The sequence below is a fragment of the Bifidobacterium sp. 2450 genome (assembly GCF_041900695.1).
Taxonomy (GTDB): Bacteria; Actinomycetota; Actinomycetes; order Actinomycetales; family Bifidobacteriaceae; genus Bifidobacterium; species Bifidobacterium longum.
The window spans coordinates 1-43,452 of the sequence record NZ_JBHEEA010000017.1 but is presented as its reverse complement, the minus strand read 5'-3'; the positions used below and the strand labels follow the sequence as shown (position 1 = coordinate 43,452).

The window sequence follows — 43,452 nt, the reverse complement described above, 5'->3', positions numbered from 1 at the left end:
GAGATTTTGCGCACTTTGGTTTGGGCTTGAGATAGGGGCATGGCCCGTGTCCTGTGTACGATTTTCAGTCGCCAGACATTAGAAAACCGCGATTGGAAACGAGGGCACGAAGCCATGTCACAGCAGATTCTACAGGTCGACCAGGCCATGTTGGAAACCACCCTGGACCGGATGGTCCGCAAAAGCGTCGAGGAGACCCTGAACGCGATGCTCGACGCCGAGGCCGACGAGATCACCGGCGCCGCGCGCTACGAGCGCAGCGGGGACCGCAAGGCGTACCGGGCCGGCCACTACGAGCGCGACCTGACCGTCAAGGCCGGCAAAATGAGCCTGAAAGTGCCGAAACTCAAGGGCGCGGTGTTCGAGTCGGCCGTGATCGAACGATACCGTCGGCGTGAGGAGAGCGTCGAGGAGGCCTTGATCGACATGTACCTGGCCGGCGTCTCCACCCGCCAGGTCGATGATGTCAGCCGGCTCCTGTGGGGCGACCGCATGCCCTCGCAGACCCTGAGCGACAAGCTCAAGCGCGTCTATGCGGATATCGACGCATGGCGGGGCAGGCCCCTCGAACAGGATTACCCGTACCTGTTCATGGACGGCGTGTGGCACAAAAGGTGCTGGGGCGGGTCCGTGGAGAACGTGAGCATCCTGGTGGCCATCGGCGTCGGCATGGACGGGCGGCGCGAGGTGCTTTCGGTGGCCGAGGGCATGAAGGAGGACGCGGAAAGCTGGCGCGAATTCATCAAAGGCATGCTCGCACGAGGCCTCAAGGGCGTGAGACTGGTGACGGGAGATCGGTGCGCGGGGCTGGTCGCCGCCGCGGGCGAGCTGCTGCCCGATGCCCGCTACCAGCGGTGCATGGTGCATTTCGAGCGCAACATACTCGCCAGGGTCAACCCCGGGAACCGCGACTGGGCGGCCGACGCACTGAAGGCCGTGTTCTCCATGGAATCACGCGACAAGGCGTTGGAGAAGGCCGAATCCGTCGCCCGGGACATGGAATCCAGGAAACTCAAGGAGGCCGCCAAATGCCTGCGCGAGGGCATCGGCGAGACCACGACCTACCTGCTCGACGACTACCCGCGCGAGCATAGGCGTCGGATCCGCACCAACAACATGATCGAACGGCTCAACCGCGAGATCAGGCGCAGGACCCGCGTGGTCGGCTCGTTCCCCGACGGACGCAGCGCGTTGATGCTCGTCTGCGCGAGGGTCCGCTACGTGACATCCGACGAGTGGTCGACGCGCCGCTACCTCGACATGTCAAGGCTCGGTGAGACCGTACCAGCAGCGAACTGATCACCGCCACAGGGACGGGCGAAGACCAAAGTGCGCAAGAGTTCGGGCACTACCCGCGCTGTAGCCCCTGTCGCAATAGAAAACCCCTCATGCTGGAGGAGACAATCACACATCGTGATTCTCCGTCGCCTGAGGGGTCTTTCTATGCCTTTGACCGGTACGTACTCTCCAAGGGCGGCATGCTGTAACACTGACCTAGCGTTGCTCCTATGTCACAGGCAGCAGCCAGAACAGCAAGCCACCATCAGTCCGCCGCAATCAGTCCGCAAGATAGGCCTGCGCATCCAGCGCTGCGCGGCAGCCCATGCCCGCTGCGCTGATCGCCTGACGATAAGAACGATCCACGCAATCGCCTGCAGCAAAGATGCCTGGCGCACTGGTCACCGTGCTGGCACCCTGCACCACGACATACCCATCATCGTCACGGTCCACAACACCGGCCGCAAAATCAGTGGCTGGCGTATGGCCGATAGCCACGAATACGGCGTTGGTGTCCAGCGTGCTTTCTTCTCCGGTCACCACGTTACGTACGGCGATGCTGCTGACACTGGCCGGTGCTACAGCCGGTCGTTTGAGCGTCAAGCCAGGAATGGCAATAGGTGCACCGGTGTTCTGTGTGGGGGAGGAGGTGCCGGTAATGGAGGTCACCACTGTGTTGGTCATCAGAGTGATGGTCGGATTGGCTTTGGCTCGGTCCACCATGATCTGCGAGGCGCGGAAGCTATCGCGTCGGTGAATCAAGGTGACCGAAGAACCGAACCGGGTCAGGAATAATGCCTCTTCAAAAGCCGAATCGCCACCGCCTACGACCACAATAGGCTTGTTCCTGAAGAAGAAGCCATCGCAGGTGGCGCAGTACGAGACGCCATGTCCGGACAGCTCCTGTTCGCCGGGCACCCCAAGCTTACGGAATGACGACCCTGTGGCGATGATGAGTGCTGATGCCTCCAACTGGGAGTCATCGGAGAGCGTTACACGATAGGTCGGCTTGACCGAATCACTCTCACACGCCTCGATGGAAGAGACATCGTCTGCGATATAGGTTGTACCGAAGCGCTTGGCCTGGTCCTTCATGCGATCCATAAGATCCGGGCCAAGAATACCTTCCGGGAATCCGGGGAAGTTCTCCACCTCAGTGGTGTTGACCAACTGTCCACCTGGCGACAACGCACCAGTGACCATAACAGGATTGAGACCTGCGCGGCCAAGATAGATGGCGGCCGTGTAGCCAGCGGGACCAGAACCGATAATGATGACGTTATGTTTCACGTGAAACATTGTCACACCCTCATACGATATTCCGTGTCATTCAGCCAGACGCGAAGAATGGGCGGCACCGTCGAATGTATGCAAACGGTACCGCCCATTCTTGGGTCAGTCATCGGTATAGATGCCGATTAGAAGACCTCCACCTTCTCGATGTACAGCTGGTTCTGCGGCAGACTATCCGATGGCACCCACAGCAGCAGATCCTGCGTATTGACGGCTTTGGTGAACTTCACCTCAGTAGTGTCACCTTCAGCAAAGGTGAATTCGGCCACCTGCTTGCCTTGAGTGGGGTCTCCAGTGGTATTTGCGCGAATATAGCCCTTACCACCGGATGTGCGGATGGTGATAACCATGCGGTACGCATCCTGCGGCTGGTCAAGGTGCATGTAGTATGCGTACCCGGATTGGCCGCCAGGATTCGACAGGAAGTTGGCGCTGGAAATCGTAAACGCCGTGTTGTTCTCATGGTGCGGTTGCGGAACAGCGCCGGAATCCTTATCGCCGGACTTCTTGGCCTTGTCTGATGCCGAGTCCTTGGATTCGCTCTGAGTGGCATCACTCGACTTTGAAGAATCGTCAGTGGTGCCACCGTTCGTCGCGTTCTCGCTGCTACCAAATGGCACAGCGTCAGCATTGATATCAGGCCAGTCACCTTCACTGGAGTTGCTGGAAGCATCGGCAGGATTTTCTCCGGAGGATCGGAACGCATGCACTGCCCAAACAGCCGCTACCACTACCAATATCAGAGCCACAATGATGGCAACGACCTTGGTCGACAGTTTGCCGAACAGATGTTCATCGGGCAGCTTGCTGTCATCCTCGTCATCCGGCACATCCTTCGGTGTGAAGCTCGGGGGAATGGCGCTTACTTCGGCAATGCGGGCCTGCTCCTCTTCCAAGGCACGCAGCGATTCCTCACCGGGAGCCACAGCACGGCCGCTGGCGTCGAACACGGGAATACGACTGGTTGTCTCTCCCACGGTGGCATCGGAAATACCGCCGGTAACAATAGGCCCTGTCAACCGAGTATTATCACCCGGATCGCCGATGGGGGCCGGATTCATCTCGCTGTACCAGTCACCGGTGCCTTCACCGGAAAGATTTTCGTGCTCCCAGACGTCAGAAAGGTTGAAGTCAAACAGACGGCGGGCATCAGACTGAGACTGGTTGCCGTCAGCAGTACTGGACCCATCAGGCAGAGGAACCGGTGACATCGCGTGCGGAGCGGGGACGGCGGCCGGCTGAACCGGCAGGGAAGGGGTAATAGACAATTCCGGAAGACTGCTGCTGTTAATCAACGTGCTGGGAATAGGCACGATATCAGTCTCGTTGGCAGGCTTCAGTATCGTCTTGGTAATCGAGCAATCGCTTTCCACGCTCGGCAAAGCAATATCAGCATCGCTCAGTTCAGAGAGCGGCTTCCAATTACCCAACAAGGCGTCGAGTTCTACAAGGGCAGCCATTGGCAACGTATGCTCGTCGGGCTCGCTCAAAGCCAATCCACGCTTGCAAATCATGCGGAATTCGCCAGGGGTGTCTTGCGGCAAGGCACGCAGATTGAATGTGGGTGTCGCTTGGCTTGGCGTGCGTGTCAGCAGGGTATAGAGTAATGCCGCAAGCTGGCGAATCGCATACCGTTCAGGACCGTCCGTACGCAGATCGGTAGCGGACGTATCGGCCAGCATCGTGGCACATGGTGCATCGGCAATTTGCACACCGGAGGTAGTCACTCGAACGGTGTCGGTTGTGATGACGATGCCGCTGGGAGTATCTGCAATGACCTCGCGCAGCACGTTGGCGCATTCTCCGATAATCGACCGGATGGCGTTGTAGCTGAGCGGCTTGGCGGTATCTACCATGTAGTCAGTCAGGCATTGGCCGCTATCCACCGGCATGACAATGAGGAGTACGTCGGATTCCATACGGTATTTCAGTATGGGAATCACACGATCAGGGCGAGTGGCGGCGATGCGACCAGCGAGCTCATCGATTGCGGCGAAAGCGCTGCGATTGGTAATGATGAACAGCTGGCAATCCTTTGCCAGCACACGGTCGTTGGCTTTCCATGCCTGAATGCCAGGCTCCTCACGCAACGATGATACCAAGGTGTATCGGTTGAGAATCGTGTCTCCGAGTTGCGGTTTCATAGTGCGTTCGGCTCCGTGTGATTGGTGTTCGAGACTGGTCTTAGATATTCTACGTGCGGGGCTATCCTTGACGGGCTCCGTCTCAGGATTGATTTGCGTATCGTCGACTTTTTCCGGCTGGGCTGTCACAGCAACGTCCTCACTGGCCGGAGTCTTGTGTAGACGGGCCAGTATCGAGTGATAGGCGCTGATGAGTTCCGGGGTGTGCACCACCCACAACACAGCCACATATACTACGGCCAGCACAATGGTGAGCACCACGCAGATGGCCAGCGCAGACCACCAGCTCATGTGCCCGCCTACTGGTCGAATATCCGCGCCGAACAGTGCGACTACCGGTCGTTTGATCAGCCAGACCACAACTCCGGAAGCCAGCGCCGCCACAATGGCCTTGGCATATGTTCTCGTGATCTCCCGACCGCCAAGATTGCCTTCGAACTTGCGGCGCAACATCATCAATGTCAGCGGCAACGCCAGTAATCCACCGAGTGTCACCGAGCAGGCGATGCCGAGTACCCAATGCTCAGGAGGCAATACCGCCATGCCGATGATCATGGATATTGAGGTGAATCCATACTGCATCACCGCGGACAGGAAGGGGTGAAGGCCGTCCTCAAAGGCGTAGAACGTGCGCTGGATCAACAGGAACGCCGACCCCAATGGAATGCCCATAGACAAGGCGATAAGCGCATAGGAGATCAGCATAGTCTCGTCCATCGAGACGGACGGAAGCAATGCGCGGATGATTGGTTCGGGGAACACGACCATGGCGGCGGCGAAGAACATGATGAGCAGGCCTACATTATTCAGTGCGTTGACCAGGTCGTGCCGTGCCTCATCCAGATTCGCAGCTGCGATGGAACGGGAGATTTTGGGGAACATCGCCGTGGATACCGATACGGCGATGAGCGAATAGGGCAGGATGAACAGTGTGTACGCATTCTGATAGGTCGCGTTGCCTGCCACGCTGAACAGGCTGGCACCCGTCAGTTCGTGGGCGCGCTGCGGTGCGGATGTGGCGATACGGGTAAGGATAATGCCGCAGATCTCACTGGTGATCACCACGCCCAAAGAGCCTAACGCCACGGGACCCATAGACCTGAGTCCAAAGCCGCCAAGCCCGAAGCTGGGTTTGTACTTGAACCCGATACGGGCCAGCGGCAGGAACAGTATCAGCGCTTGGAAGGCCACGCCCAAAGTCCAGGTGCCTGCGGTAAGCGCGATTTTGTCGGCGGTCCAGAATTCGAGGGGCTGTTCATTGGCCTTGCTGAACAGCAGAATAAAACCAGTAAAACCGGCGCAACTAATAATGTTGGCACCGGTTGAGCTCCACGCATACGTGAGGAAATGGTCTTTGGCGGCCAGGATCTGACCCAATACCGTATACAGGCCGTAGAAGAACACCTGAGGCATGCACCACAGGGTGAACGAGGTGGTCAAGGCTATCATCTGGTGATTGTCGCTACCCACGTACAGGCGGGCAAGCAGAGGGCTGGCCGCCGCCATCACCACGGTCATGGCCAATAGGATGCCGATGACCAACGTAATCAGGCGGTTCAGTCGTTCTTGGGCGTCTTTTTCTTTCAACGTGCGCACGATCTGGGGCACCAGCACGGCGTTGAAGATGCCGCCGGACACCAGCGTGAACACGGATTGGGGAATCATGGAACCGGCCTGATAGGCGTTGGCCGCCAATCCGGTGGTGCCGATGGCCGCAGCGAGAAGAATCGTGCGGAGCTGACCGGTCACACGGGAAGCAGCAGTTCCCGTGGCCATGATCAGGGAATTACGACCTACGGTTGAACTCATTCGTCGGGGTCCTTCTTCCGATGGAACTGCCGCCACAGGCCGATAACGCCCAGTAGCACGGCGAAGCCGATGATAATGAAGCCGCTGGCATCACTGATGCGCATAACACTGGTGATCGCGGTGTCCTGCGTGTTGCCGAAGCTGTTGCCTTCCCGGTCGGTCAACGACACATGGGCCGTCGATGAGCCGGAAGTGGAAACGCGGATGGTGAAGGTCACCTGAGCGTCGCTATGCGCGGGAATATCGATGTCAGCGGTTCGCGAGGTGACGATCTGCATGGAGTCAGTCAGTGAATTGACCTGCACGCTGACGGCGTAGGGAAGGTCATTGCTGACGGTGATTGGCATTTTCGCGGATTCGCTGAACACGGATATTGATTCCGATAGGTTGATGCGTACGCCGTTCAGAAGATCGCTGGCCAGTGTTTTCGCGGCTTTGACCATGGCTTTTCGCGTGGCTGTCGGCTGGGGGGAGCCAGACATGGACCGCAGCGCCATATCGTCATGCAGCACCAGTAAAGAGCCAATCCATTGCGTCGGATCGTTGCTATGCGAGGCGGTGTCATTGGCGTCCTGCCGGGCCAGGGCCTGCGGGTCCAACGACGAGACCTCGTCGGAATCAATCTCGTTCCTCAATATGGAGGTGGCCATGCGCATGATGTCATGCCGGCTGTCGGCCAACTGTCTCAATGCCGACCGGGTATTGGCGGTGTTGGCATCATCGGCCTTGTCGGGATTGACCGAATCGCTGACATTGTACGGATCGGCCTTGGCCATGGTCTTCAGGTCCGTCAGATTCAACCAAGACGCCTGCTCGAAGGCACTCATCACCTGATCTATCCAGCTGGCCTCCGTGGTGCGGGAGAACGTCATAAGCAGGTATCGGGATGTATAGGGCTGTTCCATCTGGTAGAACGCGCTCTGAGCGACCAGTCGGGCCAACCGACCGGCATCGCTGGACTCGGCCTGCGCGTCCGTGCTGGTGGCTTGGCCCTTGGCCAGCGTGCCCAAGGTCGATTGCTCCTTCAGCACGGTGACATCGCCGGCAGGCGTATCCACCACGTAGGTGCCTGTGTGTACGGCTTCAGTCTGGTCGGCATCGAAAGAGGCATCGGCAATCACCGTGTCATAGCCCTGCTCGCGTGCTGCGGTCAGCGCATCCAACGTCCAACAGTTGTTGCCCTGCCATGCGTACGCGGAGGGTGTTTCGGAGTCGCCTCCGTCGGCATACCATGCGGCCGCCTGCTTGGCGTTCCACTGCTCAGTGGTGATGCCTGCCTTTTCGTAGGCCGCGGTATCACCCAGCGCGGTATAGGCGGTGATGTCAAAGTCGGCGGGCTGCATGATGCCGGCAATGGACGGTTGCACTGCGGACTGACGCCAATACAGAGGATCCGCGATCACTTGCAGCGAGCGGTGCTTGGCGAATGTCTGCCCAAGGGATCGCGCGGTATCGGCATCCTGCTCGGATAAGGATATGGCTTGCGTATCAGTGGCTTTGGCCGCGTTGCTGGCATCGGCGTTATCGGACTTGTCGGTCTTGTCCGTGCTGTTGGACTTGGACGATGTTGATGTCGAGGAAGTGGTGGTTTCGGCGATGCGATTGCTGATGGCCTTATTATCGACCTGCCAGCTGCTGGCGGTGTAGGGCATGGCCACGGTCAGGTTCATGGCCGGTGTTGTCGCGGTGTTGAGCCCATCCGAAGATCGGGTCAGAAAACTCGGCAAATCGGCGAGTATCTGATTGCCAACGATATACGACAGCATCAGTGGTTTCGGTCCCCAGCTCCCTATGGAGGCAAGGGTCTGCTGATTGGCGTTCACCTCGACGGTGACGGTGGCAGTGCCGCCGGGGGGAATCGATGGCACGTCAACGGAACCCAACTCGTTGGGGGTGGGGATGGGGGCGTTGTTCTCGGCCCAATTCTGAATATCGGTGCGCGAGACAAAGGTGAACAGCGTATTGGTGGTCAGGTGCAGTGTGCCGCTTGACGTGGCCGTGCTGTCCGTATTGCTGATGACCGCGGTGACATGATAGCCCGATTTGGAAGTGACGATGGGGGTGCTTTGCGTGATGGCAATGCTCTGCTTGGGCTGATTCTCGGTCTGATTGCCCGTTGCGTCCGTCGTATCGTTCGCGTAGGCGGTCAATGGAGCGGCCAGCATCGCCACAACGGCGACGCCAGCCGCCAGTGCGTGTGCTAGACGTGTGCAATGTCGTAAGACTCCGGGTAGGTTCACTCGTTTGCCTGCCTGTTCTTCTTCCTGGCATAGAGCCACGCGATTTTGCGTTCGTTGGGATAGCTCAACACGTCATCCAAATCTTCAAAACGTACCCAGATGGCGTCTTCCGCCTCATGATCCGGGTCTCCTTCCACCGTCAGTTTGCCGCCGGTCTGTTTGAGCGCGAAGTGATGGACCAGCTTATGCACGCGCTGCGTGGTGCCGGTGAACCAGTAGTCGATGGTGGCGATGGAATCGATCACCTCGCCCAGGATGCCGGTCTCTTCACGCACTTCGCGCACAGCGGTCTGCTGCGGGGTCTCGCCTTTTTCGATATGCCCCTTCGGCAAGCACCATTCGAGATGGCCGGAGCGGGAATGACGGGCGATAATGGCCACGCGGTTCTGGTCATCGAAAATCAGACCGCCTGCCGAATATTCGCGTACGACCGGCAGTTCCTGGGCATCCAGTGAAGCGAATGTGGTCGGACCGTCCGACGTACGGCGTTGCGGCATCATGGCCGGAGTCGGGCCGGATGGCGTCACCGGTTCTACCGGCACTGCCGGTTCCGGCGAGGCAACATCCGCGGACGGATGCCGACCGAAGACCGTAGCCGGCGTGGGATGCGCTGACGTTACGGGCCTCACTGGTGCTGCAGACGGCATGGTAGCCGGTGCTGCGGCCGGTGCGGTACGTGCCGCAGGCGGCATCAGCACGTCGCGCGGAGTCGGTATCGCTGTGGTGTGCGCGGCGGCGGCCTTGGCGACCGCAACGGCAGCATCTACGGCCGCGTGAGCGGTCGCCGCGGGATCGTTCGTGACGATGGTTACGGACGTTTGTGCCGTGGCGATAATCGGCTCGACCTCGGCAATCGTCTCGGCACCGGCCTCGCCGGCGATACCATCAGCCTGCCCCTCGATAGTGCCGCTGGTAGTGGCGATGGTGACGGTGGCATGCATGCCGAAGACGGTGGCCGGTGTGGGCATCATCGGCTTCGGTGCGGGCATGTCGCTGGCGGCGTCCGATATCTCGGATTCGGATGGTGCGGGTGTGGCGGGCGTTGCGGGTGTGCCGGGCACACCGGAATGTTGCGCAGTCGGTACTGCGTCTACTTCGTCTTGATGAACGGCCTGATTGGTGGAGTGGCTCGCGGTGCCGCCGACATCGGAAGAATCGCCCGAATCGGCGGAATGACGCGGAGTTTCGGACGTATACAGCAGGTGGTCTTGGGTATGGCTATCCGCCGAATCTGGTGTTTGCCCCAGCATGCGGGCAAGGTCGGCGGGCGTAATCATATTCTCCACCTTACTCAACCCCGTGTGCAGGTGGGGTAACGGTATGCTGGTAGGGCAGAAAAACGTCGCACGCGGGAAGGTGTCCATTGGATTTCGAAGTATGGCCCGAAGCCATCGAACTTGGTCGACTGTTCGCCGAACAGGGTTACGAGCTGGCATTGGTCGGCGGCCCGGTCAGGGATTTGCTACTCCATAGAAAGAGCCACGATTTGGACTTCTGCTCATCCGCACGGCCTGAGCAGTTCGAGCCGATACTGCGCCGGTGGGGGCATGACGGCTTCTGGGACATGGGGCGCAAGTTCGGCACGCTGGGTGCCATGCGCCGCCGCCCGGACGGCACCGAGGTCAAGGTGGAGGTCACCACCTATCGCTCCGACACGTACGATCCGGACTCGCGTAAGCCCGAGGTCAATTATGGCGACACGCTTGAGGGCGACCTGTCCCGCCGCGACTTCACCGTCAACGCGATGGCCCTGCGCGTGCCCGACCTGCAATTCGTGGACCCGTTCGGTGGTGCCAGTGATCTGTCCAAGGGTGTGTTGCGCACGCCGGTGGACCCGCGACAGTCCTTTGACGACGATCCGTTGCGTATGATGCGCGCCGTGCGATTCGTGGCCCAGCTGGGCTTCCGTATCGCGCCGGACGCGGCCGAGGCGATTACCTCGATGCGCGACCGCATCGACATCGTATCCGCCGAGCGTGTGCGCGACGAACTGACCAAACTGCTGCTCTCCGACCGTCCGCGCGCCGGCCTTGAGGCGTTGGTCGAATCCGGTCTTGCGGACATCGTCTTCCCGGAGATTCCGGCCCTGCAACTGCAGATTGACGAACACCACCGCCACAAGGACGTCTTCGAGCACACGATGATTGTGCTCGAACGTGCTATCGCCCTGGAAACCGGCCCGGACGGCCCGGTGCCCGCCCCCGACCTGACGCTGCGCTTGGCCGCCGTGATGCACGATATCGGCAAGCCGAAGACCCGCCGGTTCGAGCCGGGCGGCAAGGTGAGCTTCCACCACCATGACGCGGTGGGTGCCAAAATGACCCGCAAGCGCTTGAAGGCGCTGCGTTTTGACCACCATCTGGTCGAGGACGTCTCAGAACTGGTGAATATGCACCTGCGCTTCCACGGCTATGTGGACGAGCCGTGGACCGATTCGGCCGTACGCCGGTATGTCAAGGATGCCGGGCACCTCTATGAGCGGCTGAACAGGCTCACGCGTGCGGATGCCACCACACAAAACAAGCGCAAGGTGATGATCTTCTCCCAGGCCATGGATGAGATGGAGGAGCGCGTCCGCGAACTCAAGAAGAAAGAGGACTTCGACGCGATCCGCCCGGATCTGGACGGCAACGAAATTATGGAGTTGCTGGGCCTGGAGCCCGGCCCGATGATCGGCCGCGCCTACAAGCACATGCTGGAATACCGCTTGGATAACGGTCCGGTGGACCACGATGTGGCCGTCGAAGAACTCAAGCGCTGGTACGCCGAGATTCAGTAGTCCGATACTAGTCCGATACCAAAAAACCGTACGCTGAATACGTGTCAGCGTACGGTTTTTCGCGAAGATGAAGCTGTATGCGCCTTACTGCGCCGTGTATGCGTCGTGTTTGGTGTCGGCGGGCAGCTTGGTCATGCTATCGGCGGCCTTGCAACCCTCGATATTGGTGATGGTCTTACCGGATTGCGGGGAGGAGTTGGTGTCCTGCAGATCGTTGAACGTGGCGCCGATGACCACATCGATGAGCTGATCCTCGCGAGCCGTCATGATCATGGTGGCGTCGGTGAAATTGCCGATCAGCGTATACGCCTGATTAATGGCGTTCTTGCCGAAGTAGATGGTGGTGCGTTCAACGTCGGTGCTGGAATAGTTATCGATTTTTTGCACGCTGAATCCACGATTGGCCAAAGCTTCACCCACGGCCTTGGCGAATTGGCCGTGAGAGGTGCCGTTCATCACGCGAATGCCGACCGAAGCGTTGGACACGTATTGCGCTTTGCCGCTGCTGTCCTTGACCGCGCACGGCGCCGCGTTGCCATAATTCGGCTGGCTGGCCGGAGTCTCCACTTCGCCGAGGCCGAAAACGTGGAAATTGGACAGTAGGGCTATGACCAGCACTACTGCCAATACCGTGCCGCTGATGGAAAAGACGATGGTCTGGCGGCGGCGCACGTACGTCTTGCGGGCTTCACGTTCATCAACCTGATACGTCATCGGTGGACTTCTTTCATGGGTCGGGTGGCTGGTTGCTACCTTAGCGTCACTGTCTGACGCTGATATTGGGGTGTTCGGGAGATTTGGCTCGAATAATACGATCGACCACAGCCGTATCGCGCCACACCTCGATAATGCGTTGTGCTGCTGCCTCGTCGGCGGCGAAAGCGACCACTGAGGGGCCGGATCCGGAGACGAATGCATGGCTGGCACCCGCCTGCGTGGCGGCGTCGATGGCCTGCCCGCTGCGGGGATGCAGGCTGATTGCCGCAGCCTGCAGATGATTGCGGTCGCCTTCTGCGGCTCCCACGATGTCAAAGGTGTGGTAGACCTCAGGAGTGCTGAGTTGCGACTGGTATGCGCCGACCAATACTTCGCCGCTGAATCCCTGTTCTATCAGCGCCAGCTCATCGCGGCTGCCGGGGGCGATATCCGTGATGCGTTCGCCGAAACCGGTGCCGTATGCAAGGCCACCGGTCAGGCAGAACGGCATGTCCGCGCCCAACGTGGTGGCAATGGTGCGCAGGCGCTCTATGGGCCAGTTCAGCTCCCAGAGACGATTGACCGCCAGCATGGTCGCCGCGGCGTCGGCTGAACCGCCGCCTAGTCCGGCACCCACGGGAATGCGCTTGGTGATGGTCAACGCCACATCCGGCTCGCGCTCGGCCGCCTGGGCCATGGCGAAGAGGGCCAGTACCGCATGGTTGCGGCGCATGTCGCTGCGTGAGGAGGCCAAGTCGCCCAAATAAGCGCCTTCGAGCTCCAGAGAGAATCCTGCTCCGGGTTGCTTGGCGGTTGCGGTGACGGTGTCGTATACGCCGATTGCGCAGTAGATGGTGTCCAGTTCGTGGCGTCCGCCCCATTCGTCGTGAGCAGGTCCCACTTCCAAGGTGAGATTGGTTTTCGCCGGGCAATCCACCGTAATGGTGATGGGGGAGAGCTCATCGGACTGATGCCGGGCAGCGGCTGGGCGTGGATGTGAGATTACCGGACTCATTGTGCCTCATCTCCATCTCCACACGATTCGATGGCCTTGGCCAGAGCGGTGAATTCGGCGATGGTGAGCGTCTCTCCTCGACGGGTCGGATCGATGCCGGCGATGGAGAATGCCTCGGAGGGCGCAATGGTCTTCAATGCCGCGTGCAGGGTCTTGCGACGCTGACCGAATGCCGCATCGATCAGACGAAATACGAGTTCCCGTTGTGTGCCGTCGTCTGTGCTGTTCGCAGTTCCCGGGGCAGCCGGGTCATCGGCCTGATAGCGGGTGAATTTGACGAGCGCGGAATCCACATTGGGAGTCGGCCAGAACACATTGCGGCCGATGGTGCCCACCCGTTCGGCGGTGCCATACCAGGCGAGCTTCACGCTCGGCGTGCCGTAGATCTTGGAACCGGGCTTGGCGGCGAGTCTGTCGGCCACCTCTTTTTGCACCATCACCAAGAACGAGCCGAGGTTGTCGAAACGCTCCAACAGCGTGAGCAGAATCGGCGTGGCCACGTTGTACGGCAGATTGGCGACCAGCGTAAACGATGCGTCATCGCTGAAATCAGGCACGTTCTCCGGGGTGACGGTTAAGGCATCCCGATTGACGACGGTGAGTCGTGACGTGGCTTCGGGCATGAATTCGGCGACTGTGCCCGGCAGTCGTTCGGCCAGCGGCGGATCGATTTCGACTGCGGTCATGGTGGCGCCGGTTTCCAGAATCGCCAGCGTCAACGATCCCAGGCCGGGGCCGACTTCCATGACATGATCGGCAGCGGTCACTCCCGTCTCGCGTACGATACGACGGACCGTGCCGGGGTCGATGACGAAGTTCTGCCCGAATTTCTTGGTGGGGCTGATGCCGGCATCGGCCGCGATACGACGGATATCGGCGGCACCTAACAGGTGACCGGTGGCGGGAATGGTGTCGTTCATAAGCGTGTGTTCCTTGTGGGCTTCGTAACCGATCAGTACCAACCGATTTGTTCGGAATGTTGCCATGCCTTGGACGGGCTGCCGTAGGCTTGTGCGATGTACCACAGACCCCAATCGATCTGTACGGCGGCATCGTCACGGTAATTGGCACCGAACGCAGCCATTTTGTCTGCTGGTAGCGACTGAGGAATGCCGTAGGCACCGGAGCTCGCGTTTTCGGCATACCACAGCCAACTGGACTCGCGGGTCCATAGTTTGACCAGACAATCCCAGTCGTTGCCTGTCCACCCGCGCTGCGCGGCGGCACCGGCGGCATAGGCCTGAGCCTGGGCTACGGTCGCATGCCAGAGTCGACCGGAAGGCGTGGTGGTTGTGTCTGAATCGGAGCCAGAAGAGCCGGAATTGTTGTTCGTACCGCCGCCGGTGTTACCAGTGTTGCCGGTGTTATCGGAGTTGCCGGTGTTGCCGGAGTTGTTGCCGCCGGTGTTGCCGGAGTTGTTGCCGCCGGTGTTGCCGGAGTTGTTGCCGCCGGTGTTGCCGCCGGTGTTGCCGGCATTGTTGCCGCCGGTGTTGCCGGCATTGTTGTTGGACGACTCGTGCTGATTGTTGGAACCGGAATCGGCCTTGCCGTTATCGGCGGAGTCGGATTTCTTATCGGAACCTTTATCGGGACCCTTATCGGTATCAGACTTGGCGGCGCCCACGGCGATGATCTGATCAATGGCCATCGAGGTGACGGTCTCCGATTTCAGCGTCTCCGATTCGGCCACGCCATCCACATAGGTGACGTCGTACACCTGCGTCTTCTCGCCGTTGACGCCCTGCTGGCGCACCTCGGCCTGCCCTTCAGCCAGATTCGGGTCGATGATGGTCTGGGTGGAGAACGGAATCATGGACGTGCGCGTCTCCTCGCCGTGGGTCACGCGGCATACGCGCAGAATGGTCTCGTCGCCGTCTTTCTCAACGCTGACGCGATCCTCCTTGTTGAGCACGATGCCCTTGGAATCGAGGATGGAGGCGGCCGGCAGCTTGCCATTGGGGGCCACCGAGCTTTTGCCGTCGGCGATGACGGTGACCGGCCCGGACTGGTTGATCACCAGGCCGCCGGTGAGCTGGTTGTACACGTTCTTGATGTCGACGGTGATCTTCGCGGCGTTGTTCTGGTTTTCCTCGAAAAATCCCAGTAGCTGGTCGGCGCTGGTGGCCACGGTCCAGAACGGCACGGCGGTGCCGTCGATGTTGATAGTGGTCTGGTAGGCGGACTGTACGGTGACCACGGCATGATTGGCGAGCTGGTCGCCGGACGAGGTAGTGACGATATCGTGGGTCTTGATATCCACCCCTTGTTCCTCCAGAAGACGGGTGGCCGTCATCGCATATGTGGTGACTTGGGTGGTTTGCCCGTTGATGTTGAGGGCCACGGATTTACGTGCGGTGAACGCGAATGATCCAGCCAGCGCGATGCTGGTCGCCGCGATACCAGCGATTACGCGGATGCGACGCAGTGTAACAAACCGCTGCGGGGTCCAACGCCGTGCCATTGCCGTACTCTTCCTGCTGGGTGAACGATTACGCCACCCATCGTAACGGTTGTTCCGGCCCGTACTACGGTTTCGCCGGCCACCGTCACCATTCCTGCTCGTCAGATTGTTCTGAGCTCAAAAAAAGAAAAGAAAAAGGGGGCGGGAGAGAAGGGGATGTTCCCGCCCCCTTGAAGGCGCGGAGCTGGTTGGGGGACGCTCCGCCCTCATTCCAGGAAGCCCATAATTGGGGGAAGGCTCCTGGAGACTTACCCAAGGTAAGAATTGTATGCGTAGAAAAGTCTACGTATCACATAATACGCCATTTTTCTGCGCGACGAGCCTCTTGTCGGGATCGAACCGACGACCTGCCGCTTACAAGGCGGCCGCTCTGGCCATCTGAGCTAAAGAGGCGATTGTTCTTAACGCGTAAATCGTTGCGAACAAATGACTAGTATACCGGTACTTCCCGAGTGGTCAATTTAAGCCGAGCCGCAGGCGGTATTGCATATGTCGCGGCGTCAACTCATTCGGCCACGCAGCATCAGGAGGCGACCGAAATCGGCTTTCCGCTGGCACCGATGGATGGCATTTTGCCTTCCACTCCTACCTGGTCAGCATCCAACCCAATGGACTTGAGGAAGCCGTCCACCATATTCGTGTCCGCCAGCGTGAGCTGCTTCAGATCCCAGTATTCGCCGTTGATGGTGAGTGTGGGGGAGGAGAAGGCACCGGAGCTGTTGAACAGTTCGGGGCGCAGGATCGTGTAGTTGTTGGAGGCGGTGAGCCAGTCGAGGTATTCGTTCTTGCCGCTGAACGCCGCGGCGGCCACATCCTCGCTCACGCCGGCCTTGACGGCCTGCTTCTCCAGCTTGGCGTTGCTTACCGGCTCGTAATTGGACAATTCGCCCGGCTGGAAGTCCTCAGCGTAGATGTTGGAGAGGTAGCTCATGAGGTGGGCGGGATCGTCATCATGCTCGGCAATGTAGACGGCACCGTTGAACGCGCGGTTGGAGTAGTTGTCGGAGCTCTTGTTGTCCTGGAAATTGAGGAAGTGCAAATCGATGTTGAGCTGGCCGGCGTTCATCAGCTTGACGAGCGTTGGGTCGAGCTGGCGGTTCACCGAGGCGCAGCCGGGGCACAGCGGTTCCATGTAGATGGATACGGTGGGAGCCCCCTCGGCTTTCTGGCCATACCCTTTGTTGGAGATTACGAAGCCGGCCTTGTCGTCGGCGTTAGCCGGCTGGGTGCTGACTTTCTTGAGCTTGCTGTAGGCCTCGTCCACAGTCATGTTGCTTTGCTGGTTACTGCTGCTGGTGTTGGACGGCCGCATAGCCTTGTATACGGCGAATCCAGCGATGGCCACCAGCACCACAATAATGGCCACCACAATGCAGCCGATGATGGTCTGCTGCTTACGCTCCTTGGCTGCCTGTTCGGCCCGTGCCTGTTGTGCGGCCTGTTCAGCTGCGCGACGTTCAGCGCGAGTAGCACGCTTGGCTTGGTGCTTCTGATCTGACATGGATATCCCCTTGAGATCGCTTCGGTGTTTGGCCCCATCATAATGACCAGTCCTGAGGAAGACCGTGCTCAGATTAGCTGGAAGGTGAATTCCCTGTAAAAGTGTGATTGGTGTAAGAGGGAGGGCTGCGGCCGAACTATGCCAATGGAGTCCAGCTAATGGGCATACCTAGCAGCGGCAGTGCGCAGAGCGCCAGCGTAACGATAATCCAAATTGTGAACAGTGCCGTGCCGCGACCACCTCGTTCGGTGGTCGGCGTTGCGGGGGAACCATTCGCCGGCAACGGTGTCACAGGCTCCTGACGTGTGCTGGTGATGCCGCGCAGTACGCCAGCGCCGAGGCGAATCATAGCTGACTGTGGTCCGAAGACGGTGATGAGCCAGCCGATAGCCATGAATCCGGCGAGTGTCAGTCCGCACATGGAGAATGGCACATCATCAAGCAGTGGAATCGGAATGCTCCGGTCTGCGGTGAAATACCAGGAAAGCTCGTGTACGGGAAGTCCCATGAGCACTGTGGTGACGACGATACCGGCGAGATAGACGATAGCCAGCAGTAGCAGTCTTGGCGCTGACAGCAGCAGGGCCTTGACGATATGCCAAGGCAATGTGGCCACGCGAATCAGCGAATCAGAGTTTTTGCGCTCGCCGCCGCGCCGGCCTTCACGTTCCAGCTGAGGTTCGGTGTTGTACGCCAGCGTCAATAGCAGCCAAAGCAGTATTTCGGCCACAATGAGGGCGATGAGCGGGAAACTTGCGGCCAGCACGGCTACCGGCACGGCAAGCAGAAACAGTGGCAATACGCCGTTATGCAAATACATTCCGCGGCGCACATCCGCGGGATTGGGCGCAGGCGGGACCTGCATCAGTGCCTCGGTGGGCACGGATTGCGCGGCTTGGTTGATGACGTGCTGCATGGCAGGGCGGATCGCTGAATCCACCGCTGTGTTATTCACGCCAGCCGGATTCCACCCGTTTTGCCCGAATGAGACTGGTTGCGGCGCTAGCTGAGGGATGGGCTGCGGCACTGGTTGTGGTGTGGGCAGCACGGCGGTGCGTTCAGACAGCGGCGTGGTCGGGGCGACCGGTGGCTCATTGCTTATTGGCTCAGTACGTTCGACGTCAGGGTGTATCGCCTCGGTGGCGTTTTCGGCGGTGCTGCCTACTAGTTGTGTTGCCTCATCATCCTGACGCCAGATGGCCCGCGGATTATCGCTATCCGCGTCGGCGGTTGCGCCAAAAGGGGGCATCGCCTCGGTTCCGTCAGTCGTAGCTGTGGCGATTGTGGCGGCCGAACCGGCGACGGCCCCTGCGGCGAATGGACCGGCTTGCGTGCCTTGCCAGACGTTGGGATCCAGAGCGTCTACGGCGATGGCATTCAAGAGCTGATCTGGCGTGCAGCGTTTCGACCGATCGGGGTTGAGCGCTGATCGGAACGCGGCCATCGTGCTGGCCGGCAGCCCGGTGAGATTCGCGTTGCCTGATGCTTCACGCTCCAGCACCGCCATCATCGGCTTGGTGCCGAATACCGGTGCGCCGGTCGCGGCGAAGGCGAGCACAGAGGCTACGGACCACCAGTCGGTCATTTCATCTGATTCAGCCCCTTCAATAATTTCGGGGGCTATGAATCCGGGTGTGCCCATTACCAGTCCAGTGCGGGTCACGTGGCTTTCCCCCTCGCCCATGGCGATGCCGAAGTCGACCAGCACCGGGCCGGCTGCTGAGACCATCACATTGGTGGGTTTGATGTCGCGGTGGACGATGCCGGCTGCATGTACGGCTTTGGTGGCGTCGATGAGCTTACGGGCCAGACGTTCCAGATCGTCGCCGATATAACGGCCGTTGACCTCCACGTCTTCCTTGAGATTACGGCCCTCGATGAGCTCGGTGACGATGAACGCCAACGTATCGTCGAGTTCCATATCCACAATGCCGCATACGCCCGGATGATTGACCTTCTTCAGAGCCATTGCCTCACGACGTAGGCGCTCGCGCGGCGTGATGTTGGGTTTGAGGTCCGGGTCGTGCGCTGCCGTGCTGGCGGAGTTCGGGGTTCCCGATTCGTCGGCCAGCGAATCGCGCAGGATCTTCATGGCATAGGTGGTGCCGCCATCGTCGCGTACACGCCATACCGATCCCATGGCGCCCGCGCCGAGTCGGGAGACCAGTGTGTATCCGCCAACCACTTCGCCCGGTTCAAGATTCAACGCGTTCAAATCGCTCATGCCCTCCATCCTAGCTTGGTGGCGTCTTTGGGGTGGTGCTTGGGCGCTCAGCGACAGAAATTTGGGTAAAGATGCCGTTTACGTATCAAGAAGTGCCATTTACGTCATATTGGATGGGTCATGGGCACGAATGTGGTAGCAGATTATGCGCTCGAAATGACAGGATAGGTGTGCGGGCGGGTACGGGCCAAGCGAATCTGCCACCCTAGAATCATCGGCATCAAGGATGTGTCGGCGTAGCAACCCGATGGAGAGCCAGGCAGACGTATCTCATGCGATGACCACGGTGCAAGGCAGTATCGTGCAATCGCTGATCGAACTCGATGAAGATCGGACTCGGATGCCGCAGTTTGGTAAGAAGCAAGGAGGAGAAACACCATGCTGCAGATCAACATGGCCGACGTCATGAACGTCGTTGGTTCGCTGGTCCCCTATCTGGTGGTTATCGGCGTGCTGCTGGTATTGGCCATCATCATCACCTTTGCCGTCAACAAGAAGACGGTCAAGAACGTGGGCTCTCGCAAGCTCATTCGCTCTGAATCCTGGATTGTCGCCCTGGTGGGCATCGTCGTGGCCATCTCCATGATGCTGTCCGGTCCGCTGTCGACGCTGCTCAACAACGCGACCCTCACGAAGTACATGCTGTCTGACGCTACTGTTTCCAAGGCTAATGAGCTGGCCAAGGAAGTGCAGTCGGAAGCTATCACCATGCTGAAGAACGATGATTCCAACCTGCCGTTGAGCAACAAGAAGGTCAACGTGTTCGGTTGGGGCTCCACCAACCCGGTCTATGGAGGCACCGGCTCCGGCTCCATGTCTGACCAGTACGACACCGTTTCCCTGCTTGATGGTATGAAGGAAGCTGGTCTTGAAACCAACGCCGATCTGAGCAAGCTGTACACCGACTACCGTGCGGACCGTCCGGTTGTTGCTATGTGGGCCCAAGATTGGACCCTGCCTGAGGTCCCGGCCGACCAATATTCCGATTCGCTGATTTCTGACGCCAAGAGCTTCTCCGATGAGGCTGTTGTGGTGATCACCCGTGTCGGTGGCGAAGGTGCTGATCTGCCGACCAACATGAAGGCCGAAACCATTACCTACGAGAACAACTCCAAGGATTATGATGACTTCCGGGATGGTGAGCACTTCCTGCAGCTGAGCAAGACTGAGCACGACATGATTGACCTGGTCACCAAGAACTTCGACAAGGTCACGCTCGTCTATAACGGTGCAAATGCTTTCCAGTTCGACTTCCTGAGCAACTACCCGCAGATCAAGTCCGTGTTGTGGTGCCCGCCTGCAGGCCAGACCGGCTTCTCCGCACTCGGTGACGTGCTCGCTGGCGAAACCAACCCGTCCGGCAAGACTTCCGACACGTTCGTTAAGGATCTGACCAAGACCCCAGTGTTCAACAACACTGATGGTGCCGCTGCTGCCAGCTCGTCTTCCGTTGGTGCCAATGGTGCATTCGTCTACGATAACGCCGACGATCTGGCCGCTAAGTACACCGGCTTCACCGGTCAGGAAAGTACAGTGCTTCCGTCCTTCGTCAACTATGTCGAAGGTATTTATGTGGGTTACAAGTTCTATGAGACTGCAGCCGATGAAGGTCTGATCAACTACGATGACACGGTCATCTATCCGTTCGGTTACGGCTTGTCTTACACCAGCTTTGAGCAGAAGATGGGTGACGTTTCCCACAAGGACGGCAAGGTCACGTTTGATGTGACCGTCACCAACACTGGCGACACCGCCGGCAAGGACGTTGTTGAGGTCTACTACAACCCGCCGTACACCGATGGCGGTATCGAGAAGGCCTCCAAGAACCTCGTCGCTTTCGAGAAGACCGGGAAGCTTGAGCCGGGCGCCTCTGAGACTGTGAAGATCGAGTTCGATGATGACGATATGGCTTCCTATGACAACAAGAATGCCAAGGCTTGGGTGCTGGAGAAGGGTGATTACGCCATCTCCATCCAGTCCGATTCCCATCATGTGATCGATTCCGAGAAGATCAACGTTGCTGACACCATCACCTACGACTCCGAGTCGAACACCCACAACGATGATCAGACCGTGGCTACCAACCAGTTCGACTATGCCGCTGGCGATGTGACCTATCTGTCCCGTGCCAACCACTTCGCGAACTACGCTGAAGCCACCGCAGCCCCGACCAACTTCTCCATGAGCGACGAAGTCAAGGCTGCTTTCACCAACAACGGCAACTATGATCCGACCAAGTATAACGATGATTCCGACGAAATGCCGACCCTCGGTGCCAAGAATGGTCTCCGCTTGGCTGACATGTACGGCAAGGATTACGACGATGCTGATTGGGAGAAGCTGCTTGACCAGCTGACCTTCGATGATATGGACAACCTCATCGCCAACGGTGGCTACGGCACCCCGGCCGTCTCCTCCGTCGGCAAGATCCAGCTCATCGATGCTGACGGTCCGGCCTCGCTGAACAACAACTTCACCGGCGTTGGCTCCATCGGCTTCCCGGCTTCCACCGCATTCGCCTGCACTTGGAACAAGGATCTGGCCAAGCAGTTCGGCGAGATGATCGGCGACATGGCTCATGACATGCACGTTGCTGGTTGGTACGCTCCGGCTATGAACATCCACCGTGGCGCTTTCTCCGGCCGCACCTTCGAGTACTTCTCTGAGGACCCCCTGATCTCCGGTGTTATGGCTTCCAACGAGATCGCCGGCGCTAAGGAGAAGGGCGTGTATTCCTTCATGAAGCACTTCGCTCTGAACGATCAGGAAACCAATCGTACTAACATGGTGTGCACCTGGGCGGACGAGCAGTCCATCCGCGAGATCTACCTCAAGCCGTTCGAGATGAGCGTGAAGGAAGGCGGCGCTCAGGCCGTGATGAGCTCCTTCAACTACATCGGTTACACCTATGCCGGTGCCTCCAACAACCTGCTGAACACCGTGCTCCGTGACGAGTGGGGCTTCAAGGGCTTCGTTCTGACCGATTACTTCGGCGGCTACGGCTACCAGAATGCTGATCAGGAGATCCGTAACGGCAACGATTCCATGCTGGCCACCACCAAGATTACCAACCACATCACCGACAAGTCCGCCACCTCCGTCAAGGCGATGCGCACCGCCGCCCACAACATCCTGTACACCACCGCTAACGGTTGGCAGTACGAGAACGGTGAGCCTAAGGTTGATACCCCGGTCTGGCGCATCGCGATGTACGTGGTCTGGGGCGTGACCGCTGTCCTGGCAGTCGGCCTCGAGGTCCTGACCATCATGAAGTACCTCAAGCGCCGCAAGGCCGTGGCCGCACCGGTTCCCGCCGATGCACCGACCGAGGCCTGAGAGAACAGATACGCTAAGACCTAGTGCTTAGCGGATATGCAGCCCCCTCTGACGAGGGGGCTGTCTCGCGTATGTGAGACTGGGGGAGAGAAGCCGCGAGAAGAAGATAATCAAACGGTAACGATTCCCCGCACCATAGTTTTATGCCTCTCCCAACCAATTGTGCGTGCGAAACGACAGGTTGTGTAATGCGGGCAGCGCGGCCCGGGCAAACCTGATTCAATCAAACTAGCGACGAATCGTGTGCAACTTCAGGCACTTCGTGGATGCGGTGCCAGCAGTGTGGCGCAAGACGGTTCGTCAGACAGCCGTACAACAGTGCAAGGGAGAACGATATGGAACTTGAAGAACTATCGGTCGCCGAGAAAGCCGCGATGCTCTCAGGTGGCTCCGAATGGGATTCCCGCGGCAACGAGAAGGCCGGCATTCCCAGCTTCGTGATGAGCGACGGCCCCCACGGTGTGCGCCGCCAGCTCGGCGAAGGCGACCATCTGGGTCTGGGGTCATCCAAGCCCGCCACCTGCTTCCCGACCGCCGGCACCGTTGCCAGCTCCTGGGATCCGGCGCTCGCCGAAGAAATGGGCAAGGCACTTGGCAACGAAGCGCACGATCTGGACGTGAATGTGCTGCTCGGTCCAGGCCTGAACATCAAGCGCAACCCGCTGTGCGGCCGCAATTTTGAGTACTATTCCGAAGACCCTATCGTGGCCGGTCGTATGGCAGCCGGTCTGATTCGCGGCATTCAGTCCAACGGTGTTTCCGCCTGCCCGAAGCATTTCGCGGTCAACAGCCAGGAGCTGCGCCGTCAAGCCTCCAACTCCGTGGTCGATGAGCGCACGATGCGCGAGATTTACCTGACCGCGTTTGAAATCGCCGTGCGTGAGGCCGCGCCGATGACCATCATGACTTCATACAACGAGATCAATGGCGTTTACGCGCACGAGAACAAGCACCTGCTGCAAGACATCTTGCGCAATGAGTGGGGTTTCGATGGCATGGTCGTTTCCGACTGGGGCGGCTCCAACTCCGCCGTGGCCGCGGTCAAGGCCGGTGGCTCGCTCGAAATGCCGAGCCCCGGCTACACCTCCGTGCGCGAACTCGAAGGCGCGGTCAAGGCCGGCACCTTGTCCGAGGCCGACCTCAACGCTCGTGCCGCCGAAGTCGCCAAGATCGCACATTGGACCAAAACCGAAGGCGTTGGCCGCAACGACCTGCTCAAAGATGCCGTCGCCGCTGCGCACCACGAAATCGCTCGCAAGGTGGCCGAGAACTCGTCCGTGCTGCTCAAGAACGCTTCCGCCACGCTGCCGCTGCAGTCCGGCACTTGTGTGGCCGTAATCGGCGACATGGCCAAAACCCCGCGATTCCAAGGCTCCGGCTCTTCCAAGGTGAATGCCACTCGCGAAGAGAACATCCTTGATGAGCTCAAGAACGCCGCAGCAACCACCGGCGTGACCGTGGCCGGCTACGCGCAAGGCTACGACCGCCAAGGAGCCAAGAACCAGACGCTCATCGACGAAGCCAAAACGCTCGCCGCCGCCGACACCACTGATGCGGTGATCGCCGTCGTCGGCCTCGACGAGCGCAGCGAATCCGAGGGCCTCGACCGCTCCACCATGGCGATTCCGCAAGCGCAGAACGATCTGGTCGACGCCCTGACCGCCACCGGCAAGCCCGTCATCGTCGTGCTCGTGGCCGGCTCTCCGGTCGAGCTGCCATGGTTCGACGCCGTGTCCGCAATCCTGTACGTCGGCCTGTCCGGCCAAGCGGGCGCATCCGCCACCGTGCGCGCCCTGACCGGCCAGATCAACCCATCCGGTCACCTGGCCGAAACCTGGCCGATTAGTTATGTCGACTGTCCGTCCGCCGGCTGGTACCCGGCCATCGGCCGCGACGCCATCTACCGCGAGGGCCCGTTCGTCGGCTACCGCTACTACGAAACCGCCAACGTGCCGGTCCGCTTCCCGTTCGGCTACGGCCTGAGCTACGCGACCTTCACCTACAGCAACCTGACCGCCGATGAGACCGGCGTCCAGTTCACCGTGACCAACGATTCCGACGTGCCCGGCGCCACCGTCGCCCAGCTGTATGTGACCGGCCCGTCCGACGGTGTGCTGCGCCCTGCCCGCGAGCTCAAGGGCTTTGCCAAGGTCCAGCTCGACGCACACGAATCCAAGACCGTGCGCATCGAATTCGACCGCTACACCTTCCGTCACTTCGACACGGCAGCCAACGCATGGCGTACCGAATCCGGCGTATGGACGCTGGCTGTCGGCTCCAACGCCGAAGACCTGCCACTGACCTGCGAATTCGCGGTCGCCGGCGACGTGGACGCCACCCCCGCCGACCCGGCGCTCGGCCACTACCTGACCGGCGACGTCAAGCACGTGACCGACGCCGAAATGGCCGTGCTGTTCGGTCACGAGGTCATCGCCCCCGGCAAACCCACGACCTTCGGCGTGAACGACCCGATCTCCAGTTGGGTCGATTCCAAGGGTCTCGTCGCCCGGACCATCGCTAAAACTCTGACCAACCGTGAGGCCAAGACTCGCCAGAAGACCGGCGCACCGGACCTCAATATGCTGTTCATCCTCAACATGCCCCCTAGGGCCATGAGCAAGATGACCCAGGGCATGGTCGACTCGACCATGGTCGACGCCATAGTCAAGATCGCCAACGGCCACACCTTCCGCGGCCTCGGCGGCATCATCGCGGGCTACTTCCGCAACCAATCCGCCAACAAGCGCACCGCAAAGGAGCTGAACAATGACTGACACCAACGCCGCCCCCAACGCTCCCGGCGAGGCCGCCGAAGAGCAGCAGCTCGGCCCAATCCGCCATTGGATCAAGAACCACCCGACCATTTGGGAGTTCATCCTGTTCAACGTGCTGTCCAACATCTCCACGATCTCCCGTTTCGTGGTCACGTGGATTGGCACTGCGATTTTCGTCTCCGCGATGGGCATCACCGCGCCGTTCCACTTCCTGATCTTCAACTATCCGGAGTCCGGCAACGGCTTGGGTGGATTCCTCACCTTCCTATTCGCCGAGGTCATCGCGCAGGTGGTCAACTTCTTCGTGCAGATGAAGTGGGTGTTCAAGTCCGATTCCAGCTTCAAGGACGCTGCCTGGAAGTATGCGATCCTCGCCGTGGTGATCGTGGTCGTCAACCTGGTGCTGCCGGGCTACGTCACCTCCCTGTGCCAAGGCTGGGGCATGAACGCCGGAGTGGCCGGCACCATCGCCTCCATGGTCAACACTCTGCTCGCCGTGATTGTCAGCTACCCGCTGCTCAAGTTCTGGATCATGCCGAAGAACAAGTGAGCCCCCGCGAACTTACGATTTCCCCGTAATCCTTTTCTGGCTCGGCCGGATGCCCATGTGGACATTCGACCGGGCCTTTTGGCGTCATGCGGAGTGACAATCGCGAGATTGTGGGTTTCAAGGGTCAAAACAGCCCCTCGAAACCCAAGATGGCGGTTGCAGGGCGGTTGAGGATCAGTCGAAGAGCGGTTTAAACGCAAATGTGAACAATGTCACATGTGATTGGGCGGGTCGCTGCACGCCGATTTTCGGGGGTGCATGGGAATGGCGGAATATCAACGAAAAACCCTATATCTAGGTTTGTTGTGTGACACACGCCACTACATATAGTGCATTGATTTCAAATCACACCGCTGTAATATGGCCTTCGCTTCACTGTTCATCAGAACTACATCAAGGGGAGTCGCCATGACCGTCACCGTGTTCACCAAGCCGCATTGCCCGCAGTGCGATGCCACCAAGCGCCAGCTCACCAAGCTGGGTGTGCCGTTTGAAACCGTGGACCTGACGCAGAACCCCTCCACCCTTGAGCAGCTGCAGGCCGCCGGTTTCCAGCAGGCCCCGGTGGTCATCACGCCGGACAACTCCTGGACCGGCTACCGCCCCGACCTGATTCGTGAAGTCGCCCAGCAGGTGGCCGCCGACAACCGCGCCGCCGCCACGGTATCCGCGTGAGTCTGAGTCAGCCCGAATTCGCGGCCGACGGCAAGACGATCGGCGCATTGGTCTACTTCTCGTCGGCCTCCGAAAACACCGCACGGTTCGTGGCCGGATGCCGTTTGCCGGACGAAGGCATTAACGTTTACCGCATCCCGTTGCGGGCCGCCGACCCGGCGCTGAAAGTCCGCGAACCGTACGTCATCATGGTGCCCACCTATGGCGGCGGCGTGGTCAAGAAAGCAGTGCCGATTCAGGTCAAACGCTTCCTCAACGATCCAGCCAACCGCGAGTGGATTCGCGGCGTCATCGCTTCGGGGAACACGAACTTCGGCGAGGCGTACTGCGCCGCCGGAGATATCATCTCGGCCAAATGCCACGTTCCATACCTTTACCGCTACGAACTCATGGGCACCCCAGAAGACACCGCCGCCGTGCGTAAGGGACTAGTCCGCTTCTTCACCGAACAGTAATAAGGATTCCAATGACCGACCTTACCGCCACCGAGCTGCCGCTCGACAATACTGCCGACACCGCAGCGGAACAGTACGATCCGGCGCACGATTACCACGCGCTCAACGCGATGCTCAACCTCTATGACGCCGACGGCAAGATCCAGTTCGACAAAGACAAGGCCGCCGAACGCGAATACGTGACTAGGCACGTGGCCGCCAACAGCAAGCGGTTCGCCTCCACCGCCGAACGCCTCGACTACCTCATCAGCAACCAGTACTACAACCCCGACGTCTTCGCCCAGTACTCCGCTGAATTCCTCGACCGCTTCTATGAGCACGTCGAGTCCGCCGGCTTTGAATTCGGCACCTTCCTCGGCGCTTTCAAGTTCTACACGTCCTACGCCCTCAAAACATTCGACGGCCGTCTCTACCTTGAAGACTTCCCGCAGCGTTGTGCGGCAGTGGCCTTGGAACTCGCCGCCGGCAACGAAGCGCAGGCCACCGAATACGCCGACGAAATGCTCGCCCGCCGATTCCAGCCCGCCACCCCGACCTTCCTGAACCTCGGCAAGGCCCAGCGTGGCGAACCGGTCAGCTGCTTCCTGGTGCGCATCGAAGACAACATGGAGTCGATTTCGCGCGGCATCAACGCGGCCCTCCAGCTCTCCAAGCGCGGCGGTGGCGTGGCTCTGCTGCTGAGCAACCTGCGCGAGCTCGGCGCTCCGATCAAGCACATCGAAAACCAGTCCAGTGGCGTGATTCCGATTATGAAGCTGCTGGAGGATTCCTTCTCCTACGCCAACCAGCTCGGCGCGCGTCAGGGCGCGGGCGCGGTGTACCTCAACGCCCACCACCCGGACATCCTGCGCTTCTTGGACACCAAGCGAGAGAACGCGGACGAGAAGATCCGCATCAAGTCGCTGGCTCTTGGCGTGGTGATTCCGGACATCACGTTCGAACTGGCCAAGCAGAAGGCCCAGATGGCCCTGTTCAGCCCGTACGACGTGGAGCGCGTGTACGGCAAGCCGTTCGCCGACATCTCCGTTACCGAGCATTATGACGAGATGGTGGCCGACGACCGCATCAAGAAGACCTACATCGACGCCCGTAAGTTCTTCACCACCATCGCCGAACTGCAGTTCGAATCCGGCTACCCGTACATCGTGTTCGAGGACACGGTCAACCGCGCGAACCCGATCGAAGGCCGCGTGACCATGTCCAACCTGTGCTCTGAAATCCTGCAGGTGCAGGAGCCGAGCGCATACAACGAGGACCTCACGTATGCGCATGTCGGCCGCGACATCTCCTGCAATCTGGGTTCGCTCAACATCGCCAAGACGATGGATGGCAGCTTGGCCCACACGGTGGAGACGGCGATCCGCGCACTCACCTCGGTGGCCGAGCACACCAGCATCAACGCGGTGCCTTCGATTCGCCGCGCCAATGAGGAGGGCCACGCCATCGGCCTCGGCCAGATGAACCTGCATGGCTTCCTGGCCCGCGAAGGCATCCAGTACGGCTCCGAAGAAGGTCTCGACTTCACCGACATGTACTTCATGACGGTCGCCTACCACGCCTACCGCGCCTCGCACGCGCTTGCCGTGGAGCATGGCCGCGCGTTCGCCAGCTTCGCTACGAGCGACTACGCCAAGCCGGCCGGCCAGGGCAACTACTTCGACAAGTACACCGATGTTCGTCGTTCGCTCACCCCGCGCACCGAACGGGTCCGTGCGCTGTTCGAGCAGTACGGCATCGCGATCCCGACTGCGGCCGACTGGGAGGCCCTGCGCGACGCGATTCTGAAGGACGGCATCTACAACCAGAACCTGCAGGCCGTGCCGCCCACCGGCTCGATCTCATACATCAACCATTCCACGAGCTCGATTCACCCGATCGCCTCCAAGATCGAGATTCGCAAGGAAGGCAAGATCGGGCGCGTGTACTACCCGGCCGCCTACATGACCAACGACAACCTTGAGTACTACAAGGACGCCTACGAGATCGGCTGGAAGGCCATCGTCGACACGTACGCCGAGGCCACCCAGCACGTGGATCAGGGACTGTCTCTGACATTGTTCTTCCCGGACACCGCCACCACCCGCGACCTCAACAAGGCTCAGATCTACGCCTGGCGCAAGGGCATCAAAACCCTCTACTACATCCGCATCCGCCAGCAAGCCCTGGAAGGAACTGAAGTCCAAGGCTGCGTCAGCTGCATGCTCTGATTGTTCGATGGAGCGTATACCGCCTTTCTTCGGCACTCGACGTACCTTCGTACGCCTTCGGCCTCAGACGGCGGTCTCCGCACGCATCGAACAACCAGAGGCCACTCTAAGGAACCCACAATGTCACGAACCATCTATAGAGCACTGCTCCGGCTGACCGCGCCGGAGGAGTTCGAAAACAAGTCCAACGACGATAACGACAACGAGTAAAAGGAACACTACTCATGGCACCTATCTCCATTCCGCGCAAACCGCTGAAACTCATCGACCGCGTCTCCGCAATCAACTGGAACCGCCTCGAAGATGAGAAAGACCTTGAGGTCTGGGACCGCCTGACCGGCAACTTCTGGCTGCCCGAAAAAGTCCCCGTCTCTAACGACATCCCCAGCTGGCAGAAGATGACCGAGGACGAGCACACGCTCACCATGCGCGTCTTCACCGGTCTGACCCTGCTTGACACCATCCAGGGTACGGTCGGTGCCGTGAGCCTGATTCCGGACGCGCTCACCCCGCACGAGGAGGCCGTGTACACCAACATCGCCTTCATGGAATCCGTGCACGCCAAAAGCTACTCGTCCATCTTCTCCACCCTGTGCTCCACCGAACAGATCGATGCCGCATTCGACTGGAGCGAGAACAACGAGTTTCTGCAGAAGAAGGCGGAAATCGTGCTCGACTACTACGAGGGCGACAACCCGTACAAGCGCAAGGTGGCCTCCACCCTGCTCGAATCCTTCCTCTTCTACTCCGGCTTCTATCTGCCGATGTACTTCTCCGCGCACGCCAAGCTGACGAACACCGCCGACGTGATTCGTCTGATTATCCGCGATGAGGCCGTCCACGGCTACTACATCGGCTACAAGTACCAGAAGGGCATCGCCCAGCTGAGCGATGCCGAGCGCCTGGATCTGCAGGACTACACGTACGACCTGCTCAACGAGCTGTACGACAACGAGGTGGAGTACACCCAGTCGCTGTACGACCGCGTGGGCCTGACCGATGACGTCGAGAAGTTCCTGCGCTACAACGGCAACAAGGCGCTGATGAACCTCGGCTACCCGGCTTTGTTCCCGGCTGAGATTTGCGATGTGAACCCCGCGATCCTGGCCGCCCTGAGCCCGAATGCCGACGAAAACCACGACTTCTTCTCCGGCTCCGGCTCCTCCTACGTGATGGGCAAAGCCGAAGAAACCGATGACGACGACTGGGACTTCTGATTCACCTCGGCAGCAGCACCGTCAGCACAAACCAGTGGTCCTCGGTGCGAATCGTCACTTCGCCGCCGTACTGCATGGCGATGTGCCGGATTGACTTCACACCGAACCCGTGCCGCGACGAATCACGCTTGGTGGTGCGCAGCGCGCCGGTCGAATCCTTCTTGAGTGCGGAATCGTAGTAGTTTTCCACGCGAATCACCGTGAACTGCCCCTGCCCGTACAGCGCGAGCCGAATCAGCCGCTGCTGCGGGTCGGGCAGTTTGCTGGTCGCCTCGATCGCGTTGTCCAGCGCGTTGCCGAACAGCGAGGCGATATCCATCGACGACATGCCCTTCAGCAGCTTGCCGTCCGCCACGGCGGTCAGCGTGATGCCGCGATCCGCGCACGTGCGCATTTTGGTGGTCAGAATCACGTCCAGCACCGGATTGCCGGAATGCTGCTGGGCGCTGGCCTGCGCCACCGAAGCCTCCAGCTGCTCGAAGCCGGCCGCCGCATGCTCCGGGTCCACCTCCGCGCGCAACGCCGCGATCTGATGCTTCAGATCATGCGCAAGCCGCCCGATCGACTCGATATTCTCCTTGGACGCCAGATACTCCTGATGCTGGCTTTCCAGCTGAGCGTTGATGGACGCCAGCTCGGCGCTCGCCTCCATGCGCCGCGCCTGCTCCTGCTGCGCGTACAGAATCGCGAACCCGCAGAAATCCACCAACGTGCGGATATAGAACACCTCCTGGCCCACTGTGCCGGAGAACGGCGTATTGGTGGACACAAAGCTCAGGTTGCTCATGGCGAACGTCATGATGGTGATGGCTCCCGTACCGATTGCCAGCTGCGCTGTGGCGACGGTCGGCGCATCATTGGCAAAATTGCCGCGTTCGATTAGCCACGCCACCGTGAAGCAGGCGGCGTACGTGACCACCAGTAACAGCAGTGAGAACAACTGCGCCCGCTCGGGGTTCTCGCCCAAGTTCAGGAACATCACCAACTGCCAGTGCAACGAGGCGACCAGTTCGGCCAGCACGAACGCGCGCGCCGCAATATACATGCCCTCGCGCTTGCCGGTGCCCGCGCCGAACAAGATAATCGCCCACATGCCGGCGAACGCAAGCAGCATACCGATGATCCAGAACCAGATGGGCATCACGCCGTCGAAATACTGGATAGCGATCATCGCCGGCAGACCGATAAGCCCGACCGCAATCGTGCGCCGCAGCGGCACGCGCCGGTAGATGACCAGCAGATAGACCACGCAGGCCAGCCATTCGCAGATGCCGGTGCACAGGCGCGGGATGTCCGGCAGCGCATTGGTGATGGTGGTGCTCATCACGCCGCGCCCATGTAGTTCGCCAGCGCGGTCAGGAACGCCTTCTTGCGTGGCCGGCTCACCCGCAGCAGCTCCTCGTTCGACATCACGCAGTCCTGCCCCTCGACGCCCACCACATGCCGCAGATTCACCAGATAGCAGGAGTTGGAACGGAAGAAGTCCTGATCGGCCAGTCGCTCCTCGAAATCCTTGAGCGTGCCGGACACCGAGAGTTTGCCGCTCAACGTATGCACGATGATCGTGTGCCGAATTGACTCGAGATACAACACATCCGCCAGCTCCACGCGCATCTGCCGCCCGCCGGCCTCGATGAGCAGCGACTCGCTGCCACGCCGACGCACCATATCGATCGACCGTTTCAGCTCCTGGCGGAATGCGAAGTACGGCACCGGCTTGAGCAGATAGGAGAGCGCCTGCACTTCGTACCCGTTGATCGCGTACTGCGGGGCGGCGGTGATGAACACGATAACCGCAGTGTTGTCGCGCTCGCGGATGTGCCGGGCCGCCGCCATGCCGTCCATGTGCTGCATCTCGATGTCCAGAAACAGAATGTCGTACATCGGCGTATATTTCTCGACGATTTGCTCACCATCGTCGAATACGGAAATCGTGAATTCCGTACCGGTTTCGCTGTGGTACTGATTGAGATAGTCAAGCACCCGTTGGCAGGAGGCGGGATCGTCCTCGACCACTCCAACCCTGATATCGCGCATGACCGCACCTCCCTGTCATGTTTTCTCCAAGCATCTTATCCCGGTGTCCCTGATATCGGCCGGATTCCGTCCGCGTTCGTGCGGCGGCGCTACGCTGGAGATATGGAACAGGATCCGTTGGTCAGCATCATTATTCCGGTATATAAGGTCGAGAAGTTCCTCGACGAATGCGTGGCGTCTGTTGCCGCGCAGACGTACGCCAATCTGGAGATTCTGCTGGTCGATGACGGCTCGCCCGACAATTGCCCGGCCATGTGCGACGCCTGGGCCGCCCGCGACCCGCGCATACGCGTGATTCACAAGCCCAACGGCGGCCTGTCCGACGCCCGCAACGCTGGTATCGCTGAGACTATCGGCGCGTACATATACTTCGCCGATTCCGACGACACCGTGGCACCCACGTTGGTGGAGGACTGCCTGAACGCCATGCGCGAGTATGACGCCGACCTCGTGATGTTCCAGTTCGACACCATCTCCGAGAACAACAAGCCGCTGCTGTCCAACTATCGCCACAACGACTTCACCGAGGTGCAGGTCCTGACCCCGGTCGAGGCCATCAAAAAGCAAGTCAAGGCTGAGATTGACGGTTATTTCTGGGCCTTCCTGGCACCCGCTTCCACCTATCAGGGCACTGGATTCTCCTTCCCGGTGGGTCGCAAAATCGAGGATCTCTCCCGTATCTGCAACGTGATCGGCGAGGCCACGCGCGTGGTCCGTCTGCCCAAGGCGCTGTACCACTACCGCATGCGCGAGGGGTCGATCACCGCCAGCTGGGATCCGCAGCTCACCCGCGACTGGACCCGCGCCGCCGACGACCGCGAGGAATACATCGTCCACCGATTCCCCGAGCTCAAGGGCTTCATGACGCTGCAACAGCTGAATTTTTTTGCCAACCTCGATTACGAGACCATGCGCCAGTCGCTGATCGCCGGGCTCAAGATCGATCCCGAGGACGCCGACGCGCTTCGTCGCCGCATCGAGGGCCTGACCAAGTCCGCCGATGAGGGCGATGAGCCCGTACCGGAAACGTTGCGTGAGTTGCTCGGACTGCTCAAGCTGGGCGTCACCAAGGTGGCCGATGGCACGTTCGAGAAGCAGGCGTGTCATGGGCCGAACCACACAACACCCCCAGAAACGCCCATAATGTTAACTACATTTCAGACACGCCACTTGCCTTGGTCCACGGTCCGTGTATAGTAGTTCTCGGCTCAACGAAGAGAACCTTCACTGAACCGGAAAAAAGTAAACGCTGAAGCTTGCAGTTTCCGAAAGCAGAGTTGTACGTCGGTGGCGAGGGCGGAAGCACAGTAAAGAACAAATCCCTTTACAACGGATCGTGAGGCACGTACCTGCCTCTGAAAGGATTAGTAATTATGGCAGAAGTCGTTTTCGACCACGTCACTCGTGTCTACCCGGGCAACGATAAGCCCTCCGTGGATGATCTGAATCTTGATATCAAGGATGGCGAGTTCCTCGTCCTCGTCGGCCCTTCTGGCTGTGGTAAGTCTACGACCCTTCGTATGCTCGCCGGCCTGGAAGAGGTCAACAAGGGCCGCATCCTCATCGGTGGCAAGGATGTCACCACGATGCAGCCGAAGGACCGCGACATCGCAATGGTGTTCCAGAACTACGCTCTGTACCCGCACATGACCGTTGCCGACAACATGGGCTTCGCCCTGAAGATCGCCGGCACTCCGAAGGACGAGATCCGCAAGCGCGTCGAGAAGGCCGCTGCGATCCTCGACCTGACCGAGTACCTCGACCGCAAGCCGAAGGCTCTGTCCGGTGGTCAGCGTCAGCGTGTGGCCATGGGCCGTGCAATCGTCCGTGAGCCGAAGGTCTTCCTCATGGATGAGCCGCTGTCCAACTTGGACGCCAAGCTCCGTGTCCAGACCCGTACCCAGATTGCTGCCCTGCAGCGCCAGCTGGGTGTCACCACCCTGTACGTGACCCACGATCAGACCGAGGCTCTGACGATGGGCGATCGCATCGCCGTCATCAAGCTCGGTATCCTGCAGCAGGTCGGCGCTCCGACCGAGCTGTACGATCGTCCGGCCAACGTCTTCGTCGCCGGCTTCATCGGCTCCCCGTCGATGAACCTGAACACCCACCCGGTGGTCAACGGCAAGGCGAAGATCGGTGAGGACACCGTGGACCTGCCGGCTGAGGCCGTCAACAAGCTCACCGCCGAAGACAACGGCCAGATCGTGGTCGGCTTCCGTCCTGAGGACGCTGGTCTGGCCCCGGCTGACGACCCGAACGCCTTCTCCCTGAAGGTTGTGAACGTCGAGGATCTGGGCTCCGATGGCTACATCTACGGCAACATCGTCACCGATGGTTCCGCAGCTGAGGCTTCTCAGGTCATGTCCGATCAGAACAAGCTCACCACGATTCGTGTGAACCCGCGCGCTCTGCCGCAGGTTGGTGCCACGGTCAAGATCAAGATTGATCCGGCCAAGATGCACCTGTTCGCACCGTCCACCGAGCTGCGTCTGAACTAGTAGATACTTGGCGAGGTCTAATAGCTTTGTCAACCATTAAACGAGGTTATTCTCTTCCTCTCTTATGACCTCGTTGGAAAAGCCCTGCATAGCTGCGGGGCTTTTCTTTTTGCCTTTTAGACGGTCTGAGGGAGAGACCAAACGGTGTTTTTCCCGTAAACATAACGCGCCGAAGTCGTGGCAAAGGAGCACACATCGCGAACGACACGTAAAATCGAACACATGGAGTTGAACGATTTGCCCCAGATGGATTCGCGTGCGCTAAAGGCCACGTCTGTCAAAGCCGAAGACGAACACGCCAATTCAGCGGAGCCGCAAGCACTGAAAATCACCGCCGCCAGCTCGAACCCAAAGATGTTCACGCTGCCCTGGCACAAGCCCTTGGCCGCCTGGCCTGAGGACCTGCTGGCCAACCTGCCGCGAGGCATCTCCCGCCACGTCGTGCGATTCGTGCACGTGGGCGACGAGGTGTACGCCATGAAGGAGATCACGCGCCAGGTGGCCGAGCGAGAGTACGAGATCCTGCGTCGACTGCAGAAGCTCGAACTGCCAACTGTGACCCCGATCGCCGTGGTCATCGGCCGTCACACCCGTGAAGGGGAGCCGCTGGAGGCGATTCTGGTCACCCGGCACTTGAAGTTCTCGCTGCCGTACCGTGCGTTGTTCGCCCGCAACCTGCGCCCGGACACCGCCGAACGACTGATTGACGCCCTCGCCGTGCTGCTGGTGCGCCTGCACCTAGCCGGTTTCTACTGGGGCGATGTGTCCCTGTCGAACGTCCTGTTCCTGCGCGACGCCGACGCTTTCTCCGCCTTCCTGGTGGACGCCGAGACCGGTGACCTGCAAGTCCAGCTCACCGACGGCCAGCGCGAATACGATATCGACTTGGCCCGCACCAACATCATCGGCGAACTTATGGATTTGGCGTCCGGCAAGCTACTGCCCGGCGACGTGGACGAGATCGAGGTGGGCAACCGCCTGGTCGACCGCTACCACTCGCTGTGGAGCGCCCTGACCGACACCGACAAGTTCAACCCGGACGAAATGTGGAAGATCGAGCAGCGCGTCAACAAGCTCAACGAGCTGGGCTTCGACGTGGACGAGCTGGAAATGAAGACCTCCGAGGACGGCAAGCATGTGCTGGTCCGCCCGCGCGTGGTGGACGCCGGCTACGCCAACCGCAAGCTGCTGCGCCTCACCGGCCTTGACGTGCAGGAGCACCAGGCCCGTCGTCTGCTCAACGACCTTGACGCCTACCGTACCTCCACGTGGCGTGAGGGCGAGGATCTGGAAATCGTGGCCACCGACTGGATGCGCGAGGTGTTCGAGCCGACCGTGCGTATGATTCCGCGCGAATATCGCTCCCAGATCGAGCCTGCTCAGTTCTTCCATGAGGTGCTTGACCATCGCTGGTTCCTGGCGGAGAAGGCCGGCCACGACGTGCCGATGGACGAGGCCGTGACCAGCTACATCGACAACGTTCTGCCGAGCTACAACCTTGATTCCAAGGCATTCGTCGAACTTAACGAAGAGGCCGATTCCGGCGTCATTGACGACGAATCCACCTACAACGACCCGGACGACGACGGCTACAACCCCGATGACGATCCGGATGCGGCAGTGTGGAGTCATTAAGCGGACAATCCGGTGGACTGTCTGTAGGTGAACCCATCACACAAAGAAGCCCCTCAAATAGAGGGGCTTCCGTGTATGTACAACCTATTACGGCCTCAAGCGACAATCACTCCGCCGCAGCCTTGCGCCGTGCGTTGGACACCGCGTACAGGCTGATACCCGCCGCCACTGAAGCGTTCAGCGACTCAACAGACGAGCTGATCGGGATGCCGGCAATCGCGTCGCAGGTTTCGCGCACCAGTCGGCCCAAACCGCTGCCTTCCGAACCGAGCACTACAACGAGCGGATCGGATTCAAAGCCAGTCTCGCCGACGAGCTTATCGCCGCCACCGTCAAGGCCGACAACGTAGTATCCACGCTCCTTCAAGCCCTTAAGTGCCTTAGTCAGGTTCACCACGCGCGCCACCGGCATATGCGCGGCCGCACCGGCAGACACCTTCCAAGCGGCGGCGTTCACTGAAGCGGAACGGCGTTCCGGCAGAATCACACCATTGGCACCGAATGCGGCTGCCGAACGAATCACGGCACCCAGGTTCTGCGGATCGGTCACGCCGTCCAATGCAATAAACAGCGGTCGCGCAGCAATACGGGCGGCCGCCGAATTCGCGGCCTCCATTGCCTTGGCCTTCTTCTCAGCACGATCGGCCAACTCGTTCAGCGAGGAGTACTGGAACGGATCGACCTTCAGAATCACGCCCTGATGGTTGCCAGAGCGGGCGATACGATCCATCTCCAGACGATCGGCCTCCAGCATGTGCAGGCCGTTCATACCAGCGATTTTCACGATTTCGCGAGTACGATCGTCATGTTCAATACGGGACATGATGTACAGCGTGGAAGAAGGTACGCCTACGCGCAGTGCTTCCAGCACGGAATTACGGCCGTACACCAGATCCGAAGTATCCGCCGAAGCGAACTTGTCCACTCGGCGGCGGGCTGCCAGACGCGGGTCGGCCATCTGCCGACGTTCGGCCGCTTTCTTGGCCTTGTACGCCTTGTGATAGACGCGGTCCTCGGCCTTGGGAGTGGGGCCGTAGCCCTTCAGTTTGTTGCGATGCTTGCCACCCGACCCCTTGGTCGGTCCTTTTTTGATAGCCATAGGCGCTATTGTCCCAGCACCCCGCGCCAAAACGCGGCTATTCCGCCGTCGGTAGCCGGTAAGGTATTGAGAGTGAAGAAGCAGCGCATGATATTCGGACTGTCCCTGCTGTATTGGGGATTATGGTTGGCGATTCTGATTCTGTGGATGGGTCGCTTCGTGACCTCATTCTTGTCGATATATTTGGTTTCCGCGCTGCGCCTCGATGAGAGTGTGGTGGGCACAGTCGTGGCCATGTACGGCTCCGGCGCAATCATCGGCTGCCTGTTCGGCGGTACCTTGTCCGACAGATTCGGCCGCCAATCCATGATTATCATCGGCGAAATCGGCGCAGCGGCTGCCCTGCTGGTCGTTTCCGTACTCACTGATCCTGTGTCTTTAGGCGCGGCTCTGTTCGTCTATGGTGCGTTCGCCTCGCTGCCCAGCCCGGCCATCGCCGCGTATATCGCGGATGTGGTGCCTGTCGAACGTCAGCAACGTGCATACGTACTGCAATCGTGGGCGATTAATTTTGGGTACGCGATTGGACCGATTGTGGCCAACCAGCTGGTCAAGATCTCGTATTCGCTGATGTTCTACGTTGAAGCGGCGGTGATGATAGCCGTCACGATATTGCTGATTGCGTTCTTCCGCGAGGTGCGGCATTTGGGGATTACTGTATCGGTGCCAAGTGCGGTGCGCCATGAAGACGAATGCAGTGTTACCCATGCGGAATTCGCCGGCATTGAGAGGTCGAATCACTCGGATGCCGCACCGGCTGCCAGTGTCAAGGGCGCCATGTCTCGCAATTGGCGGCGCGTGCTCACCGATACTCCATTCCTCGGCTTCTCCCTGCTGATGTTCGGCTACTTCCTTGTGTACTTCCAAAGCACCTCCGGCCTGCCCATTGCCATGACGGACCTTGGTCTAGGGCTGGGCGAGTATTCGGTGCTGCTCACCATCAATGGCGGTATGTTGTGCCTGCTGCAGATTCCCGCGATGAAACTGTTCGCGCGCATGGGCAATTCACGCGTGCTGGTGATGGGCCTCACCGTAACCGTCATCGGCTATGCGGTGCAGGCCGCAGCCCATTCTTGGGGCGGATTCGCGCTTGCCGTAGTGCTGTGGACGCTGGGTGAGCTGGGCACATTCCCTATCGCCACCACTACGGTTGCCGCCATGGCACCCGCGTCGGCGCGCGGCACGTATCAGGGCGTCTACAACGTAGTGTGGTCGGTGTCGATTGCGCTGGCGCCGCTGATTGGTGGCTGGACTATCAGCAACTTCGGCGGTCGAACGCTGTGGATCGCCTGCACTGTTGTGTTGATTGCCGTGACCCTCGGTCTCAAGCTCACCAAAGGCTCGCGCGACCGCGCCATGGCCCGCAGTCTTCACGATTCGCTGTAAGCGTTATTCGGTTTGGAGATACGGGCAAGACCGCATATGGCGAGTGGTTCTTATCGAGAACTATTCTCTGCGCGTATGATGTATGGCATGCAATACATTCAACAAACCATCGTTGGCATTGATGGCAGCGAGGCGCGATTCTTTGGCTATGTGGCCGACAACAGCGAAGAGATGAAACCGGACCGCATACGCCCGGCCATCCTGATTTTGCCTGGCGGCGGCTACGCCATGACTTCTGACCGCGAAGCCGAGCCAGTGGCCCTGCGATTCCTGGCCAAAGGCTTCGCCGTATTCGTGCTGCGCTATTCGGTGCAGCCCAGCCGCTACCCGGTGGCTTTGCTGGAGGCTGCCGAGGCAATGCGCCTGATTCGCGCCAATGCGGATCAGTGGCATGTAAACCCCGCGCAAGTGGCCGTACTCGGCTTTTCCGCAGGCGGGCATCTGGCCGCCAACCTCGCCACCTCGATTGGCGACGAAGACATCCGCGAACAGGGCGGCATGGACCCGGACGCCGTGCGCCCGAACGCGCTGATGCTCTCGTACCCGGTAATCACCGCCGGCAAGTACGCCCATCGCGGCAGCTTCCAATGCCTGCTAGAGGGCCAAGCGCACAATCAGGCTTTGTTGGACAAGTTCTCCATCGAAAAGCACATCGACGCCAAGACGCCGCCCGTCTTCGTCTGGCATACCATGACCGACGACGCCGTGCCCGTGGAGAATACGCTAATGCTCATCCAGGCCTGCCGGGCCGCCGGCGTGAGCATCGAAGCACACCTGTTCCCCGAAGGCAGCCACGGCCTGTCCTTGGCCAATGCGGAAACCGCCGGCAACGGCTTCTATGCGCACATCGTCGAATGCGTGCAGTGTTGGCCTGATTTGGCTGAAGCCTGGTTGCGTCGCCTGTTCTAGGCAAAACGCTATTACGCTGTGCGCCAAGTGCGCCACGTGGTTATGGAATAATAGCAATCGTATGCATCGGCAGCAGTTGCGCCGGTGTCCATAACCGCGCAGTCCTGTGCGTCCAGCCGGGAGAGAAAGCCCGGCAGCGGCCGCAAGGCTGACTACTCCGCGGCAATACCAAGGAGAACATTATGGATGATCTCAAAGATCAATCCGCAGTGTCCACGACCGCAACGAACGGGGTCGTGGAATCGGAAGAGGTGCGCGCACAGGAAGCGCTATTGGGGGATACTGATCCAAGTCTGACCAGCGCCGACGACGTGGCCAAAGCCCTGAACGTCGACCCATCCCAGGGCCTGAGCGAGGAAGAAGCCAAGCGCCGACTGGCCAAATTCGGCCCGAACGAGCTCGCCAGCGCCCCGCCCGTACCGAAATGGAAGAAATTCCTGGCCCAGTTCCAGGACCCGCTGGTCTACCTGCTGATCGCGGCCACCATCATCTCGGTGATCGCATGGTTCATCGAAAAGGCCAATGCGCAGCCCGGCGCGGAAGGCGGCGAAGTGCTGCCGTTCGACGCAATCGTGATCATTTTGATTCTAATCGTCAATGCCGTGCTCGGCTACATGCAGGAGGCCAAGGCGGAGGCCGCGGTCGAGGCGCTCGCCCAAATGACGGCCCCGCAGACCCCGGTGCTGCGCGGCGGCAAAGTCATGCGCATCAACACCGCCGACGTGGTCCCCGGCGACATCATCGTCCTTGCGGAAGGCGACTCGGTCTCCGCCGATGGCCGACTGGTCAACGCGGCCAGCCTGCGCATCGCCGAGGCCTCCCTGACCGGCGAATCCGTGCCGGTCGGTAAGAAGCCGGACACACTCACCGAGGCCAAGGCGCTGGGCGACCGCGCCAACATGATCTTCAACGGCACTTCCGTGACGCAAGGCACCGGCCGCACAATCGTGACCGGCACCGGTATGAATACGCAGGTCGGCAAGATCGCCGACATGCTCTCCGCCACCGAAGATGAGAAAACTCCGCTGCAGAAGGAGATGGATTACGTCTCCAAGATCCTCGGCATTGCGGTGTGCGTCATCGCTGTCGTGGTGCTGGTGGCGCTCGCCGTGCTGGAAGGCTTCGACGACGTCCATGACGTGATTGATTCCTTACTGTTGGCCGTTTCTCTGGCTGTGGCCGCCGTGCCGGAAGGCTTGGCCGCCATCCTGACCGTGGTGCTGGCACTCGGCGTGCAGCGTATGGCCGCGCACAACGCCATCGTCAAGAAACTGCATTCGGTGGAGACCTTGGGCTCCGCTTCCGTGATCTGCTCGGATAAGACCGGTACGCTGACCCGCAACGAGATGACCGTGGAGCGCGTGGTCACCCCGTCCGGCGAAGTGCAGATCACCGGCACCGGTTACGCGCCGGAAGGCCGCATGGTCATGACCGGCGGCATCAGCCCCGAATCCGAGCAGGCCCAGATTGTGGCCGATGAAGTCGTCGCCACGCTCGTGGCCGGCACGCTCGCGAACGACGGCGAACTACGCGAGGAGAACGGCCGTTGGGAGATTGTGGGCGACCCCACCGAAGTCTCGCTGATCGTGGCCGCACGCAAGGTCAAGGCCGATCGCAAGATCAAGCGCTACACGTGCGTTGGCGAGATTCCGTTCACCTCCGAACGCAAGCGCATGTCCATCATCGTCAAGGACAGCACCGATTCAGACAAGCTCACCGTGTTCGCCAAGGGCGCGCCCGACGTGCTTTTGAGCTACTGCACGCGCATCCGCGTGGGTGGTCAGGTCCGTAAGCTCACCGAAGGCGATCGCCAGTCGATTCTCGCCACCGTCGAACGTCTCTCCTCCGAGGCCTACCGTACGCTTGGCGAGGCCTGCCGTCCGTTGGAAACCAGTTCTTTGGCTGATGTGCCCGGTGTAAGCGTCAACGCCGCAGGCCAGGTGTCCGACATCGCCGATCAGGCCGAAGCCATCGAAACCGATCTCATCTGGAATGGCATGGTCGGCATTATCGATCCGCCGCGTACTGAGGTGCGCGACTCCGTGACCGAGGCCCATCGTGCCGGCATCCGCACGGTGATGATCACCGGCGACCACCCGCTGACCGCCGCCCGCATCGCCTCCGACCTTGGCATCATCGCCAAGGACGGCAAGACCCTGACCGGCGACCAGCTCGACCAGCTGCCCGATGAGGCCGCGCTCGACAAGGCCACGTCCGAAGTGTCCGTGTACGCGCGCGTGGCCCCCGAGCACAAGCTCAAGATCGTCGAATCCTTGCAGCGCCAAGGCAACATCGTGGCCATGACCGGCGACGGTGTGAACGATGCCCCGGCAGTCAAGTCCGCGGACATCGGCGTGGCCATGGGCATCACCGGCACCGAAGTGACCAAGCAGAGCGCCAAGATGATTCTGGCGGACGACAACTTCTCCGCCATCGTGGCCGCCGTACGCGAGGGTCGCGTGATCTTCGACAACATCCGCAAGTTCCTGCGCTACCTGCTGAGTTCCAATGTGGGTGAGGTGTTCACCGTGTTCCTCGGTGTGGTGTTTGCCGGCTTCCTCGGCATCCGCCAGCCGGAAACCGTGGGCGTCACCGTGCCGCTGCTCGCCACACAGTTGCTGTGGATCAACCTGCTGACCGATGCCGCGCCGGCGTTGGCTATGGGCGTGGACCCGCAGACCGACGATGTGATGGGTCGTAAACCGCGTAAGGTGACGGACCGCGTGATTGACGCCTCCATGTGGGGCGACATCATCTACATCGGCGTCATCATGGCCATCGTCACGCTGATTGGTATGGACATGCACCTGTCCGGCGGCTTGTTCACCGACCGCTCAGTGGATGCCGTCGGCCATGAAGCGCAGATGACCGAGGCCCGTACGATGGGCTTCACGATTCTGGTGTTTGCCCAGCTGTTCAACGCGCTGGCCTCCCGTTCGCATCTGCAGTCCGCATTCGTGGGTCTGTTCTCCAACAAGTGGCTATGGGGTGCGATTGGTTTGTCCGTGGCGCTGCAGCTCGTGGTGATTTACGTGCCGTTCCTCAACGATCCGTTCGGCACCGTGGCATTGAGCCCGATGGCTTGGGTGGAATGCATCTGCCTGGCCGCAATCGTGCTGATTGCCTCCGAACTGCGCAAGATTGTGCTACGCGCGATGGCCAAGCGTTAAGCCATCGCAATAGCCCTGATTGTGGGCATATAGCAGTGGGCCGGGCTCTGGTATTCAGAGC

Annotated in this window: 27 protein-coding genes, 1 tRNA gene and 1 pseudogene; 15 read left to right on the top strand and 14 right to left on the bottom strand. The window is 60.1% G+C overall.

Annotated elements, in window-relative coordinates; genetic code table 11:
* Window positions 1–114 precede the first annotated feature (114 nt).
* Window positions 115–1,299, top strand: coding sequence for an IS256 family transposase (locus ACEUKI_RS09165; RefSeq protein ID WP_131218582.1), 1,185 nt, complete (start codon window positions 115–117; stop codon window positions 1,297–1,299).
* A 258-nt stretch (window positions 1,300–1,557) separates the two neighbouring features.
* On the opposite strand, the gene ACEUKI_RS09160 is transcribed toward ACEUKI_RS09165, so the two are convergent.
* The 4 genes from ACEUKI_RS09160 to ACEUKI_RS09145 form a co-directional block, all read right to left on the bottom strand.
* Window positions 1,558–2,577 carry an NAD(P)/FAD-dependent oxidoreductase gene (locus tag ACEUKI_RS09160; RefSeq protein ID WP_181896126.1) on the bottom strand — a complete coding sequence of 340 codons (1,020 nt, stop codon included), beginning with the start codon at window positions 2,575–2,577 and terminating at the stop codon, window positions 1,558–1,560.
* 119 nt (window positions 2,578–2,696) lie between these two features.
* Window positions 2,697–6,524 carry a lipid II flippase MurJ gene (locus ACEUKI_RS09155; protein ID WP_374156764.1) on the bottom strand — a complete coding sequence of 1,276 codons (3,828 nt, stop codon included), beginning with the start codon at window positions 6,522–6,524 and terminating at the stop codon, window positions 2,697–2,699.
* Entirely contained in the window at window positions 6,521–8,689 is a 2,169-nt protein-coding gene (locus ACEUKI_RS09150; protein WP_374156766.1) for a DUF6049 family protein, read from the bottom strand. The genes ACEUKI_RS09155 and ACEUKI_RS09150 overlap by 4 nt, the downstream gene beginning before the upstream one ends.
* 71 nt (window positions 8,690–8,760) lie before the next feature.
* Window positions 8,761–10,041, bottom strand: coding sequence for an NUDIX hydrolase (locus ACEUKI_RS09145; RefSeq protein ID WP_179133552.1), 1,281 nt, complete (start codon window positions 10,039–10,041; stop codon window positions 8,761–8,763).
* Window positions 10,042–10,127: 86 nt separating this feature from the next.
* On the opposite strand from ACEUKI_RS09145, the gene ACEUKI_RS09140 reads away from it, so the two are divergent.
* Complete coding sequence (locus ACEUKI_RS09140; protein ID WP_080785686.1) at window positions 10,128–11,543, top strand: CCA tRNA nucleotidyltransferase; 1,416 nt, start codon at window positions 10,128–10,130, stop codon at window positions 11,541–11,543.
* Between the two features lie 84 nt (window positions 11,544–11,627).
* On the opposite strand, the gene ACEUKI_RS09135 is transcribed toward ACEUKI_RS09140, so the two are convergent.
* The 7 genes from ACEUKI_RS09135 to ACEUKI_RS09105 form a co-directional block, all read right to left on the bottom strand.
* Entirely contained in the window at window positions 11,628–12,257 is a 630-nt protein-coding gene (locus ACEUKI_RS09135; RefSeq protein WP_080785687.1) for a LytR C-terminal domain-containing protein, read from the bottom strand.
* A 46-nt stretch (window positions 12,258–12,303) separates the two neighbouring features.
* A complete protein-coding gene (locus ACEUKI_RS09130; RefSeq protein WP_080785688.1) occupies window positions 12,304–13,254 on the bottom strand; it encodes a 4-(cytidine 5'-diphospho)-2-C-methyl-D-erythritol kinase in 951 nt (316 codons plus the stop codon).
* Window positions 13,251–14,174 (bottom strand): 16S rRNA (adenine(1518)-N(6)/adenine(1519)-N(6))-dimethyltransferase RsmA, encoded by a 924-nt coding sequence (gene rsmA / locus ACEUKI_RS09125; RefSeq protein ID WP_080785689.1) that lies wholly within the window; start codon window positions 14,172–14,174, stop codon window positions 13,251–13,253. Before rsmA ends, ACEUKI_RS09130 begins: the two co-directional genes overlap by 4 nt.
* A 32-nt stretch (window positions 14,175–14,206) precedes the next feature.
* Window positions 14,207–15,715 carry a G5 domain-containing protein gene (locus tag ACEUKI_RS09120; RefSeq protein WP_374156763.1) on the bottom strand — a complete coding sequence of 503 codons (1,509 nt, stop codon included), beginning with the start codon at window positions 15,713–15,715 and terminating at the stop codon, window positions 14,207–14,209.
* Window positions 15,716–16,034: 319 nt separating this feature from the next.
* A tRNA-Thr gene (locus tag ACEUKI_RS09115) sits at window positions 16,035–16,108 on the bottom strand.
* Window positions 16,109–16,238: 130 nt separating this feature from the next.
* The gene (locus ACEUKI_RS09110; RefSeq protein ID WP_080785691.1) at window positions 16,239–17,216 is read right to left on the bottom strand and encodes a thioredoxin domain-containing protein; all 978 of its coding nucleotides are present in this window, start codon (window positions 17,214–17,216) and stop codon (window positions 16,239–16,241) included.
* 136 nt (window positions 17,217–17,352) lie between these two features.
* Entirely contained in the window at window positions 17,353–19,449 is a 2,097-nt protein-coding gene (locus tag ACEUKI_RS09105) for a serine/threonine-protein kinase (protein WP_080785692.1), read from the bottom strand.
* 369 nt (window positions 19,450–19,818) lie between these two features.
* Here ACEUKI_RS09105 and ACEUKI_RS09100 point away from each other — a divergent pair, with 369 nt between their 5' ends.
* From ACEUKI_RS09100 to nrdF, 7 genes are all read left to right on the top strand, one after another.
* Window positions 19,819–22,776, top strand: a complete 2,958-nt coding sequence (locus tag ACEUKI_RS09100) for a glycoside hydrolase family 3 protein (protein WP_115769878.1) — start codon at window positions 19,819–19,821, stop codon at window positions 22,774–22,776.
* 335 nt (window positions 22,777–23,111) lie between these two features.
* Window positions 23,112–25,550 (top strand): glycoside hydrolase family 3 C-terminal domain-containing protein, encoded by a 2,439-nt coding sequence (locus tag ACEUKI_RS09095; protein WP_374156762.1) that lies wholly within the window; start codon window positions 23,112–23,114, stop codon window positions 25,548–25,550.
* Window positions 25,543–26,100 (top strand): GtrA family protein, encoded by a 558-nt coding sequence (locus ACEUKI_RS09090; RefSeq protein WP_144169296.1) that lies wholly within the window; start codon window positions 25,543–25,545, stop codon window positions 26,098–26,100. Before ACEUKI_RS09095 ends, ACEUKI_RS09090 begins: the two co-directional genes overlap by 8 nt.
* 408 nt (window positions 26,101–26,508) lie before the next feature.
* Window positions 26,509–26,775 carry a glutaredoxin family protein gene (locus ACEUKI_RS09085; protein ID WP_007051803.1) on the top strand — a complete coding sequence of 89 codons (267 nt, stop codon included), beginning with the start codon at window positions 26,509–26,511 and terminating at the stop codon, window positions 26,773–26,775.
* Window positions 26,772–27,230: a class Ib ribonucleoside-diphosphate reductase assembly flavoprotein NrdI gene (gene nrdI / locus ACEUKI_RS09080; protein ID WP_179133553.1), complete on the top strand. Its 459-nt coding sequence runs from the start codon at window positions 26,772–26,774 to the stop codon at window positions 27,228–27,230. The genes ACEUKI_RS09085 and nrdI overlap by 4 nt, the downstream gene beginning before the upstream one ends.
* 11 nt (window positions 27,231–27,241) lie before the next feature.
* Window positions 27,242–29,437 (top strand): class 1b ribonucleoside-diphosphate reductase subunit alpha, encoded by a 2,196-nt coding sequence (nrdE, locus tag ACEUKI_RS09075; protein WP_115769881.1) that lies wholly within the window; start codon window positions 27,242–27,244, stop codon window positions 29,435–29,437.
* A gap of 224 nt (window positions 29,438–29,661) precedes the next feature.
* Complete coding sequence (nrdF, locus tag ACEUKI_RS09070; protein WP_007051806.1) at window positions 29,662–30,654, top strand: class 1b ribonucleoside-diphosphate reductase subunit beta; 993 nt, start codon at window positions 29,662–29,664, stop codon at window positions 30,652–30,654.
* A gap of 1 nt (window position 30,655) precedes the next feature.
* Here the strand turns inward: nrdF and ACEUKI_RS09065 are convergent, their stop codons facing one another.
* Window positions 30,656–31,978 (bottom strand): ATP-binding protein, encoded by a 1,323-nt coding sequence (locus ACEUKI_RS09065; RefSeq protein WP_251848070.1) that lies wholly within the window; start codon window positions 31,976–31,978, stop codon window positions 30,656–30,658.
* Window positions 31,978–32,691: a LytTR family DNA-binding domain-containing protein gene (locus ACEUKI_RS09060; protein WP_080785698.1), complete on the bottom strand. Its 714-nt coding sequence runs from the start codon at window positions 32,689–32,691 to the stop codon at window positions 31,978–31,980. Before ACEUKI_RS09060 ends, ACEUKI_RS09065 begins: the two co-directional genes overlap by 1 nt.
* A gap of 102 nt (window positions 32,692–32,793) precedes the next feature.
* On the opposite strand from ACEUKI_RS09060, the pseudogene ACEUKI_RS09055 reads away from it, so the two are divergent.
* The 3 genes and pseudogenes from ACEUKI_RS09055 to ACEUKI_RS09045 all read left to right on the top strand — a co-directional run.
* A pseudogene (locus ACEUKI_RS09055) lies at window positions 32,794–33,787 on the top strand (glycosyltransferase family 2 protein); the annotation flags it as partial.
* Window positions 33,788–34,064: 277 nt separating this feature from the next.
* Window positions 34,065–35,192, top strand: a complete 1,128-nt coding sequence (locus tag ACEUKI_RS09050) for an ABC transporter ATP-binding protein (RefSeq protein WP_080785699.1) — start codon at window positions 34,065–34,067, stop codon at window positions 35,190–35,192.
* 222 nt (window positions 35,193–35,414) lie between these two features.
* On the top strand, window positions 35,415–36,827 hold the full coding sequence (locus tag ACEUKI_RS09045; protein ID WP_374156761.1) for a DUF4032 domain-containing protein: 1,413 nt from the start codon (window positions 35,415–35,417) through the stop codon (window positions 36,825–36,827).
* Window positions 36,828–36,933: 106 nt separating this feature from the next.
* Here ACEUKI_RS09045 and rlmB read toward each other — a convergent pair whose 3' ends face one another.
* A complete protein-coding gene (rlmB, locus tag ACEUKI_RS09040) occupies window positions 36,934–37,926 on the bottom strand; it encodes a 23S rRNA (guanosine(2251)-2'-O)-methyltransferase RlmB (protein WP_115769884.1) in 993 nt (330 codons plus the stop codon).
* 87 nt (window positions 37,927–38,013) lie between these two features.
* Between rlmB and ACEUKI_RS09035 the strand changes: the two genes are divergently transcribed.
* From ACEUKI_RS09035 to ACEUKI_RS09025, 3 genes are all read left to right on the top strand, one after another.
* Window positions 38,014–39,312, top strand: coding sequence for an MDR family MFS transporter (locus ACEUKI_RS09035; RefSeq protein WP_374156765.1), 1,299 nt, complete (start codon window positions 38,014–38,016; stop codon window positions 39,310–39,312).
* A 75-nt stretch (window positions 39,313–39,387) separates the two neighbouring features.
* The gene (locus ACEUKI_RS09030; RefSeq protein ID WP_179133554.1) at window positions 39,388–40,221 is read left to right on the top strand and encodes an alpha/beta hydrolase; all 834 of its coding nucleotides are present in this window, start codon (window positions 39,388–39,390) and stop codon (window positions 40,219–40,221) included.
* A gap of 182 nt (window positions 40,222–40,403) precedes the next feature.
* Entirely contained in the window at window positions 40,404–43,391 is a 2,988-nt protein-coding gene (locus tag ACEUKI_RS09025; protein WP_374156760.1) for a cation-translocating P-type ATPase, read from the top strand.
* The last annotated feature ends 61 nt before the right edge of the window (window positions 43,392–43,452 follow it).

What these genes read in the sequence shown, in the direction of transcription:
- ACEUKI_RS09035 (WP_374156765.1), top strand. Translation starts at nt 38,014, where the DNA reads ATGATATTCGGACTGTCCCTGCTGTATTGGGGATTATGGTTGGCGATT.
- ACEUKI_RS09065 (WP_251848070.1), bottom strand. Translation starts at nt 31,978, where the DNA reads ATGAGCACCACCATCACCAATGCGCTGCCGGACATCCCGCGCCTGTGC.
- ACEUKI_RS09050 (WP_080785699.1), top strand. Translation starts at nt 34,065, where the DNA reads ATGGCAGAAGTCGTTTTCGACCACGTCACTCGTGTCTACCCGGGCAAC.
- ACEUKI_RS09165 (WP_131218582.1), top strand. Translation starts at nt 115, where the DNA reads ATGTCACAGCAGATTCTACAGGTCGACCAGGCCATGTTGGAAACCACC.
- ACEUKI_RS09030 (WP_179133554.1), top strand. Translation starts at nt 39,388, where the DNA reads ATGATGTATGGCATGCAATACATTCAACAAACCATCGTTGGCATTGAT.
- ACEUKI_RS09105 (WP_080785692.1), bottom strand. Translation starts at nt 19,449, where the DNA reads ATGGAGGGCATGAGCGATTTGAACGCGTTGAATCTTGAACCGGGCGAA.
- ACEUKI_RS09085 (WP_007051803.1), top strand. Translation starts at nt 26,509, where the DNA reads ATGACCGTCACCGTGTTCACCAAGCCGCATTGCCCGCAGTGCGATGCC.
- ACEUKI_RS09155 (WP_374156764.1), bottom strand. Translation starts at nt 6,524, where the DNA reads ATGAGTTCAACCGTAGGTCGTAATTCCCTGATCATGGCCACGGGAACT.
- ACEUKI_RS09025 (WP_374156760.1), top strand. Translation starts at nt 40,404, where the DNA reads ATGGATGATCTCAAAGATCAATCCGCAGTGTCCACGACCGCAACGAAC.
- ACEUKI_RS09090 (WP_144169296.1), top strand. Translation starts at nt 25,543, where the DNA reads ATGACTGACACCAACGCCGCCCCCAACGCTCCCGGCGAGGCCGCCGAA.
- ACEUKI_RS09120 (WP_374156763.1), bottom strand. Translation starts at nt 15,715, where the DNA reads ATGGCACGGCGTTGGACCCCGCAGCGGTTTGTTACACTGCGTCGCATC.
- rsmA (WP_080785689.1), bottom strand. Translation starts at nt 14,174, where the DNA reads ATGAACGACACCATTCCCGCCACCGGTCACCTGTTAGGTGCCGCCGAT.
- nrdE (WP_115769881.1), top strand. Translation starts at nt 27,242, where the DNA reads ATGACCGACCTTACCGCCACCGAGCTGCCGCTCGACAATACTGCCGAC.
- ACEUKI_RS09150 (WP_374156766.1), bottom strand. Translation starts at nt 8,689, where the DNA reads ATGCTGGCCGCTCCATTGACCGCCTACGCGAACGATACGACGGACGCA.
- ACEUKI_RS09135 (WP_080785687.1), bottom strand. Translation starts at nt 12,257, where the DNA reads ATGACGTATCAGGTTGATGAACGTGAAGCCCGCAAGACGTACGTGCGC.
- ACEUKI_RS09110 (WP_080785691.1), bottom strand. Translation starts at nt 17,216, where the DNA reads ATGTCAGATCAGAAGCACCAAGCCAAGCGTGCTACTCGCGCTGAACGT.
- rlmB (WP_115769884.1), bottom strand. Translation starts at nt 37,926, where the DNA reads ATGGCTATCAAAAAAGGACCGACCAAGGGGTCGGGTGGCAAGCATCGC.
- nrdF (WP_007051806.1), top strand. Translation starts at nt 29,662, where the DNA reads ATGGCACCTATCTCCATTCCGCGCAAACCGCTGAAACTCATCGACCGC.
- ACEUKI_RS09130 (WP_080785688.1), bottom strand. Translation starts at nt 13,254, where the DNA reads ATGAGTCCGGTAATCTCACATCCACGCCCAGCCGCTGCCCGGCATCAG.
- ACEUKI_RS09095 (WP_374156762.1), top strand. Translation starts at nt 23,112, where the DNA reads ATGGAACTTGAAGAACTATCGGTCGCCGAGAAAGCCGCGATGCTCTCA.
- ACEUKI_RS09100 (WP_115769878.1), top strand. Translation starts at nt 19,819, where the DNA reads ATGCTGCAGATCAACATGGCCGACGTCATGAACGTCGTTGGTTCGCTG.
- ACEUKI_RS09060 (WP_080785698.1), bottom strand. Translation starts at nt 32,691, where the DNA reads ATGCGCGATATCAGGGTTGGAGTGGTCGAGGACGATCCCGCCTCCTGC.
- ACEUKI_RS09160 (WP_181896126.1), bottom strand. Translation starts at nt 2,577, where the DNA reads ATGTTTCACGTGAAACATAACGTCATCATTATCGGTTCTGGTCCCGCT.
- ACEUKI_RS09045 (WP_374156761.1), top strand. Translation starts at nt 35,415, where the DNA reads ATGGAGTTGAACGATTTGCCCCAGATGGATTCGCGTGCGCTAAAGGCC.
- ACEUKI_RS09145 (WP_179133552.1), bottom strand. Translation starts at nt 10,041, where the DNA reads ATGATTACGCCCGCCGACCTTGCCCGCATGCTGGGGCAAACACCAGAT.